At 60.4% G+C, this 56,161-nt stretch carries 58 protein-coding genes (1 of these 58 cut by a window edge); 26 read left to right on the forward strand and 32 right to left on the reverse strand.

From position 1 onward, the window contains the following. The 3 genes from CFE47_RS07575 to bfr all read left to right on the forward strand — a co-directional run. Positions 1–200: bL17 family ribosomal protein (locus CFE47_RS07575; RefSeq protein ID WP_286818207.1), on the forward strand; the 200-nt coding region annotated here is incomplete at its 5' end. 238 nt (positions 201–438) lie between these two features. Next, a complete protein-coding gene (locus CFE47_RS07580; protein ID WP_286836150.1) occupies positions 439–1,887 on the forward strand; it encodes a catalase in 1,449 nt (482 codons plus the stop codon). 155 nt (positions 1,888–2,042) lie between these two features. Continuing rightward, the gene (gene bfr, locus CFE47_RS07585) at positions 2,043–2,507 is read left to right on the forward strand and encodes a bacterioferritin (protein ID WP_017736661.1); all 465 of its coding nucleotides are present in this window, start codon (positions 2,043–2,045) and stop codon (positions 2,505–2,507) included. Between the two features lie 65 nt (positions 2,508–2,572). On the opposite strand, the gene uvrA is transcribed toward bfr, so the two are convergent. Then, positions 2,573–5,407 (reverse strand): excinuclease ABC subunit UvrA, encoded by a 2,835-nt coding sequence (gene uvrA, locus CFE47_RS07590; RefSeq protein ID WP_286836151.1) that lies wholly within the window; start codon positions 5,405–5,407, stop codon positions 2,573–2,575. A gap of 178 nt (positions 5,408–5,585) precedes the next feature. Between uvrA and CFE47_RS07595 the strand changes: the two genes are divergently transcribed. Together CFE47_RS07595 and CFE47_RS07600 are read left to right on the forward strand one after the other, a co-directional pair. Further along, positions 5,586–6,980, forward strand: coding sequence for an MFS transporter (locus CFE47_RS07595; protein ID WP_286836152.1), 1,395 nt, complete (start codon positions 5,586–5,588; stop codon positions 6,978–6,980). A 9-nt stretch (positions 6,981–6,989) separates the two neighbouring features. Further along, positions 6,990–7,505 (forward strand): single-stranded DNA-binding protein, encoded by a 516-nt coding sequence (locus tag CFE47_RS07600; RefSeq protein WP_003232445.1) that lies wholly within the window; start codon positions 6,990–6,992, stop codon positions 7,503–7,505. A gap of 66 nt (positions 7,506–7,571) precedes the next feature. On the opposite strand, the gene CFE47_RS07605 is transcribed toward CFE47_RS07600, so the two are convergent. Then, entirely contained in the window at positions 7,572–8,480 is a 909-nt protein-coding gene (locus tag CFE47_RS07605; protein ID WP_286836153.1) for a LysR family transcriptional regulator, read from the reverse strand. A gap of 103 nt (positions 8,481–8,583) precedes the next feature. Here CFE47_RS07605 and tam point away from each other — a divergent pair, with 103 nt between their 5' ends. After that, positions 8,584–9,345, forward strand: coding sequence for a trans-aconitate 2-methyltransferase (tam, locus tag CFE47_RS07610; protein WP_286836154.1), 762 nt, complete (start codon positions 8,584–8,586; stop codon positions 9,343–9,345). Between the two features lie 21 nt (positions 9,346–9,366). On the opposite strand, the gene CFE47_RS07615 is transcribed toward tam, so the two are convergent. After that, entirely contained in the window at positions 9,367–9,930 is a 564-nt protein-coding gene (locus CFE47_RS07615; RefSeq protein WP_286836155.1) for a cysteine hydrolase family protein, read from the reverse strand. Between the two features lie 97 nt (positions 9,931–10,027). On the opposite strand from CFE47_RS07615, the gene CFE47_RS07620 reads away from it, so the two are divergent. From CFE47_RS07620 to CFE47_RS07630, 3 genes are all read left to right on the forward strand, one after another. Next, positions 10,028–10,987, forward strand: a complete 960-nt coding sequence (locus CFE47_RS07620) for a GlxA family transcriptional regulator (RefSeq protein ID WP_286836156.1) — start codon at positions 10,028–10,030, stop codon at positions 10,985–10,987. Between the two features lie 172 nt (positions 10,988–11,159). Further along, positions 11,160–12,269, forward strand: coding sequence for a DUF3182 family protein (locus CFE47_RS07625; RefSeq protein WP_286836157.1), 1,110 nt, complete (start codon positions 11,160–11,162; stop codon positions 12,267–12,269). Next, a complete protein-coding gene (locus CFE47_RS07630; RefSeq protein ID WP_185708661.1) occupies positions 12,259–13,014 on the forward strand; it encodes an alpha/beta hydrolase family protein in 756 nt (251 codons plus the stop codon). The genes CFE47_RS07625 and CFE47_RS07630 overlap by 11 nt, the downstream gene beginning before the upstream one ends. Positions 13,015–13,124: 110 nt before the next feature. Here the strand turns inward: CFE47_RS07630 and CFE47_RS07635 are convergent, their stop codons facing one another. From CFE47_RS07635 to CFE47_RS07645, 3 genes are read right to left on the reverse strand one after another with little or no spacing between them, the layout of a single operon-like run. After that, positions 13,125–14,072 carry a lysylphosphatidylglycerol synthase domain-containing protein gene (locus CFE47_RS07635; protein WP_286836158.1) on the reverse strand — a complete coding sequence of 316 codons (948 nt, stop codon included), beginning with the start codon at positions 14,070–14,072 and terminating at the stop codon, positions 13,125–13,127. Next, complete coding sequence (clsB, locus tag CFE47_RS07640; protein WP_286836159.1) at positions 14,062–15,324, reverse strand: cardiolipin synthase ClsB; 1,263 nt, start codon at positions 15,322–15,324, stop codon at positions 14,062–14,064. The genes CFE47_RS07635 and clsB overlap by 11 nt, the downstream gene beginning before the upstream one ends. Next, entirely contained in the window at positions 15,321–16,100 is a 780-nt protein-coding gene (locus CFE47_RS07645) for an endonuclease/exonuclease/phosphatase family protein (protein WP_185708658.1), read from the reverse strand. The genes clsB and CFE47_RS07645 overlap by 4 nt, the downstream gene beginning before the upstream one ends. A 292-nt stretch (positions 16,101–16,392) precedes the next feature. On the opposite strand from CFE47_RS07645, the gene CFE47_RS07650 reads away from it, so the two are divergent. The 5 genes from CFE47_RS07650 to CFE47_RS07670 all read left to right on the forward strand — a co-directional run bounded on the left by CFE47_RS07650 (position 16,393) and on the right by CFE47_RS07670 (position 23,381). Further along, positions 16,393–17,835: an OmpA family protein gene (locus CFE47_RS07650; RefSeq protein WP_286836160.1), complete on the forward strand. Its 1,443-nt coding sequence runs from the start codon at positions 16,393–16,395 to the stop codon at positions 17,833–17,835. An 18-nt stretch (positions 17,836–17,853) separates the two neighbouring features. Next, positions 17,854–19,437: a hypothetical protein gene (locus CFE47_RS07655; protein ID WP_286836161.1), complete on the forward strand. Its 1,584-nt coding sequence runs from the start codon at positions 17,854–17,856 to the stop codon at positions 19,435–19,437. Continuing rightward, positions 19,438–20,268: a hypothetical protein gene (locus tag CFE47_RS07660; protein WP_286836162.1), complete on the forward strand. Its 831-nt coding sequence runs from the start codon at positions 19,438–19,440 to the stop codon at positions 20,266–20,268. A 59-nt stretch (positions 20,269–20,327) separates the two neighbouring features. After that, entirely contained in the window at positions 20,328–22,409 is a 2,082-nt protein-coding gene (locus CFE47_RS07665; RefSeq protein WP_286836163.1) for a mechanosensitive ion channel family protein, read from the forward strand. A gap of 87 nt (positions 22,410–22,496) precedes the next feature. Further along, entirely contained in the window at positions 22,497–23,381 is an 885-nt protein-coding gene (locus tag CFE47_RS07670; protein WP_286836164.1) for a sugar nucleotide-binding protein, read from the forward strand. Positions 23,382–23,547: 166 nt separating this feature from the next. Here the strand turns inward: CFE47_RS07670 and CFE47_RS07675 are convergent, their stop codons facing one another. The 5 genes from CFE47_RS07675 to CFE47_RS07695 form a co-directional block, all read right to left on the reverse strand. Next, positions 23,548–24,246 (reverse strand): OmpW/AlkL family protein, encoded by a 699-nt coding sequence (locus CFE47_RS07675; RefSeq protein WP_135308424.1) that lies wholly within the window; start codon positions 24,244–24,246, stop codon positions 23,548–23,550. A gap of 94 nt (positions 24,247–24,340) precedes the next feature. Further along, positions 24,341–24,853 (reverse strand): DUF3299 domain-containing protein, encoded by a 513-nt coding sequence (locus tag CFE47_RS07680; protein WP_185708651.1) that lies wholly within the window; start codon positions 24,851–24,853, stop codon positions 24,341–24,343. A gap of 11 nt (positions 24,854–24,864) precedes the next feature. After that, the gene (locus CFE47_RS07685) at positions 24,865–26,130 is read right to left on the reverse strand and encodes an ABC transporter permease (protein ID WP_110621737.1); all 1,266 of its coding nucleotides are present in this window, start codon (positions 26,128–26,130) and stop codon (positions 24,865–24,867) included. A gap of 1 nt (position 26,131) precedes the next feature. After that, positions 26,132–26,842 carry an ABC transporter ATP-binding protein gene (locus tag CFE47_RS07690; RefSeq protein WP_286836165.1) on the reverse strand — a complete coding sequence of 237 codons (711 nt, stop codon included), beginning with the start codon at positions 26,840–26,842 and terminating at the stop codon, positions 26,132–26,134. 6 nt (positions 26,843–26,848) lie between these two features. Then, positions 26,849–27,454, reverse strand: a complete 606-nt coding sequence (locus CFE47_RS07695; RefSeq protein ID WP_286836166.1) for a DUF2796 domain-containing protein — start codon at positions 27,452–27,454, stop codon at positions 26,849–26,851. Between the two features lie 131 nt (positions 27,455–27,585). Here CFE47_RS07695 and CFE47_RS07700 point away from each other — a divergent pair, with 131 nt between their 5' ends. Then, the gene (locus CFE47_RS07700; protein ID WP_286836167.1) at positions 27,586–27,927 is read left to right on the forward strand and encodes a hypothetical protein; all 342 of its coding nucleotides are present in this window, start codon (positions 27,586–27,588) and stop codon (positions 27,925–27,927) included. Here CFE47_RS07700 and trxA read toward each other — a convergent pair. The 4 genes from trxA to CFE47_RS07720 form a co-directional block, all read right to left on the reverse strand. Continuing rightward, on the reverse strand, positions 27,924–28,796 hold the full coding sequence (trxA, locus tag CFE47_RS07705) for a thioredoxin (protein WP_286836168.1): 873 nt from the start codon (positions 28,794–28,796) through the stop codon (positions 27,924–27,926). The two genes, CFE47_RS07700 and trxA, sit on opposite strands and share 4 nt — an antisense overlap. Positions 28,797–28,869: 73 nt before the next feature. Further along, positions 28,870–30,078, reverse strand: coding sequence for an Abi family protein (locus CFE47_RS07710; protein WP_286836169.1), 1,209 nt, complete (start codon positions 30,076–30,078; stop codon positions 28,870–28,872). Between the two features lie 55 nt (positions 30,079–30,133). Then, a complete protein-coding gene (locus tag CFE47_RS07715) occupies positions 30,134–30,787 on the reverse strand; it encodes a class I SAM-dependent methyltransferase (RefSeq protein WP_185708646.1) in 654 nt (217 codons plus the stop codon). Next, a complete protein-coding gene (locus tag CFE47_RS07720) occupies positions 30,784–31,239 on the reverse strand; it encodes a YbaY family lipoprotein (RefSeq protein ID WP_286836170.1) in 456 nt (151 codons plus the stop codon). Before CFE47_RS07720 ends, CFE47_RS07715 begins: the two co-directional genes overlap by 4 nt. Positions 31,240–31,377: 138 nt before the next feature. Here CFE47_RS07720 and nrdR point away from each other — a divergent pair, with 138 nt between their 5' ends. The 11 genes from nrdR (at position 31,378) to CFE47_RS07775 (ending at position 39,570) form a co-directional block, all read left to right on the forward strand. Further along, positions 31,378–31,842, forward strand: a complete 465-nt coding sequence (gene nrdR / locus CFE47_RS07725; protein WP_185708644.1) for a transcriptional regulator NrdR — start codon at positions 31,378–31,380, stop codon at positions 31,840–31,842. Then, positions 31,839–32,975 carry a bifunctional diaminohydroxyphosphoribosylaminopyrimidine deaminase/5-amino-6-(5-phosphoribosylamino)uracil reductase RibD gene (ribD, locus tag CFE47_RS07730; protein ID WP_185708643.1) on the forward strand — a complete coding sequence of 379 codons (1,137 nt, stop codon included), beginning with the start codon at positions 31,839–31,841 and terminating at the stop codon, positions 32,973–32,975. Before nrdR ends, ribD begins: the two co-directional genes overlap by 4 nt. A gap of 48 nt (positions 32,976–33,023) precedes the next feature. Next, positions 33,024–33,686 carry a riboflavin synthase gene (locus CFE47_RS07735; protein WP_185708642.1) on the forward strand — a complete coding sequence of 221 codons (663 nt, stop codon included), beginning with the start codon at positions 33,024–33,026 and terminating at the stop codon, positions 33,684–33,686. Positions 33,687–33,701: 15 nt separating this feature from the next. Then, positions 33,702–34,793, forward strand: coding sequence for a bifunctional 3,4-dihydroxy-2-butanone-4-phosphate synthase/GTP cyclohydrolase II (ribBA, locus tag CFE47_RS07740; RefSeq protein ID WP_286836171.1), 1,092 nt, complete (start codon positions 33,702–33,704; stop codon positions 34,791–34,793). Positions 34,794–34,881: 88 nt separating this feature from the next. Next, positions 34,882–35,358 (forward strand): 6,7-dimethyl-8-ribityllumazine synthase, encoded by a 477-nt coding sequence (ribH, locus tag CFE47_RS07745; protein ID WP_003176356.1) that lies wholly within the window; start codon positions 34,882–34,884, stop codon positions 35,356–35,358. Beyond that, on the forward strand, positions 35,355–35,855 hold the full coding sequence (nusB, locus tag CFE47_RS07750; RefSeq protein WP_010206836.1) for a transcription antitermination factor NusB: 501 nt from the start codon (positions 35,355–35,357) through the stop codon (positions 35,853–35,855). The genes ribH and nusB overlap by 4 nt, the downstream gene beginning before the upstream one ends. Positions 35,856–35,873: 18 nt before the next feature. After that, positions 35,874–36,839, forward strand: coding sequence for a thiamine-phosphate kinase (gene thiL / locus CFE47_RS07755; protein ID WP_286836172.1), 966 nt, complete (start codon positions 35,874–35,876; stop codon positions 36,837–36,839). A gap of 54 nt (positions 36,840–36,893) precedes the next feature. Next, positions 36,894–37,622 (forward strand): substrate-binding periplasmic protein, encoded by a 729-nt coding sequence (locus tag CFE47_RS07760; RefSeq protein WP_286836173.1) that lies wholly within the window; start codon positions 36,894–36,896, stop codon positions 37,620–37,622. 129 nt (positions 37,623–37,751) lie between these two features. Next, positions 37,752–38,369: a GTP cyclohydrolase II gene (gene ribA / locus CFE47_RS07765; RefSeq protein WP_095013680.1), complete on the forward strand. Its 618-nt coding sequence runs from the start codon at positions 37,752–37,754 to the stop codon at positions 38,367–38,369. Continuing rightward, positions 38,366–38,785, forward strand: coding sequence for an MFS transporter (locus tag CFE47_RS07770; RefSeq protein ID WP_286836174.1), 420 nt, complete (start codon positions 38,366–38,368; stop codon positions 38,783–38,785). The genes ribA and CFE47_RS07770 overlap by 4 nt, the downstream gene beginning before the upstream one ends. Continuing rightward, positions 38,782–39,570: a cobalamin-binding protein gene (locus CFE47_RS07775; protein WP_286836175.1), complete on the forward strand. Its 789-nt coding sequence runs from the start codon at positions 38,782–38,784 to the stop codon at positions 39,568–39,570. The genes CFE47_RS07770 and CFE47_RS07775 overlap by 4 nt, the downstream gene beginning before the upstream one ends. Before the next feature lie 109 nt (positions 39,571–39,679). On the opposite strand, the gene dxs is transcribed toward CFE47_RS07775, so the two are convergent. From dxs to exaC, 17 genes are all read right to left on the reverse strand, one after another. Further along, positions 39,680–41,578: a 1-deoxy-D-xylulose-5-phosphate synthase gene (gene dxs, locus CFE47_RS07780; RefSeq protein ID WP_286836176.1), complete on the reverse strand. Its 1,899-nt coding sequence runs from the start codon at positions 41,576–41,578 to the stop codon at positions 39,680–39,682. A 110-nt stretch (positions 41,579–41,688) separates the two neighbouring features. Further along, positions 41,689–42,576: a (2E,6E)-farnesyl diphosphate synthase gene (gene ispA / locus CFE47_RS07785; protein ID WP_286836177.1), complete on the reverse strand. Its 888-nt coding sequence runs from the start codon at positions 42,574–42,576 to the stop codon at positions 41,689–41,691. After that, positions 42,573–42,815: an exodeoxyribonuclease VII small subunit gene (locus CFE47_RS07790; RefSeq protein ID WP_003176346.1), complete on the reverse strand. Its 243-nt coding sequence runs from the start codon at positions 42,813–42,815 to the stop codon at positions 42,573–42,575. The genes ispA and CFE47_RS07790 overlap by 4 nt, the downstream gene beginning before the upstream one ends. A gap of 170 nt (positions 42,816–42,985) precedes the next feature. After that, positions 42,986–45,409 (reverse strand): TonB-dependent siderophore receptor, encoded by a 2,424-nt coding sequence (locus CFE47_RS07795; protein ID WP_286836178.1) that lies wholly within the window; start codon positions 45,407–45,409, stop codon positions 42,986–42,988. 103 nt (positions 45,410–45,512) lie between these two features. Then, on the reverse strand, positions 45,513–46,445 hold the full coding sequence (locus tag CFE47_RS07800; protein ID WP_286836179.1) for a FecR family protein: 933 nt from the start codon (positions 46,443–46,445) through the stop codon (positions 45,513–45,515). Further along, complete coding sequence (locus CFE47_RS07805) at positions 46,442–46,951, reverse strand: RNA polymerase sigma factor (RefSeq protein ID WP_286836180.1); 510 nt, start codon at positions 46,949–46,951, stop codon at positions 46,442–46,444. The genes CFE47_RS07800 and CFE47_RS07805 overlap by 4 nt, the downstream gene beginning before the upstream one ends. Before the next feature lie 268 nt (positions 46,952–47,219). Further along, entirely contained in the window at positions 47,220–47,852 is a 633-nt protein-coding gene (ycaC, locus tag CFE47_RS07810) for an isochorismate family cysteine hydrolase YcaC (protein ID WP_122486070.1), read from the reverse strand. A 216-nt stretch (positions 47,853–48,068) separates the two neighbouring features. Continuing rightward, positions 48,069–48,263, reverse strand: a complete 195-nt coding sequence (locus CFE47_RS07815; RefSeq protein WP_286836181.1) for a hypothetical protein — start codon at positions 48,261–48,263, stop codon at positions 48,069–48,071. A gap of 16 nt (positions 48,264–48,279) precedes the next feature. Further along, positions 48,280–49,053 carry a LexA family transcriptional regulator gene (locus CFE47_RS07820; protein WP_286836286.1) on the reverse strand — a complete coding sequence of 258 codons (774 nt, stop codon included), beginning with the start codon at positions 49,051–49,053 and terminating at the stop codon, positions 48,280–48,282. A 213-nt stretch (positions 49,054–49,266) separates the two neighbouring features. Next, positions 49,267–49,794: an inorganic diphosphatase gene (gene ppa, locus CFE47_RS07825; RefSeq protein WP_003219382.1), complete on the reverse strand. Its 528-nt coding sequence runs from the start codon at positions 49,792–49,794 to the stop codon at positions 49,267–49,269. Between the two features lie 109 nt (positions 49,795–49,903). Continuing rightward, positions 49,904–50,719, reverse strand: coding sequence for a M90 family metallopeptidase (locus CFE47_RS07830; protein WP_286836182.1), 816 nt, complete (start codon positions 50,717–50,719; stop codon positions 49,904–49,906). Between the two features lie 6 nt (positions 50,720–50,725). Beyond that, a complete protein-coding gene (locus CFE47_RS07835; protein WP_016978561.1) occupies positions 50,726–51,382 on the reverse strand; it encodes a DedA family protein in 657 nt (218 codons plus the stop codon). A 313-nt stretch (positions 51,383–51,695) separates the two neighbouring features. After that, positions 51,696–52,154: a GNAT family N-acetyltransferase gene (locus CFE47_RS07840; RefSeq protein ID WP_017735604.1), complete on the reverse strand. Its 459-nt coding sequence runs from the start codon at positions 52,152–52,154 to the stop codon at positions 51,696–51,698. Between the two features lie 92 nt (positions 52,155–52,246). Then, positions 52,247–53,080 (reverse strand): ethanolamine ammonia-lyase subunit EutC, encoded by an 834-nt coding sequence (gene eutC, locus CFE47_RS07845; protein ID WP_286836183.1) that lies wholly within the window; start codon positions 53,078–53,080, stop codon positions 52,247–52,249. Then, positions 53,077–54,471 (reverse strand): ethanolamine ammonia-lyase subunit EutB, encoded by a 1,395-nt coding sequence (locus CFE47_RS07850; protein ID WP_286836184.1) that lies wholly within the window; start codon positions 54,469–54,471, stop codon positions 53,077–53,079. Before CFE47_RS07850 ends, eutC begins: the two co-directional genes overlap by 4 nt. Before the next feature lie 53 nt (positions 54,472–54,524). Next, positions 54,525–55,958 carry an ethanolamine permease gene (gene eat, locus CFE47_RS07855; RefSeq protein WP_185708627.1) on the reverse strand — a complete coding sequence of 478 codons (1,434 nt, stop codon included), beginning with the start codon at positions 55,956–55,958 and terminating at the stop codon, positions 54,525–54,527. 100 nt (positions 55,959–56,058) lie between these two features. After that, positions 56,059–56,161, reverse strand: the 3' portion of a protein-coding gene (gene exaC, locus CFE47_RS07860; RefSeq protein WP_286836185.1) for an acetaldehyde dehydrogenase ExaC. It continues 1,418 nt past the right edge of the window; only the last 103 of its 1,521 coding nucleotides appear in the window; its start codon lies off the right edge, out of view — the gene reads right to left on this strand; its stop codon occupies positions 56,059–56,061.

A 56,161-nucleotide genomic window follows, 5' to 3' on the forward strand; every position in this document is an offset into this window, starting at 1 on the left:
GCCGTCTGGCTTTCGACCGTACTCGTTCGAAAGCTATCGTTGGTAAGCTCTTCAACGACCTGGGCAAGCGTTACGCTACCCGTGAGGGTGGCTACCTGCGCATCCTCAAGTGCGGTTTCCGCGCTGGCGACAACGCGCCTATGGCGTACGTCGAGTTGGTTGATCGTGCTACTGCCGGCGAAGCTGTAAGCGCCGAGTAAGACGACAGTCTGCAACGAAGAACCGGGCCTAGTGCCCGGTTTTTTGTGCGCGTTAAAAAAGCGTCATCTGCACAAGTTTCCCAGGGTAGTGCTCATCACTATAGGCGTTGGAGTTATTGGTAGTAATTTTCTATTGATGTCCGCAATTTAATGAATTTGTGGGTGTCATGTTCATGATCAATACTCTCCACCAAGCCGACTAGCCGGCAGTTCCAAGTCCGACCTGAGGAATATTCACATGAGCCAGAACAAAATCCTTACTACCGCCAGCGGTGCGCCCGTTGCGGATAACCAGAATTCGCGTTCCGCAGGCCCGCGTGGCCCGTTGCTGCTCGACGATTTTCATCTGATCGAGAAGCTTGCTCACTTCAACCGTGAAAACATCCCTGAACGTCGCGTGCACGCCAAGGGTTCAGGCGCTTACGGTACCTTCACAGTCACCCAAGACATCACCCCGTACACCAGTGCGAAGCTGTTTGAGTCCGTGGGTAAACAAACTCCGACTTTTCTGCGGTTCTCCACCGTAGGCGGCGAGCGCGGTTCTGCTGATACCGAGCGTGACCCACGTGGCTTCGCGTTGAAGTTCTACACAGAAGAAGGCAACTGGGACATCGTGGGCAACAATACCCCTGTGTTCTTTATTCGTGACCCGCTCAAGTTTCCAGACTTCATCCACACTCAAAAACGCTTGCCGCAAAGCAACCTTAAAAGCGCGCAGATGATGTGGGACTTCTGGTCGCACTCTCCCGAGGCGCTGCACCAGGTCACGATCCTGTTTTCGGACCGTGGCATCCCTGATGGCTACCGTCACATGCACGGCTTCGGCAGCCACACCTACAGCCTGATCAACGCCAAGGGCGAGCGTCACTGGGTAAAGTGGCACTACAAGACCAAACAAGGCATCAAGAACTTGGCGCCGGCTGAGGCAGCACGCCTGGCAGGTACCGATCCGGATTACGCGCAGCGCGATCTGTTTGGAGCCATCGAGCGCGGTGATTTCCCGAAATGGCGTGTCTGCATCCAGCTTATGACGGAGGCCCAGGCTAATGCTCACTACGAGAATCCGTTCGACGTGACCAAGACCTGGTCGCAGAAGGAATTCCCGTTGATTGAGGTTGGCGAGTTGGAACTCAACCGCAATCCACAGAACTACTTCGCTGAAGTCGAACAAGCCGCGTTCGGCCCAAGCAACATGGTCCCAGGCGTTGGCCTTTCGCCAGATCGTATGCTGCAGGGTCGTGTGTTTGCCTATGCAGATGCGCACCGCTACCGTGTCGGCACTAACCACCAGCAATTGCCGGTGAATGCCCCTCGTAGCCCAGTGCACAGCTATCAGCGCGACGGTTCGATGGCATTCGGTAGCAACGGTGGTGCAGCTCCCAACTATGAGCCAAACAGCTACGCCGATGCGCCGAAGCAGGCGCCACAATACGCAGAACCGGCTCTGGCTCTCAGCGGCGCTGCCGATCGCTACGATCACCGCGAAGACACCGACTACTACAGCCACGCGGGTGCACTGTTCCGTTTGATGAATGATGAGCAGAAAGCGTTGCTCACCAACAACATCGCAGGTGCCATGTCAGGTGTTACCAGCGACGTAGTGCAGCGCCAGTTGGCACACTTCTACAAGGCGGACCCGGCTTATGGAGAAGCAATCGCAAAGGCACTGGGTGTATCGCTTAACTGACTCTAAACGATAAGCAGAACCGCCCTCATTTTGGCGGTTTTTGCGTTATTTCAGCTACTTTTCTCAGAAAATCTTCACTTTTCTGCCGTTGATCCCGTGACCTCCGAGTCATCATGGTTCAAACTACAGACTTTCAAGCAGGGAGATGTAGGGCGATGCAAGGTCACCCCGACGTAATCGATTACCTCAACACGTTGCTGACGGGCGAACTGGCAGCTCGTGACCAATATTTCATCCATTCGCGCATGTACGAAGACTGGGGCTTTACCGAGCTCTACGAGCGTATCAATCACGAAATGGAAGAAGAGGCACAGCACGCCGACGCACTGATGCGCCGTATCCTGATGCTCGAAGGCACGCCACGTATGCGTCCTGACGACCTGGACACCGGCACCACGGTGCCTGAAATGCTCGCCAGCGACTTGCGGTTGGAATACAAGGTCCGTGCTGCGCTCTGCAAGGGCATCGAGCTCTGTGAGAAGCACAATGACTATGTCACCCGCGAGATCCTGCGTGTGCAGTTGAACGACACTGAAGAAGATCACACCTACTGGCTGGAAAAGCAGCTAGGCCTGATCAAGCTGGTGGGTCTGGAGAATTACCTGCAATCGCAGTTCTGATTCCCGGTCACGAAAAAGCCCCTGTCACTGGAAGGTGACAGGGGCTTTTTATTGGGCCCGATAACTCAGGCCCGGTCGCGTTCCAACAACGGTTTCAAGTAGTAACCGGTATGGGACTGCGGCATTTCGGAGACCTGCTCCGGGGTACCCACCGCGATGATCTGTCCACCTTTGGAACCCCCTTCAGGTCCCAGGTCCACTAGCCAGTCTGCGGTCTTGATCACGTCCAGGTTGTGCTCGATCACCACCACGGTGTTGCCGTGGTCGCGTAGTCGATGCAACACGTCCAGCAATTGCTGGATATCCGCGAAGTGCAGGCCGGTTGTTGGCTCGTCGAGGATATACAGGGTCTTGCCGGTATCGCGCTTGGACAGCTCACGCGAAAGCTTCACTCGTTGGGCTTCACCACCGGACAGCGTGGTCGCCGATTGTCCCAGCTTGATGTAAGACAGGCCCACATCCATCAACGTTTGCAGCTTGCGCGCCAACGCCGGAACCGCGTCGAAGAACACCCGCGCTTCCTCGATGGTCATCTCCAGTGTTTCGTGGATGCTCTTGCCCTTGTACTTGATCTCAAGGGTTTCGCGGTTATAGCGCTTGCTCTTGCACACATCGCACGGCACGTAGATGTCTGGCAGGAAGTGCATCTCGACCTTGATCAAGCCGTCGCCCTGGCATGCTTCGCAGCGACCACCCTTGACGTTGAACGAGAACCGACCCGGACCGTAGCCCCGCGAGCGGGATTCCGGCACGCCAGCGAACAGTTCGCGGATGGGTGTGAACAGCCCGGTATAAGTCGCCGGGTTGGAGCGCGGTGTGCGGCCAATCGGGCTTTGGTCGATATCGACCACTTTGTCCAGATGCTCCAGGCCCTTGATGCTGTCGTGCGCCGCAGCTTCCAGGGTGGTCGCGCCATTCAAGGCGGTGGCACTCAATGGAAACAGCGTGTTGTTGATCAGTGTGGACTTGCCTGAGCCGGAAACACCGGTCACGCAAGTGAGCAGGCCCAGCGGGATTTCCAGGTCCACATTGCGCAGGTTGTTACCTCGCGCGCCTTTGAGGTGCAGCGCCAGCTTCTTGTTGCGCGGCGTACGCTTGGCCGGTACCTCAATTTTCACGCGACCGGACAGGTACTTGCCGGTCAGCGAGTCTGGATGCGCCATGACTTCTGCCGGCGTGCCCTCGGCAACAATATGCCCACCATGCACACCCGCACCCGGACCGATATCGACGACGTAATCCGCCAGGCGAATCGCGTCTTCGTCATGCTCGACCACGATCACCGTGTTGCCGATATCCCGCAGGTGTTTCAGCGTACCCAGCAAGCGATCGTTGTCCCGCTGGTGCAAGCCAATCGAAGGCTCATCGAGGATGTACAACACGCCCACAAGACCTGCACCGATCTGGCTGGCCAAGCGAATACGCTGCGCCTCACCGCCAGACAATGTATCCGCGCTTCGATCCAGCGACAGGTAGTCCAGGCCGACGTTAACCAGGAACTGCAGCCGCTCGCGAATTTCCTTTAGGATCTTGTCAGCGATTTCTCCGCGACGCCCGGTGAGCTTGAGTACGCCAAAGTACTCGCACGCATCACCAATCGGTAGGTTGGTCACTGCCGGCAGGGTTTTCTCGCCAACCCACACGTGCCGCGCCTCACGACGCAGGCGAGTGCCCCGGCAATCTGGGCACGGTTGAGTGCTGAGGAATTTTGCCAACTCTTCGCGCACGCTAGCCGATTCGGTTTCGCGATAGCGACGCTCCAGGTTCGGCACGATGCCTTCGAACGGGTGTGAGCGTTTAACGATATCACCACGGTCGTTCAGGTATTTGAAGTCGACGTTTTGCGAGCCGCTGCCGTGGAGGATGACTTTTTGCTGATCCGCCGGTAGCTGGTTGAACGGTACTTCGAGGCTGAACTTATAGTGGGAAGCCAATGACCCCAGCATCTGGAAGTAATAGACGTTGCGCCTGTCCCAGCCGCGTATCGCCCCCTCCGCCAATGTCAGCTCGCCATTGACCAGCCGCTTGATGTCGAAGAACTGTTTAACCCCCAGGCCATCGCAGGTCGGGCAAGCACCGGCCGGGTTGTTAAATGAAAACAGCTTGGGTTCCAGTTCGCTGATGGCATGGCCGCAGATGGGGCAGGCGAAGCGCGCCGAGAAGATGATTTCTTCCCCGGGCTCGTCATCCATCGGTGCTACCAGCGCGATACCGTCCGCCAACTTCAAAGCAGTTTCGAAAGATTCCGCCAGGCGCTGTTGCAGGTCTGCCCGCACCTTGAAGCGGTCGACCACCACGTCGATCGTGTGCTTCTTCTGCTTGTCGAGTTTCGGCGCCTCATCCAACTCATAAAGCTTGCCGTTGATGCGCGCGCGCACAAAACCTTGCGCACGCAGCTCTTCAAAGACGGAAAGATGTTCACCCTTGCGCTCGCGAATCACCGGCGCCAGTAGCATCAACTTGGCGCCTTCCGGCTGCGCCAGCACCAGGTCGACCATCTGGCTGACGGTCTGGGCTTCCAGCGGAATATCGTGGTCCGGGCAGCGTGGAATACCCACGCGCGCATACAGCAAACGCAGGTAGTCGTAGATCTCGGTGATGGTACCCACGGTGGAGCGCGGGTTATGGGAGGTCGATTTCTGCTCGATGGAGATCGCCGGCGACAGGCCTTCGATGGTGTCGACGTCGGGCTTTTCCATCATCGACAGGAACTGGCGGGCATAGGCCGACAGCGACTCCACATAGCGACGCTGGCCTTCGGCGTACAGCGTGTCGAACGCCAGGGACGATTTGCCGGACCCGGACAAGCCGGTGATGACGATCAGCTTGTCCCGGGGCAGGGTCAGGTCGATGTTCTTCAGGTTGTGGGTTCTAGCCCCACGAATCAGGATCTTGTCCAAGATGGCCTCGCACGGCGGGCGTAAATAATGCAGGAGTATACGGCTAAAGACTGGATGAATATACACTGTCAAAGTGCCGGGTGCAGCCTTACATGAAAGCTGCGCGGCAAAGCGCCGCATATACCCTCTCAATCGATGGGACTGGTAGAATCGCCGCCGGTTCACACGAGGTTTTTCCATGCACGATCCCCACAGCGAACGCATGAGTAGCGGCGAGACCCGAGCGGCAAGCGGTCTGGCCCTGGTGTTCGCCTTCCGTATGCTTGGCATGTTCATGGTGTTGCCGGTACTGGCGACCTATGGGATGGACCTCGCAGGCGCAACCCCCGCGTTGATCGGCCTGGCCATTGGCGCCTATGGCCTGACCCAGGCGCTATTTCAGATTCCGTTCGGGATCATCTCCGACCGTATTGGCCGCCGTCCGGTGATTTACCTCGGCCTGGTCGTATTCGCGCTGGGCAGTGTGCTCGCGGCTCAATCGGATTCGATCTGGGGCGTGATTGCCGGTCGCGTCCTGCAGGGCGCCGGTGCGATTTCTGCCGCCGTCATGGCGTTGCTGTCGGACCTCACCCGTGAACAGCACCGCACCAAGGCCATGGCCATGATCGGCATGACCATCGGGTTGTCGTTTGCGGTGGCGATGGTGGTCGGGCCGCTCCTGACGCGTGCATTCGGCCTGCATGGCTTGTTCCTGGCCACCGGCGGCATGGCGCTGTTCGGCATTGTGATCGTCGCCTTTATGGTGCCGCGCTCCACCGGCACGCTGCAGCACCGTGAGTCCGGCGTTGCGCGCAAGGCATTGTTGCCGACGCTCAAGCACCCCGACCTGCTGCGCCTGGATTTAGGTATCTTTGTGTTGCACGCGATGCTGATGTGCAGCTTCGTCGCCTTGCCCTTGGCGCTGGTTGAAAAAGCCGGCCTGCCCAAGGAGCAGCACTGGTGGGTCTACCTTACGGCCTTGTTGATTTCGTTCTTCGCCATGATCCCGTTCATCATCTACGGCGAAAAGAAACGCAAAATGAAACGAGTTCTGTTGGGCGCCGTCGCGACGCTGATGCTCACTGAGCTATTCTTCTGGCAGTTCGGCGACAGCCTGCGGGCGCTGGTAATAGGGACGGTGGTGTTCTTCACCGCATTCAACTTGCTTGAGGCTTCGCTGCCTTCGCTGATCAGTAAAGTTTCACCGGCCGGTGGCAAGGGAACGGCGATGGGGGTGTATTCCACCAGCCAATTCCTGGGTTCTGCATTGGGCGGCATCATGGGTGGCTGGATGTTCCAGCATGGCGGTTTGTCGGTTGTCTTCCTGGGATGCGCAGGTCTGGCTGCCCTCTGGCTAGCCTTTGCTGTTACCATGCGCGAACCTCCCTATGTAACGAGCCTGCGTTTGCCGTTATCGCCTGAAGCGATCCGCGAAGCCGGTCTGGTCGAGCGCCTTAAGGCCGTTATTGGGGTTACCGATGCCGTGGTTGTCGCTGAAGAAGCCGCCATCTACATCAAATTGGACACCGAATTATTGGATCGCGCGACGCTCGAGCAACTGGTCAACCCAGTGCCGACAGCGCGCCCAGCCTAGGAGAACGTTATGGCCCGTGGGGTTAACAAAGTCATATTGGTCGGTACATGCGGCCAGGATCCCGAAGTTCGCTACTTGCCTAACGGTAACGCCGTGACCAACCTGAGTCTGGCGACCAGCGAGCAGTGGACCGACAAGCAGACTGGCCAGAAGGTCGAGAAAACCGAATGGCACCGTGTGTCGATGTTCGGCAAGGTTGCAGAGATCGCCGGTGAGTACCTGCGCAAAGGTTCGCAGGTGTACATCGAAGGCAAGCTGCAAACCCGCGAGTGGGAAAAAGACGGCATCAAGCGTTACACCACCGAAATCGTGGTCGACATGCAAGGCACCATGCAACTACTGGGCGGCCGTCCACAGGGCGACCAACAAGGCCAGGGCGGCATGTCCAACTCGGCGCCGCGTCCACAGCAGTCCCGTCCACAGCCAAGCCAGCAGCCACAGCGTGAGTCGCGTCCAGCGCCACAACAGGCCGCTCCGCAGCCGGCTCCGGATTTCGACAGCTTTGATGACGATATCCCGTTCTAAGGTCCAAGGCCTGGAACGACCAAACCCCCGATGGCCCACGCCTCGGGGGTTTTTTATTACCCGTGATCAGGCGTCTGTCGACGCCGCCGTCACCACCATCTCCTTGAACCTGCGCAGCACTGCCGAGCCGTCGTCGATTCGCGTTGCCAGGTGCAGTGGCGCCACCAGGCTTTGGCACTCGCGCAGTTCGCGGTAGACGATGCCGTCTCCGCGCAGCCGTTGCATGGACGCCGGTACGATGGACACGCCAAGGCCCGCGGCCACCAGGCTCAAGGTTGCTGTCATGCGGGGCGCTTCCTGCACCACTTGCGGACTGAACCCCGCTTCGCGGCACGCCACCAGAATTGCGTCATACAATCCCAGGCCCACGCGACGGCGATAGAGCACGAAGGCTTCGGTCGCCAAGGCCGCGAGGGGCAGGGGCGAGCCCGAGTCGAGTGCGAGCGGATGATCGGTCGGCAGTGCCAGCAGCATCGGCTCCACCAGAATGGGTTCGTCCTGCAATGACTGCGTTCCGCTGAGCGGCGAGCGGATAAACGCCGCGTCGAGCTTCTCGTGCACCAAGGCGTCCAGCAACTCGCCGGTACCGGCTTCTTCCAGCACCACTGTCACGCCTACAAAGGTCTCGCGAAATAGCCGCAACACGCTGGGGACAAACGGATGCAGCGCGGCAGAACTGGTAAAGCCGATTGCCAGCCGCCCGCGCTCCCCCCGCGCTGCGCGGCGCACTACGTCGGCGACGCCATCCACCTGGGCGAGAATGCCCCGCGCTTCTTCCAGCAAGGCCTGCCCGGCGGTGGTCGGGCGTACGCCTCGTGGCAAGCGTTCCATCAGTGCAACGCCGAGTTCGGCTTCCAGGCTTTGCAGCATCCGCGTCAACGGTGGTTGTTGCATACCGAGCCGCTCAGCTGCGCGGGTGATATAGCCTTCCTCTGCGATGGCAACGAAGGCTTTGAGCTGGCGAATTTCCAGCATTGGCATACTTTCCTGGTATGGGAGGTGGTCAATCCTGGCATTTGTTCTCATGGGTAACAAGATTTAGGCTGTAGCCAACCTCCCAAAAAGCAGGAAAGCCGTGATGACCTGGTCAGCCAAGCAATACACGATGTTTGAACAACAACGCACTCGTCCCGTCCGTGACCTGGTCGCGGCCATCCCAAATACCGAGGTGCGCACCGCTGTCGACCTGGGGTGTGGCCCCGGCAACTCCACCGAAGTACTCGCCGAACGCTTCCCGCAGGCGCACGTAATCGGCATGGACAGCTCCGATGACATGTTGGTCGACGCGCGCAAACGCCTGCCAGCGCTGAGTTTCGAATTGGCGGACATCGGCGCCTGGAGCCCCGCACAGCCGTTCGATGTGATCCTCGCCAATGCGTCCCTGCAATGGCTGCCGAATCACGCCACGCTTTACCCGCACCTGGTCAATCAACTGGTGCCGGGCGGCACGCTGGCGGTGCAAACCCCAGACAATCTTGACGAGCCCGCGCACCGGCTTGCCCGCGAAGTCGCGGCCGACGGTCCATGGGCTGCCAAGATCGGCGCGGTCAAACACAATGAACGCCACGCCGCCAGCTACTACTACGAGTTGCTGAGCAAGCACTGCAGCACCGTCGACGTGTGGCGTACCACGTACCTGCACCCGCTGGCGGATCACGCTGCGGTGGTGGAGTGGTTCAAGGCATCGGCCCTGAGGCCGTTTCTTGCACCGTTGACCGACAGCGAAAAGGCCGCCTTCCTACAGGAATACCACGCGCGGATCAGCCAGGCCTACCCAGCCCTGGCTGATGGCACCGTGTTGCTGCCCTTCCCGCGGCTGTTCATCATCGCGACTCGCTAAACACGGGCGCTCAAGTGGCGGTCATGCCGCCGCCGCTTGTGCCTTCAAGTATTCGTCCGCCGACACCACGCCCGCATACCCGAATGCCAGCGATGCCATATACGCCCCGTGTACCTGCGCCGCTGGAATCACCTGCCCGTTGAACTCCAGATCCCGAGTGGCGCACGCGTCATGGATCACCGTGACCTTGTAGCCCAGATCCGCCGCCGCCCGCACCACGCCATCGATACACATGTGGCTCATGCTGCCGACCACCACCAGTTCGGTGATGCTGCGTTGTTCCAGCAGGGCACGCAGGTTGGTTTCGCGAAACGCATTCACGAAGTGTTTAAGTACCACCGGCTCGCTGCCCTCATTCAACACCTTGCTGTGCAGATGCGCACCGGCGGAACCTGGGGTGAAGAACGGCGCATCGTCGGACGTAAATTCGTGGCGCACATGAATGACCGCATCCCCGGTCTGGCGAAACGCTTGCAACACCTTGGCAGCCTTGTCGGCTGCGGCTTCCACGCCGTCGAGTGGCCACTTGCCCTGGGGGAAGTAGTCGTTCTGGATATCGATTAGGATGAGCGCTTGCTTGGCCATGTGTATTGCCTCGTGATGGGTTGATGGGGTCCAGTATCTTAGCTGGCGCCTGCACCGGGGATTGGCTGCACCGACAATAACAGGGGGAAAACTGACAATGGCCGTCGTTGAGCTGGGCGTGTTGATTTACCAGGGGGCGCAATTGGCCGCCGTGCATGGCTTGACCGACTTGTTTGGCGTGGCCAACCGAATCGCCGCCGAGCATCAATCAGCACAACTGCCACTGCTGCGCGTCAGTCATTGGCAGGTGGACGCCACTGGCCAACCTGCGCGCGTGTTTGACAGCCACCCCGGGCCCGATCAATCGATGATGGCGGTGTTAGTGCCGCCCTCGATTGGCGAGTTCACCGAAGAACAGGCGCCCCCCGCGCTGCTGGAATGGATTCGCCAACAGCACGCGGCGGGTACGGTGCTGGGCGGCGTGTGCATCGGCTCGATCATGCTGGCGCGCAGTGGCTTGTTGGACGGGCGCAGCGCGACCACGCATTGGTCCTCCGCCAAGTCCTTTGCCACGCGCTATCCGGCCGTAAGGTTGGAGGCGGATAAACCCATTGTGGATGATGGCGATCTGATTACCACCGCCGGCCTCATGGCCTGGTCCGAATTGGGCCTGCGCCTGGTGGATCGCTTGATGGGCCCCAGCATCGCTGCCGACACTGCGCGTTTCCTTGTGATCGAACACAGCGACAGTGCCAGCCAGTGCGGCAGCAACTTTGCGCCGATTCTCGGGCATGGAGACGCCGCGATTCTCAAGGTTCAGCACTGGCTACAGGCCAGCGGCGCGGTGGATGTTTCGGTCACCGCGATGGCCCAGGAGGCAGGATTGGAAGAGCGCACCTTCCTACGACGCTTCCGTAATGCCACGGGTTTGAAACCGACCGAATACTGCCAGCACTTGAGGGTAGGAAAGGCCCGGCAGATGCTCGAATTCACCAACGGCACCATCGACCATATCGCCTGGACCGTGGGCTATCAGGACCCCAGTGCTTTCCGCGCGACCTTCAAGAAGATCACGGGGCTGGCGCCGAGTGATTACCGCAGTCGATTTGGCGTTTGAATCGTGCAGAACACAGCCGACCAACGGCGGTGTCGTGCAGAATAAAACAGGCCAACTGCCACCGTTTATTCCATAACCACCTGACTTTAACCGTGATTGCTACCTCCCGCGTCTTGGCCTGATCCCTGCAATCGTTGCCCTACACACATAGCATGATGCTAAAGGGGGACGCATGACCCCGACTCAAGGCAAGACACGCGTGGTTGCCCATTCCATGCGCGACACCGCACCGTTGCACGAGACCGAAACCAATCGCGCCCTGGCGCGCTGGCTGGCGCAGATCCTGGGACTCAAGTTCGCTGGCCGCTACGACGCTGATCTGCACGCGGGGCGTGAGCTGTACCTTTTGCCTACGCAAACCTTGGTCGGGCCCGCCCAGGCACGCGCGTTTCATATCCAAGGTCCGGACGACTTGTGGGGCGGATACGTCGATCACGATTTCATCGCCACCAAAGCCATCAGTCACGAGCTACTCAGCCCAGAGGCGATGGCTCCTGAAGGTTGGTCGCCGTTGTTCTGCAAGCGTGTTCGAAACGTCGTGTTGGATGGCTTGACCGTGTTCGCGCTGGAGGATGCACGGCCCGCTGCTATGCGCTTGCTCGAAAACGGCCCCGTCCGCCTAAAGCCCGTGCACGCCTGCGCCGGGCGCGGCCAGGAAGTGATCCTCAGCCTCGACGAATTCGACGCGCTACTGGCGCGTCCCAACGCTGCGAGTCTGTTCAATGAGGGCGTGGTGCTGGAGCAAGATCTGCATGACGTGGTTACCCACAGTGTCGGCCAAAGTTTCATCGGCGATCATGTGATCAGCTATTGCGGCGAACAATACCTGACGCAGGACGCACAGGGTGAAGAGGTCTACGGGGGTTCCAATTTGCTGGTGGTACCCGGTTACTACGAGGACTTGCTCAAGCTCAACTTGTCCGATGACGTGCGCGAAGCCATTCAACAAGCCCAAGTCTTTGACGCCGCCGCCGCCGAAGCCTACCCCGGTTTCTACGCCTCACGACGCAACTACGACATCGCCCAAGGCCTGGATAGCAAAGGCCAACGCCGTAGCGGTGTACTCGAACAGTCCTGGCGCATGGGCGGCGCCAGCAGCGCGGAAGTCGCCGCGTTGCAGAGCTTTATCAACAACCCTGGCCTGCAAGCGATCCGTGTGTCTTCGGTGGAAACCTACGTCGACCAGGCACTGCCTGCCGACGCCATCGAGGTATACCGGGGGCCGGCGGAAAACAGCGACTTTCTTCTCAAGTACGTAACGGTCAACTCTTATGACGGCTAGAAGCGAAAGCATTGCGATCGATATCGACGACGAACAGATGAGTGGCACCTTCCTCAGCCCCAAGTCCAAAGTACCGGGGGTGTTGTTCGTGCACGGTTGGGGCGGGAGCCAGGAGCGTGACCTTGAACGCGCCAAAGGTATTGCCGGTCTGGGTTGCGTGTGCCTGACCTTTGACCTTCGCGGGCACGCCGGCAACGGAATTCCATTGTCCCGCGTCACCCGTGAAGACAACTTGCGTGATCTGCTGGCGGCCTACGATCGGCTGTTGTCTCACCCGGCCATCGACACCTCGGCAGTTGCGGTAGTCGGCACTAGCTACGGCGGTTACCTGGCGGCGATCCTCACTTCACTGCGCCCGGTGCGCTGGCTCGCGCTGCGGGTGCCAGCGCTGTACCGCGACCAGGAATGGCTCAAGCCCAAGCGCGATCTGGATAAGGTCGACTTGATGGAATACCGCAGCACCCTGGTGCATGCCGAGACCAACCGCGCACTGCATGCGTGTGCGAAATTCACCGGGGATGTATTGATCGTTGAATCGGAAACCGACGATCACGTGCCACACGCCACCATCATGAGCTACCGCGCCGCGTGCCAGCAGACGCATTCGCTGACTCATCGCATCATCGATGGCGCTGACCACTCATTGAGTGACCCCGTTTCACAGCAGGCCTATACCTCAATCCTTGTGGATTGGATTACCGAGATGGTGGTGGGTGAACGGTTGAGCATCATTCAGTCCCAATAATCTGGAGACCTTTAGATCGCTATCGCAGGCAAGCCAGCTCCCACATTTGGAATGCATTCCAAGGTGGGAGCTGGCTTGCCTGCGATAGCGATTTACCCATCACCCTCATTTCAAGCCGGTGCCTTCTTAACCCGCAACGCCTTTGCCTTCGCCTCCACTGCGAGGTACATCACCAGCGCAATCAACAGCGGCACAATAAAGTAGATCGCTCGATAGGCAATCAACCCCGCCAGCAAGCTGCCGCGCGATGCCTCATGCTGCAACAGTCCAATAAACACGGCTTCAAGCACCCCAAGCCCAGCTGGGATATGAGTGACCACCCCGGCAATCGCGCTGATCAACAGCACCCCCAGTACCAGCGGATAGTCCAGCTTGGCCGGCAGCAGGGTGAAGATCACCGCGGCCATCAGCGACCAGTTCAACGCGCCCAGCGCCAACTGCAAACACGCCATGCGCAGCGACGGCAAGTTGATCTCGATGCCGCGAATCGACCAGGCGCGTTTTTTCGAAAATTGGCAGGCGGCCAGGTAACCCAGGCTAACGAGCACCAGCAACGCGCCGATGCCCTGCAAGGCGCTGCTGCTGACTTTCCAGCCCGGCGGCATCGTCACCAGGCCGCTGCTGAAAATCACCCCCGCCAATGCCATGTAGCCGAACCAATTGGTGGCCAGGCTCAGGCCGAGGATCTTGGCGATATTGCCGGTGCTTACCCCCAGCCGTGAGTACAACCGATAGCGCATGGCGATGCCGCCCACCCACGCACTCAGGTTGAGGTTGAACGCATAACTGATGATCCCCACCGGCAGGATCTGCTTCCATCCCAGGTCCTGGCGGATGTAGGTACGGCCGATCAAATCGAAGCTGGCGTAGACAAGAAAACTGCACAACGTCACTGCGCCCGCGATCAGTAACGTGCGCACTTTGAAATCGCCTAGCGTCTGCACCACCTCGCTCCAGTCGATACGCCGGGCGAGCAGGGTGAACAATACGATCAACGCCAGGAAGAACACGATGGTCAGCGGTTTCTTCCAACGCTGGAAGCGGGTTTCAGAGGTCATGGGCCTGGCTCTCGAAAGGCTTCAAGCGCGGTTTATGGGCGGGCAGCCAACCGGTCAGCGCAGGGAAATGGCGCATCACATGAAACACCAGGAAACCCACGGTCAGTCGCCACAGCCACAAGCGCGGCTTGCGGTTTTCCGGCATGGTCTGGCAGTGGGTGTTGGCGAGGATGTCCAGGCGTTCGTAGAGCTGCTGGTTGAACGCCCGGTCACGAATCAACACGTTGGCTTCCAGGTTCAACGACAGGCTCAAAGGGTCCAGGTTACTCGACCCCACGGTGCTCCACTCGTCGTCCACCAGGGCGACCTTGCCGTGCAGCGGGCGCTGGCAATATTCGTGGATCACCACCCCGTCCTTGAGCAGATAGTCATACAGCATGCGCGCCGCAAGCTTGGCCAGCAGCACGTCCGGTTGACCTTGCATGATCAGTTGCACGTGTACGCCACGGCGCGCGGCGTTGCGAATTTCCCGCAGCAGCCGGTAGCCGGGGAAGAAGTAGGCGTTGGCGATCACCACGCGTTTTTGCGCTTTGCTCAGCGCGTGGATATACGCCTCTTCGATGTCATCGCGGTGCTGCACGTTGTCGCGGTAAATAAGTCGTACGAGGCCATCGGCGTTGTCGGTCGACCACAATGGCGGCCGCTGCTGGCGCCGTCGCCAACCACGCCGCGTGCGCACTTGGCGACCGCTTTGTGCCAAGGCGAAATGGTGCAGGTCGGCCACCGCCGGGCCCGTCACCTGTACCGCATAATCCTGTTTGGCTTCGGGGCCGAAATCCCCGAGGTGATCGGCAGAAAAATTGATCCCGCCGATAAACGCCACCGTCGCATCCACCACCACTATCTTGCGGTGCAGGCGGCGAAACCAGTTGGTACGAACCCCCAAGGTCTTGGACGCCGGATCAAACATCTGCACCGTGACTCCAGCCTGCGCCAGCTCGCCGAGAAACGAGGGGCTCAGTTCTCCGCACCCAAAACCATCCAGGCTGACGACCACGTTCACGCCACGTTGCGCGGCCTCGATCAAAATGCGCTGCAGCGCGTGCCCCACCTTGTCTTCGAAGAGGATAAAGGTCTCCAGCAGAATCTCGCGCTGTGCGACGCGCAGCGCATCGAACACACGCGGGAAATACGCTTCGCCGTTCTCCAACAACTCGATCTGGTTGCCGCTCTGCCAGCCGTAATCCAGGTCACGGGCCTTGGCGTCATCCGGTGGCTGGTCGGTGGCGATGTGCTCTACGGCGATGTTCATAGCTCGACCTCCACCGACAGCGGCACATGATCCGAGAGGTGGGACCAGGGCCGAGTAGTCAGCACGCGGGGGTTGTGCACCTTCAGGTTGCGCACATAAATGCGGTCCAGCGGCAGCAGCGGCAGCCGCGCGGGGAAGGTTCGCGCGGGTTTGCCAGCGGTTTCGACGAACACTTCCCTCAGACCGCTTTGGCTCAGGTCGGCACGTTGGCGCCAGTCGTTGAAATCGCCGGCGACCACCAAGGGCGCATCGGCCGGAATCTCGCGGATACGCTGTTCAAGCAAACGCAATTGCTGTTGGCGGTGCACCTCGCGCAAACCCAGGTGAATGCAGATGGCATGCACTTCCTGCCCGCTGCCCGGCAGGCGCAGTACGCAATGCAGCAGGCCACGGCTTTCGTGACCGCTTTGGGAGATGTCGAGATTGTCGTAGCGCACGATCTGGAATTTCGACAGCAACGCGTTGCCGTGGTCGCCGTGGGGATAGACCGCGTTGCGCCCATAGGCGAACTGCGGCCAGATGCTGTCGGCGAGAAATTCGTACTGCGGCATGTTTGGCCAGTCGCTGTAGCGCTGCGGATGGCGCTCATGGGTGCCGTGGATTTCCTGCAAAAACACCATGTCGGCGCCCACACTGCGCACCGCTTCACGCAGCTCGGGCAGGATGAAACGCCGATTCAGGGCGGTGAAACCCTTGTGGATATTGACCGTCAGCACCGTGAAGCGAGTGATGGCGACGCTGGGGGCGATGGGCACCCAGTCGGGAATCGCAGCCATGGTGACTCCTTTCAAGAGGGTGGGGGGCTGACCCCCCGTTTATGGCTGACTGTGATTTTTGGCTGAAAGTTTCCGATGTCCTACAGACGGTTCTCGGGTGCGGGAGCGCGGCCTAAAGGCAATAAAGAGTTACAAGTGGTATTGAAATGACATCACTGACGTGATCCAATTCCGCGCGATCTGTTCTCAATCAAATGATTTTGCAGGGCCTGTTCATGGATGATGCCGCTGACGCTTTTCTCGCGTCGGCAGTGGGGTCGGCGGCTCTTTTATAAAGGCCGGAACCCACCACGTGAATACTTCCCTTACCCGAAAAGTCAGCCTGCTTGCCGGCGCAATCGCCCTGAGCGGCTGCGCGACGCTTAACGATGCTGGCAAAAACTACGGAACCGCCATCGGCTGTGCCGGTGGCGCCATTCTGGGCGCTGGCTTGACGTATGCCATCACCGGCGATGCCAAAAAGGCCGTCGTCGGTGGCGGTGTGGGCGCCGCCGCCGGGTGTGTGGCCGGCAACTTGTGGCAGAACCGCTTGCAGGAACTGGAGCGTGTGGCCAAGGAAGAGAACCTGAATATTCAGGTGCAAACCTTGCAAAGCCAGGAGGTGGCCACGGGGAATGCACGTGCACCGGCACCGACTGACGCGGGCATCGTTGCGCAAGTTCAAGACGAAGGCATGTTCGCCACCGGCAGCGCGCAATTGAGCGCCGATGGTCAGCGCCAAGTGCGTAAGCTGGCTGCCGCCTTTGCACCCAAGCCGGGGCAGAACTCCCAGGCCGCGATCCTGGTGGTGGGGCACACCGATGCCACCGGCAGCGCGGCCACCAACCAGCGTCTGTCCGAGCAACGTGCCCGCGCCGTGGCATCGATCCTGGCCGAGCAGGGCGTTGCCCCGCAGCGCATGTTCTTCCAAGGCGCGGGGGCTTCGCGCCCGATCGCCGATAACAGCGACACCCAGCAACGGGGCAAGAACCGTCGGGTGGAAATCGTTGAAGTGACTGACCGTAATATGCTGGTCAAGCGCGTCAATGCCGAACATAACAATACCAAGTACCTGGCACACGGCACCTCGACCGAGCCTGCGCGCACCGTGACCAGCACTGCCAAGAGCAAGCCTGCCACTGCGGCCAAGCCTGCCGTCGAGAGCAAGCCTGCCGACCCAGGCACCGCCCTGGTGGATTTCGGCGGCCAGCCGGCCAGCGATACCCGCTGGACGATGGGCCAAGCCATCGCGCCGAAAAAGGCCGGGTTTGCCCTGGTCTCCAGTGCACAAGCCAGCGACTTGCCGTCCAGCAGTTGTGAAGCGGACCGCCCGCGTGAAAGCGGCAAGGTGTTCAACCTCGCCAGCGGCCAGGCGCTCGATACCCAAACCACCACCGAATACTTGCCGGGCTACAACAACCGCGTGTGGGCCAACCTGGTCAATGGCCATTTGGTCACGTTGTCGCCGGTCTCGATCCTGCGCGACGGCGCCAGCGTCGACCGCCAACCCTTCATCGAAGTGGTCAAGGGCTACGACCAGGGCAACCGCAAGTCGATCAAAAGCAAAGCCGTGGCCAACACCTATGAAGGTGAGGACTTGGTGCTGTATCGGGTATTCACCCAAGACCCCAAGGCGCCGGTGTCGTGCATCGACGTCGTGTTCAGCAAGAAAAATTCCGAAGCCACGGACGGTGCGTTGTTCTACTCCCGTACTCGTGAAGCCTTCACCACCCGTTTCGTGCCGATTCGCGCGTAAGACTCAAGGAAATACACCATGGAAGAGTTCAGCTTCAATGCGCTGACGGCCCTGCTCTGGGCCAACAAGTTGATCACCGGGCTGGTGATTTCCACGCTGCTGGCGGCCATCCTGATCCAGGCGTACTGGGACAAAGTGGGCTACTTCGTGATGCGCGTGTGGCACGGTGTGCCGCTGATCGGCAAGGTGGCGCGTTTGTCCAAGCAAAGCCTGATGCTTGATTCCCACGGCTGGCCGAAATCGGAAAGCGAGCTGTGCGACGCGTACTACTCGCGCTATGAAAAGATCGGCGCGAAAGACGTCGATTTCTTCAACAAAAGTGAATCCTACCTGCGCACCATCGGTGAGCGCGGCCGTCGCGAACGGCCGTTCTGGGTGTTTGCGCTGATCTTCATGCTGATCATGTTCGAGGCCGTGGGTTTTGCCTACGTGCTGGTGCCGTTCATCAACCAGAACCTGTCGGCCAATGACCAAAGCTGGATGGGTTGGTTGTTCGCCTTCCTGTTGGCTGTTGCCTCGGCGATCCTGGCCGAAGTGACCGGCCGCGCCGTGCATAAAAACGCCCTGATCAGCAAGGCACGCCACTGGTGGGAAAACGATCCGGAAGCAGATCGCCCATCCCAGCTCAAGGAACTGCCGGGTATCGGTATCAAAGACACCGACAGCGATAAAGACGGCAAGGATTACAGCCGCATTCTGGCGCGCATCAACACCAACCACACGGTGACGCCGAGCCGTGGCTGGATGATCACCACCGGTATCTGGATTGCGATCATTGCGATCGCCGCGTTCGGCATCCGCACCATGCAGCTCAAGAGCATCGAGACCGAAATGGTCGGCAGCCCGCATGCGTTTGCCCAGCAGAACTACGAGTCTGCCAGCCCGTTTGAATTGCCAGCCGACTCGGCGGCGATCAACGATCAAGCCGACAAACAAACCCTGACAGACAAGATGGACGCGATTCGTAAAGCGTCGCTGATTACCTTCATCGTCCTGTCGGTGATCTACATCGCGATTCAGATCACCAGCATCTGGCTGGCGTCGATCTTCGGTTTTGCCGGTGTGGAATCCAAGACAGCCTGGGAGCACACCCACAAGTTCTCCAGCGGCGAGGCCCTGGAAAACTGGATGCAGAGCCAGCGCGTGGAAATTGCTTCGCATGCCGATCACAAACTGAGCAAGTTGCAGCTCAAACTGGCCGGTCGCTCGACCACCAATGCCCAGCAGCAGGCGGCGTTGACCAGTGCGCACAATCGCAACTTCGAAACGTACCTGGAGCGCAAGCAGGCGATGCCGGGTACGCCGAAAGCGGCGGCCAAACCCGTCACGGCACCGGTTGCTCCGATTGCATCGGCGGCCCCAGCTGTTGCGGCCGCACCGGTTGTGGCTGAAGTGGCCGCACCTGTAGCCGCACCGGTTGAAGCGCCCGCACCTGCCGCTGCGCCTGCGAACCTCGACGCCCTGCGCAGCAAGGACCTCACGGCCTTCAGCGAAGAGCAGCTGGCGACCATCAGCCGCGCCAAGGGCCACGCACTGGAAGACGTGCTGGCGCTGCGGGCTGAACAGCAGTTGCTCAAAGACTTCGACGCGACAGGTGCCTGAATGAATATCCCGCGGCTTTTCTGCGCTTTGCTGTTGATGCCGTTGTTGGCGGTGGCCGGTGAGCGCAACGACGTCCCGGACTGCTACGCGTACGCCAAGGTCGGTGAGTATCGTCCGGCGCACAGTGGCAGAGAGCTGACGGTGATTATCGACCAGACGATCCCGATGCCCGAGGTGATCCAGAAAGCCACCTGGGCCCAGGTGCAGCGCTTCGTACAGCCGGGCGACAAGGTGCGGCTGTACAGTTTCTCGGCATTTGTACCCGGGCAGTTCATGCAACTGCGCTTCGCCGGTGAGCTCAATCAGGGCATCGATGACAAGGTGCGCAATAACGTCGGCATGCAGTCACTGCGTACTTTCGATACGTGCCTGACCGAGCAGCGCAGTTTCTTCAACAAGACCTTGGGCAAGGTGTTCGTGACCACGCTGCGCGAAGCCTCCGAGGACATCGCCCGTAGCGAGATCTTCCATTCGCTGCGTGAGATCGGCAACGACCTGGGCCAGCAACCGGCGCAGGAACGGGTGGTGTTGTTGGTGTCCGACATGCTCGAAAACAGTGATTTCGGCAGTTTCTACGCCAACAACCGGATTCGTGATCTGCAGCCGGCCGCTGAGCTCAAACGAGTCGCAGACAAGGGCTTGTTCGCCGATCTGCAAGGCGCGCGGGTGTATGTAGTGGGTGCTGCGCTGGTGACCAAGGACATCAAGCAGGCCTATCGCTCGGGCAAGACTATCCAGGCGTTGGAAGACTTCTGGAAGGGCTGGTTCGCCGGTTCCAACGCGCAGTTGGTGGCGTTTGGTGCGCCGAGCCTGAATGTCGACCTGAAGTGAACGATCGCAGTTAAAACCCGTCAGTTCCTTACAGACCCTTCTGTAAGGAGCCCGGTGTTTTGCGCAATCTCAAGACTGCATTACTGCTGGCTGCGCTGCTGTTATTCGGCAGCGGCGCACTGCAAGCCGCGACTGCAGCGGCACCTGAACCCGCCGCGAAACCTGAGTTGTTGGTAGAGGGTGGCCTGCTCGGTGCCATCAGCTCCAGCATCGACGATGTGCAGGACAAACTCGACCTCAACCAGAACCTCATCGATGCCTGGCGCTTGCGCGCCGATCGGGCGGCGGATGAGGTGGGGCGGCTGGTCGACCAGACTTCCGAGCGCTCGCCATGGAGCGTGGCTGGCGACTTCCTGCTGTTGTCCGGTGTGTGGATCGGCGCCTTTGCCGTGTTGACCCTGCTTGGGCGCTTTCTTGTGCAACGCTTGAGCCGGCGCGGGTTTGTCGCGCAGCGTCAGCGCTTGCGGGCGGTGCTTGGCTATGTGGTGCCCTACACGATTCCTGCGTTGATTTGCCTTCCGCTTACGCTGTCAGCCAGTCACTTTCTTGCGACGTCGGTGGGGCGTGCGCTGGCGCTGTGTTTTGCCTACGCCACCAGCAGCGGTATCTTTTCCACGTCGATGCTGTTGTGCGTCATCGTCATGTTCAACGTCGGCCACAAGCGTCCGGCGGTACAGATTATTCGCAACTACTGCCCCAAGCCGCTGTTCCTGATTGGCTTCCTCGCCGCCCTGAGCGATGCGCTGACCAGTCCGCAAATCGCCCGTCAACTGGGCGGCAATATCACCAGCAGTATCGCGGTGTTTACCGGGCTGTTCGCGGCGGTGATCTTTGGGGTGTTGGTGGTGCGCTTGCGCCGTCCGGTGGCCCATCTGATTCGTAATAGACCGTTGGCCCAACGCCTAAAACACCCAGCGTTGCAACAGTCGCTGCGGGTGTTTTCCGGGCTGTGGTACTGGCCGATCCTGCTGATGGTGCTGGTCTCGGCCATCAACCTGATCGGCGCCGGCGACGATAACCAGAAAGCCCTGCGTTGCGCGCTGTTTACTACCATATTGCTGATCGGCACGGTGTTCCTCAGCACTGTGCTGCAGCACCTGTTCAAGTCCCGCAGCCAAGTGGCGATCCAGCGCAGCAGTGCCTACAAGGAGCGTTTCCTGAGCCTGTTGCACGCGATTCTGCGCATTGTCATGGCCATTGCGTTCATTGAGATTCTCGGGCGGATCTGGGGTGTGTCGCTGTTCGAGTTTGCCCAGCGCAATTCGGTGGGCCGGGCGATCAGCGACTCCCTCAGCAGCATCGGCCTGATCCTGCTGATGACCTGGTTGTTCTGGGTGGTGCTCGACACGGCGATCCAGGAAGCGCTGAAACCGCCGGTGAACAAGCGCTCCAACCGCCAACCGAGCACTCGGGTAAAAACCATCCTGCCGCTGGTGCGTAACGCGGTGAAGATCATCCTCGTGGTGATCTGCGCGATCACCACCATGGCCAACCTGGGCATCAACGTCGCGCCGCTGCTGGCGGGTGCCGGTGTGGTCGGCTTGGCCATCGGCTTCGGCTCGCAGCAATTGGTGCAGGACGTGATCACCGGCCTGTTCATCATCATCGAAGACACCTTGTCCATCGGCGACTGGGTGGTGCTCGACTCCGGCCACGCCGGCACCGTCGAAGGCCTGACCATTCGCACCTTGCGCCTGCGTGACGGCAAGGGCTTTGTGCACTCGGTGCCGTTTGGGCAGATCAAGGCGGTCACCAACCAGTCGCGGCAATTTGCCTATGCGTTCTTCTCGGTGCAGTTCACCTATGACACCGATGTGGACAAGGCCGTGGAGCTTATTCGCGAGGCGGGGCAGTCGATCCGTGACGACGTGTTCCTCAAATACAACCTGCAGGGGCCGCTGGAGGTGTTTGGCGTCGACAAAATGGACCTCAACGGCGTGGTGCTCACGGCGCAGTTCCGCACCGTGTCGGGCGGGCAATACGCGGTAAGCCGTGCGTTTAACCAACGGTTGAAAAAGCTTGTGGATAACTGTGACGAGGTGCAGTTCGCGCAGACTTATCCACAGCAGGTCCTGGTGCCTGCGCGAGCGCCCCTTGAGCATGAACCTGCGGAGGCGGGCGCGAAGATAGTTAATCCGTGACGGTTGCGCTACAAACCCGCAAAATGCAACGATTCTGGCAAATACTTAAATAGCCATCGTTCCAAACTGACCGGGCCTGCTCAATCTATGCGAATGCGCCTTATGTTACTGGGCGGCGGGAATGCCCTCGGGCAGGCGCTGATTCGCCTCGGTGCAGAGGAAGACATCGGTTTCCTCGCACCCAAACCGCCCCAAGACGGCTGGGATGCCGCGAGTCTCACCCAATTGCTCGACGACACCCGTCCCGATGCGTTGATCAATCTCGCCTACTATTTCGACTGGTTCCAGGCCGAAACTGTCAGCGCGACCCGGCTGGCCGCCCAGGAGTTCGCCATCGAACGCCTGGCCGAGCTCTGCCAGCACCACACCATCACCTTGCTGCAACCGTCCAGCTACCGCGTGTTCGATGGCTCCCGTGCCACCGCCTACAGCGAGAAGGACGAGCCGGTGCCCTTGGGCCTGCGCGGCCAGGCGCTGTGGCGGATCGAGCAAAGCGTACGCGCCACCTGCCCGCAACACGTACTGCTGCGGTTTGGCTGGTTGCTGGATGACAGTGTCGACGGCACCCTGGGCCGCTTCCTGGCGCGGGCCGAGAGGCCGGATGAGTTGCTGATGGCGGATGACCGTCGCGGTAACCCGACGCCGGTCGACGATGCGGCACGGGTGATCATCTCGGTACTCAAGCAGCTTGATTGCGCGGCGCCGTTGTGGGGCACCTACCATTACGCCGGCCAAGAGGCGACTACACCGTTGGCGCTGGGCCAGGCGATCCTCACCGAAGCACGCAGCTACCACCCGCTGGCCATCGAATCCCCTACCGCCCAGGCCCATGCGGCACGGCCGGATGCCAGCGATGAGCCGCAGCACGCGGTGTTAGCGTGTAAGAAGATTCTGCACACCTTTGGCATCAAGCCACGGGCGTGGCGGGCGGGGTTGCCGGCGTTGCTGGATCGTTTCTACCGGCATACCTAAAGAAATAGAGATTCAAATGTGGGAGCGGGCTTGTGTGGGAGCTGGCTTGCCTGCGATAGCATCACCTCGGTATCACTGATACACCGAGGTGCTGCCATCGCGGGCAAGCCCGGCTCCCACACAAGCCCGCTCCCACACTGGTTTTATGCTGCTGGTTAGACCGGCATCAGAACTTGTAGCCAATACCCACCATGTAAACCATCGGATCCACGTCCACATTGACCTTGGCGCGAGTGCCTTGGCCCAGCGCGTTGTTGTCCACGGTGGCCTTGGTGCTGATGTCGATGTAGCGCGCCTGGGCGTTGATCATCCACTTGTCGTTGATCATGTAGTCCGCGCCGATCTGTGCGGCCCAGCCCCAGGAGTTCTCAGCCTTGAAGTTGCTGAAACCTTCGCCCTGGGCGCGGCTGCCGACGTGTTCGTCGTAGATCCAGGTGTAGTTGATACCGGCACCCACGTACGGTTGGAAAGCGGATTTGTTGTCCAGCGGGTAGTACACGACGCTCAGGGTTGGCGGCAGGTGTTTCAGGGTGCCGAGCTTGCCGTTGGCGGCGCCGAGGGCGGTGCCCTTGATCTTCACGTCATGCTCGAACGGCGTGGCCGCCAGCAGTTCGATACCCACGTGATTGGTGAGCATGTAGGCGAAGTTCAGGCCCAGTTGAGTGTCGCTGCTCATGGTCGCCTTACCGCCCAGGTTGGTGCCCGCCAATGGGCCCTGGTCAACCTTGACGTGGCCGCTGTCGGCCTTCGGGTTAACGGTGATCGCGCCCGCGCGAACCAGAATATCGCCCGCTTCGTGAGCGTGTGCGACAGGGGCGACGAGGGCTAGCGCGAAGAGGGACGCGCCGAGCAGAGACTTGTTCATGGGAGCTCCAAAGGACGTTTAAAAGTTGTACGTCCAATGGTAAAGATCGTTCCATTCGGTCTTTTGACTCAGCTCAATGAAAGGGCGATCAGCGCTATTCTGGCAGTTCGTAGATGTAAATCTTGTCGGCATCCATCTGGTAACCGGCATCGGCCAGTTCGCTGCTGGACGGTTTGACCTGCAGCGCGCCTTCGATCCAATACGGCTGGTACAGCTCATCGAGTTTCACCCCGACTTCGCTTTTGACATGCACGATCTGGTTCGACGGTGGCGGTGGCACATGGATGCAGGCGCCGAAATACGGCACCAGTAAAAACTCTGTGGTGCGCCCGTTTTCACCCACTTCCAGCGGCACGATATACCCCGGCAGGCGGATGTGCTGGCCATCAAGGCCTTGCACCACCGGTGCGTGTGGCATCTCCTGCTTGGCTGGTGGCGCCGACTCCAATGCGCCGGCGATACCGGACAGGTCATGCAACGGTTGCATGTTCGGCACTTCCGGCATGGCATCCGGTGGGATCAGTTCCGACCAAGTCAGCTCCTTGGGCTCGGCGGCCCAGGCGGGCAGGGCGACCAGCAGAAACAGTGCAACGAGTGCGCGACGCATCAAAGCCTTCCTCATAAACGTATGGACAGGCCGTCGGCCAGGGATTGTCGATAGGCGCGCCACGCGGGCACGCTGCCCATCAACAACGCTGCGGCCAGGATACCGGCGAGCAGCGTCCATTCATATTCGCTGGGCCATGACATCGGCAAGTCCAGACCGTAGTTGGCCTGCAAATACCCGCGCGAAGCGGCGATGCACACGTAGAGCAACCCTACGCCCGCCACCACGCCGGACAACGCCAGAGCGAAGGCCTCGAAGATCAGCAATGTCGCGATGTGCCACGGGCGCGCGCCTACCGAGCGCAGGATCGCCATCTCGCGGCGGCGTTCGTTGAGGCTGGTAAGGATCGCCGTGAGCATGCCGATCAGGCCGGTCAGCACCACGAACAGCGAGATCACAAACAGCGCTTTTTCGGCGGTGCCCATCATGCTCCACAGCTCTTGCAGCGCCACGCCCGGCAGGATCGCCAGCATCGGCTCGCCACGGAATTCGTTGATTTCCCGTTGCAGGGCGAAGGTGGAAATCTTGTTGTTCAGGCCGAGCATGAACGCGGTAATGGCCTGCGGCGTGAGGTCCATATTGCGCGCCTGATCGGCACTGATACGGCCTTTGCCCTGGGCGGGCACCCCGTTGTGCCAGTCGATATGGATCGCTTCCATGCCACCCAGGCTGATATGCAGCGTGCGGTCCACCGGCGTGCCGGTACGCTTGAGAATGCCGACCACGGTGAACGGTTTGTCATCGTGTTTGACCAGGCTGACCACCGCCACGCCGTGGGCCAACACCAGCTTGTCGCCGAGCTTGTAGTGCAGCGCGTCGGCGACTTCGGCACCGAGCACCACTTCAAACGGGTCGGTGGCGAAGGCACGACCGCTGGCCAGTTCGAGGTTCTGCTTGCGGCCGTACTGGTAGTGCTCGAAATACGATTCGTTGGTGCCCATCACCCGGTAGCCGCGGTGCGAGTCGCCAAGGGAAATCGGGATTGCCCATTTCACCTGCGGGCTGGCGGCAAAATGCTCGTAGCTGTCCCAGCGGATATTGTTAGTGGCATTGCCGATGCGAAACACCGAATACAACAGCAGGTTCACCGAGCCGGAGCGGGCGCCGACGATCAGGTCGGTGCCGCTGATGGTGCTGGCGAAACTGTTGCGCGCCTCAACGCGCACGCGCTCCACGGCCAGCAGCAGGCACACGGAAAGGGCGATGGCGAACGCGGTGAGGATCGCGGTAAAGCGGCGGTTAGCCAGGCTGGCCATGGCTAGACGAAACAGATACATCTCAAACCTCTGCGGGCGTGGCGGCGCGATTGAGTTCGGCCAGCGACAGGTTGCGGTCGAACAACGGCGCCAGGCTTTGGTCATGGCTGACGAACAACAGGCTGGCGCCGGCCTCACGGCATTCGGCGAACAACAGCTGAATAAAGGCTTCGCGAGCGTCGTAGTCCAGGGCTGATGTGGGTTCGTCGGCGATCACTAATTCCGGCTGGCCGATCAGCGCGCGGGCAGCGGCCACGCGTTGTTGCTGGCCGATGGAGAGCGAATCGGCACGGCGCTCCAGCAAGTCGTTATCTTTCAAACCCAGGTGCGCGAGCAAGGTTGCGGCGGCCTGGTCGACACTGCCGTGGCGTTGCTTGGCGCGTTGCGCACGCAATTTGGAAAAGTGGCACGGCAACTCGACGTTCTCGCGCACCGACAGGAACGGCAGCAGGTTGAACTGCTGGAAGATATAGCCGGTGTGGTCGACACGGAACCGGTCGCGGGCACCGGCCGAGAGTTCGGTCAGTTCCTGGCCGAGCAGGCGGATGCTGCCTTGGCTGGGCTTCTGCACACCGCCCAGCAGCCCCAGCAGCGTGGTTTTGCCACTGCCGCTCGGGCCTTTGAGAAACAGGGTTTCCCCCGCGTCCAGGCGGAACGCGGGGATGTCCAGCAACTGTGGGTGACCAGGCCAGTTGAAGCCCAGGTCAGACAGTTCAATCAGTGCTTGGGTCATGGGAACTCAGAATTTCAGGGTGGCTGCTGTGGCCGTCGCTTCAACACCTTGCTGGCCGCTCGGGCCGATCAGTTGTACCTGAATTTTCTGGGTGGCGGGGAAGGTCTTGAACACCTGGGTCAGGTCGAGGTTGCTCAGCGCTGTCGGCGTGGCGCAGGTGAACTGGTAGTGGGCGTGGATTTCGCTGTGGTCGTGATGGTGCTCGTGGGCGCCGTCTTTGGCGTCGTGATCGTGATCGTGATCATCGTCGTCATCATGGTCGGCCTCGGGTTTGTCGCCGAACAGCGGGCTGTTGAGTTCCTGGGTGCTGACCACGCAACCGGCGCCTTTGGGCAGGTTGAACAGGGCCAGGGGGTTCTCCAGCTGTTTACGTGCGGCGGCAACCTTGGCTTTATCGGCCGGGGTGGTGGCCAGGTGTTCGAAGCCCACCAGGTTCATCGCCGGGCTGTCCAGCTCCAGCTCCAGGGCCTGGCCGTCGAGTACGGCATTGAGGCGCCCGACACCATGTTCGTGGGCGCCGAGGCTGCCGTGCTCATGTTCATGCTCATCGGCGGCGTGGGCAATGGCGAGTGGCAGCAGGGCAAACGGCAAAGCAAGCAACAGACGGCGCATGAGAAGGCTCCAGAACATGAAAGTTTTGTTATGTGATCTTATAACAATAGTTCGCAGAGTTTGACCGCCCGCTTGGCGTTGCGCAAGCCGCATGGGAGCATGCCTGTCAGAAATGTGCAGGAGGAAGGACGATGTTGAGAATTCGTGGAACCGTCGGCGACCTGCCGGTGGACTTGACCGTGGAGCTAGACGACGGCGATTGGGCGCGCCTGGGGGCGCAGTTGCAGGCTGCGCCAGTGTCCAGCGCACCGGCGGCGGTGCCGGCCAAGCAGGATGAGGACCTGTGGCAGAACGCCCAGGACCTACTGCGCAAAGCCGGGCAACTCAGCGGGCTGGAATTACTCGATCAGTTGGAAGGTTTGGCCGGCGATGCCTCGGCGGGCAAGCGCCTGTTGGTGCGCCTGCGCCATAGCGCCAAGGTGAAAGTGGCCAGCGGCGGGGATACGCCGCTGTACAGCTGGATCGGCGATTAGTACAACGCAGCGAACAACTTGCGGCGGTACACCGTGACCAGCGGGTGGTCATTGCCCAGCAACTCGAACACCTGCAGCAACGTCTTGTGGGGCAGGCCTTCGCTGTAGCTGCGGTTGCGGATAAACAACTTGAGCAAACCTTCCAGCGCCGCGTCGTACTGCTGGCGCGCCAGTTGCTGGATGCTCAGTTGATAGGCCGCCTCATCGTCTTGCGGGTTTTGCGCCAGACGGCTTTTCAAGTCGGCAGCGTCCGGCAGATCGACAGCTTGACGCAGAAAGGTGATCTGCGCCTTGGCGCCGGCGAGGGCGGCTTTGTGCTCGTCGCTCTTCACGGCGTCCAGCACGGCCTGGGCTTCACCCAGCTCACCACGTTCGGCCAGGCAGCGTGCATACAGGATCAGCGCCGCAGCGTTGGTATTGTCCTCGCCCAGCAAGGCCACCAGCACCGCCTCGGCATCGCTGATGCGACCGTCAGCAAACAGTGCTTGCGCCTGCTCCAACGGGTCCGCCGCCGCCGGTGGTGGCATCTGTACATGCGGCTCCAACATCGCCCGCACCGCCGACTCCGGCTGCGCCCCGGCAAACCCATCCACCGGCTGGCCATCCTTGAACAGCACCACCGTCGGCAGGCTGCGAATACCAAAGCGCGCGACGATATCCTGTTCGGCCTCGCAATCGACCTTGGCCAACAGCAGCTCGCCCTGATAGCTCTCGGCAACCTGCGCCAGCAACGGCATCAACGCCTTGCACGGCGCACACCACTCGGCCCAGAAATCCACCAGCACAGGCTTGTGAAACGAATTCTCGATCACCGCCTGGTCGAACGTGGCAGTGGTGACATCGAAGATATACGGCGTGGGCTCACTCATGGGGCGTCTCGAATAAAGCGGGAATGGGGGGAACTATAAGGGCTGGCGAGTGCTATCGGAAGCGGCTTGGCGTTTACGCGCGAGGCCTGTGCCAAAAAGGATCTTGATACCAGTCCAGAGGAAAGCCCATCGTCTTCAGGCTGACTTCGGGAAACTCATGGAGCAGTTGATATAGGCGTTGACCCCAGCAAGTGTGTGGACTTACTTGATGCATCAAGTGATTGAGAATGCACAGCACTGCAAAAATTCGAGTATGTGGCCCAGGCGCGAAGAGATGTACCGGCCATGGGAAGTTAGCTTTTTTAGGTAGTTCGGGGCGAATGCCCAGCTCTCGGTTCCACATCCGAGAGTGGTGAGCGCACATGTTTCGGATAGTGGTCAGGGTGTGCAGCCACGACTGCATTAAGGGCGCGGCAAGCCCGAGGCGCTTGGCAATTGCTTTTTTATCTGAGTCTCTGGCCAGCCCTTTATACAGATAGGACAAGTCGCCTAGCGTCAATTCCTCCAGCATGGCCCAACCAGGCATCAGAGGAGGGTGGGAATACTCCGTTGGGTAATGGCGGGCATAGTTTTCTTTCGCTCTGTGGCGTTTAAGATAATTTTTTCTTTCGTCATCGGTGTGCAGCCTGTCGATGCGCTCGCATTCGCGCTGGTAGTCACGCGTTGCGTTGGACTGTTTGGCCAGCAATGTTGTCAGCAGTCGCTGATGATTGAACGTCGGATGGAACATCTGTGGGTTTATGTACCAATGGCAGCCTTGGGAAGGCCCCATGTGGTTGCTGATACCCGCGCGTGATGCAATTTCGACTCTTTCGATTGCATCCATGGTCAGTAGACGAAGACGGCGATCAAAGTCGTAGAGGTGGGTTAATTGACGAAACTGGCTACCTTCCCGAAACCGATGATCGATATCTTCCGGAAGTTGGAAGGGGCGCATGTAGGGGCTCAAGCGGAAGAAGCTAACTGATTGTAAAAAGGACGCGGCCCGCGCTTCATTTTGAATGCGCAGCCCGCGACGCTTGAGCAGTTCCAATTGAGCGGGAACGTCAATGGCGGGCTTGGTGAATGTCCTCATGCCGCAAAAGTACCGGGCATAAAAAACCCGCACAATTTGTGCTTGGTTACTGACGCAACCAGAGGCATGGCGGGTGTATTGCCGCAGAGGGTAGGCAGCTGTCCGTCTTTTTGCAAGGCCTTTAGGTGGCCAGCTATCGGCGAAACTATTTGGAAATGCATGCTGGTCAATTGTCCAAGCCGCGTGCGAAAGGAGGGCATTTTCCACCGCCTTTCGTTGCCTGTCCTAGCTATGGTATTGCCAGAAATTTGTAACGTACCGCTCAGCGCCGCGAATGGTACAGGCTCACCTTGCGAAACTCCCAAGGCTCCGCCAGGTCTGGCAAGGTCAGCGCATCGAGGATCTCCAACCGTTGGTAATCCGCATGCTGAAAGTCCCGCACGCGCGAGTCCGCTACCAAGGCTTCACGGCCACGGGTGAGGAATTGATCCAGCAACGGCAGGTTGGCGCGGTCGTAGAGTACGTCCGCCACCAGGATCAGGTCGAAGCGGTCGGCTTCGGCGAAAAAGTCCGCTGAATAACCCAGCTCTACGCCGTTAAGCTCGGCATTCGCCCGGCACGATGCCAATGCCAGTGGGTCAAGATCGCAGGCCACCACTTCCAGCGCGCCAGCTTTCACGGCGGCGATGCCGGCCACGCCCGAACCCGCGCCAAAGTCCAGCACGCGCTTGCCGGCGACCCACTCGGGGTTGGCCGCCAGGTAGCGCGCCAGCGCGAGGCCGCTGGCCCAGCAAAAGCTCCAATACGGTGGTTCGTGCAGGATGCGCCGGGTTTCTTCGGGGCTGAAGGCGCGGTCCATGTTGTCCGCATCCAGCAGCCACAACGACAACGCGGTGCCCGGCAGCGGGCAGGGCACCAGGTGGGCGTCGCCGATCAGTTCACTCAGCGCTGCCTGCAGGTCCAGCGGTGGCGTCATGGTGCGGGGACGAGTTGCAGGGGGCCGGTCGACTGGGTGATCGCCTGGGTGATGCGCACGGCGGGCAGGTGGAGGATCAACTGGCCGGACTGGCTGGCGCGGCCGCGCAACTCGACCCGCGCACCGGCCGGGAAGGCCTCGGGGTTGAAGCGCAGGCGGAAGGCCAGGGGTTGGCCGTTGCCGGTCAGCACGCTGCTGGCGAGCAGTTGTTGCGGGCGCGAACGGTCGTCGATCACCAGCAGCGCCAGCTCGACTTCGGCGGCGGCGGGTACACCGTTGAGGATACCGCTGATTTCGCGTTGATACGCTGGCAACGGGCCGAGGTCTTCGATCCCAGGGACTTTTTTCTCCTGGGCGGGCGTCGGTTGCGGGGTGGCGGGTTTGGGGGCTTCGCTGCTGCAGGCGACCAGGACACTGAACAGGGCGAGCAAAACAAGTGGTCGTAACTGCATGTACGGCTCCAGAAAGGGCAAAATCCGTGACTTGAAATAAAGAAACATATAAGCCTGCCTATATACCGTAAAGGCTATGGCTTGTCTTGCGACGGGGATGCGCTACCATGGCCCTCCCTTTTTTTGTTGCCTGCCACCATGCACTGTCCCTTCTGCGGTGCCAACGACACCAAGGTCATTGACTCGCGTCTGGTCGCCGAGGGCGATCAAGTGCGTCGCCGGCGCGAATGCCTGGCCTGCGGTGAACGTTTCACCACCTTCGAAACCGCCGAACTGGTGTTGCCACGTCTGATCAAATCCGACGGCAGCCGCCAACCCTTCGACGAAGAAAAACTGCGCGCCGGTATGCAGCGTGCCCTGGAAAAACGCCCGGTGAGTGTCGAGCGGCTGGAAGCGGCGCTGGTGCATATCAAGCACAAGCTGCGGGCGACCGGTGAGCGCGAGGTCAAGAGCCTGGTGGTTGGAGAGTTGGTGATGGGCGAGTTGCAAAAGCTCGACGAAGTCGCCTATATCCGTTTCGCCTCGGTGTATCGACGTTTCCAGGACCTCAATGAGTTCCGCGAAGAAATCGACCGCCTGGCCCGAGAGCCTGCCAAACAATGAACCCACCGTCCGCCGAACAAGCTGTCCTCGACGCCCATTACATGGCGCGTGCCCTCGAACTGGCCCGCAAAGGCCTGTACACCACCCACCCCAACCCACGGGTTGGTTGCGTGATCGTGCGTGATGGGCAGATTGTTGGCGAAGGCTGGCATGAGCGCACCGGCGAACCCCACGCCGAGCCGAATGCCCTGCGCGCCGCTGGCGACAAGGCCCGTGGCGCCACGGTGTACGTGACCCTCGAACCGTGCAGCCACCACGGGCGTACGCCGCCATGCGCCGACGCATTGGTGAGTGCCGGTGTGGCGCGGGTTGTGGCAGGCATGCAGGACCCGAACCCGGAAGTAGCGGGGCGCGGCATGCAACGTTTGGCCCAGGCCGGGATCGAGATTCGCAGCGGAGTGCTGGAGAGTGAGGCGCGTGCGCTGAACCCCGGCTTCCTCAAGCGCATGGAGCACGGCCTGCCGTTTGTGCGGGTCAAGTTGGCGATGAGCCTGGACGGTCGCACCGCGATGGCCAGCGGCGAAAGCCAATGGATCACCGGCCCCGCCGCTCGTGCCGCCGTGCAGCGCCTGCGTGCCGAGGCCAGCGTGGTACTGACCGGCGCCGACACGGTGCTGGCTGATGGCGCGCGCCTTACCGTGCGCGCCGCTGAACTGGGCCTGGATGCCGAAACCACGGCCCTGGCGATGTCGCGTCCGCCATTGCGGGTGCTGATCGACGGCCGCCTGCGGGTGCCGCTCAACGCGCCGTTCTTCAAGGCGGGTCCTGCATTGGTGATCACCTGCGTCACCCCGGAAAACCAGTTTCCCCGTGGCCCCGAATGCCTGGTGGTGCCGGGCGTTGAAGGTCAAGTGGACCTGCGCTCGGCCTTGGTTGCCCTGGCGGCCCGTGGCGTCAACGAGGTGCTGGTGGAAGCCGGCCCAAGTCTCGCCGGTGCCTTTGCCCAGCAAGGCCTGGTGGACGAGTACGTGATTTTCATTGCCGGCAAGTTCCTCGGCTCCGCCGCGCGGCCTTTGCTCGATTGGCCGCTTGAGAAACTGGCGGACGCCCCCCAACTCAAGATCACCGAAATGCGCGCTGTGGGCGACGACTGGCGAGTCACTGCCGTCCCGGTATCACCAGCGAGCGTATAATTCTGACCGGGCGCTCAAGAGCCCCGTACCGTTTTCCAGGAGAAGGCCATGTTCACCGGCATCATCGAATCCATCGGCAGCATTCGTGCAATGACCCCAAAAGGCGGCGACGTTCGCCTGTCGGTTGAAACCGGCAAGCTCGACCTAGGCGACGTCAAGTTGGGCGACAGCATCGCTATCAACGGCGTTTGCCTGACTGTCATCGAGTTGCCGGGCAACGGCTTTGCCGCCGACGTCAGCCGGGAAACCCTGGACTGCACCGCGATGAACGATCTTGCGGCCGGCAGCCCGGTGAACCTGGAAAAAGCCCTGACCCCAACCACCCGCCTGGGCGGTCACTTGGTCAGCGGCCACGTCGATGGCGTTGGCGAAGTCGTTTCCCGCAGCGAAAACGCTCGTGCCGTGGAATTTCGCATTCGCGCCCCCAAAGAGCTGGCCAAGTACATCGCCCACAAAGGCTCGATCACCGTTGATGGCACCAGCCTCACCGTGAACGCCGTAAATGGCGCCGAATTTGAACTGACCATCATTCCCCACACCCTCAGCGAAACCATCATGGCCTCGTACCAGCCAGGTCGCCGGGTGAACCTGGAAGTCGACTTGCTTGCCCGTTACCTGGAGCGCCTGCTGTTGGGCGATAAGGCCGCAGAGCCAACATCTGGGAACATCACTGAAAGTTTTCTGGCCGCTAACGGCTACCTGAAATCCTGACCAAGGGGGTGCCGCGTGGCGCTCAATAGCATCGAAGAACTGGTTGAAGACATCCGCCAAGGCAAGATGGTCATCCTGATGGATGACGAAGACCGCGAGAACGAAGGCGACATCATCATGGCCGCCGAGGCCTGCCAGCCTGAGCACATCAACTTCATGGCCAAGCACGCCCGTGGGCTGATCTGCATGCCCATGAGCCGCGAGCGTTGCGAGCTGCTCAAGCTGCCGTTGATGGCGCCGCGCAATGGCTCGGGTTTCGGCACCAAGTTCACGGTTTCTATCGAAGCAACCACCGGCGTCACCACCGGTATTTCTGCCGCTGACCGCGCGCGTACCGTGCAAGCGGCTGCCGCCAAGGACGCCAAGGCCGAAGACATCGTGAGCCCAGGCCACATCTTCCCGCTGATGGCCCAACCGGGCGGCACCCTTGCCCGTGCTGGCCACACCGAAGCTGCCTGCGACCTGGCGCGCATGGCCGGTTTCGAGCCGAGCGGCGTGATCTGCGAAGTGATGAACGACGATGGCACCATGGCCCGTCGCCCTGAGTTGGAAACCTTTGCGGCCGAACACAACATCAAGATCGGCACCATTGCCGACCTGATTCACTACCGCATGATCCACGAACGTACCGTTCAGCGGATTGCCGAGCAGCCACTGGACAGCGAACTGGGCCAATTCAATTTGGTGACCTACCGTGATTCAGTGGAAGGCGACGTGCACATGGCCCTGACCCTGGGCACCATTTGTGCTGACGAACCGACCCTGGTTCGTGTGCACAACATGGACCCGCTGCGCGACCTGCTGATGGTCAAGCAACCGGGCCGTTGGAGCCTGCGAGCCGCCATGGCTGCGGTTTCCGAGGCGGGCAGCGGTGTGGTGCTGTTGCTCGGCCATCCGCTGGATGGCGACGTGTTGCTGGCGCATATCCGCGAAACCGCCGACCACGCGCCGGCGAAAAAACCGACCACCTACAGCATCGTCGGTGCCGGTTCGCAGATCCTGCGTGACCTTGGTGTGCGCAAAATGCGCCTGATGAGTGCACCGATGAAATTTAATGCGATATCCGGTTTCGATCTGGAAGTTGTAGAATACGTGCCCTCCGAATAAAGGCCGGCGATTTTTGCCCCTTGTTCGCGGTTAAATCATCACTAAGGGACGCACTTTTCGCGTCCCGGCTCTTTAAGAGATTTGTCGAATGACCCTGAAGACCATCGAAGGTACCTTCATCGCCCCCAAAGGCCGCTACGCCCTGGTGGTTGGCCGCTTCAACAGCTTCGTCGTTGAAAGCCTGGTAAGCGGTGCCGTGGACGCCCTGGTTCGCCACGGTGTGAGCGAAAGCGACATCACCATTATCCGTGCCCCTGGCGCCTTCGAAATTCCACTGGTTGCGCAAAAAGTTGCTCAACAGGGTGAATACGCGGCAATCATCGCCCTGGGCGCGGTCATTCGTGGCGGTACTCCGCACTTCGAATACGTGGCTGGCGAATGCACCAAGGGCCTGGCCCAGGTGTCCATGGAGTTCGGCGTGCCAGTCGCTTTCGGCGTACTGACCGTTGATTCCATCGAGCAAGCCATCGAACGTTCCGGCACCAAGGCTGGCAACAAAGGTGCTGAAGCTGCCCTGTCCGCGCTGGAAATGGTCAGCCTGCTGTCGCAGTTGGAGGCCAAGTGATTTCCGACGAGAGCGACAACTTCAACCCGCGTGAGCCACGTCCAGCCGATGCTGGCAAGCCATCGAAGAACGAGAAGCGTCGCGCTGCTCGTCAGCTGGCGACCCAGGCGCTGTACCAGCGTCACCTGGCGGGTGCGTCGTTGAACGAAATCGAAGCGCAGTTTCGCGTCGACAACGATTTCACCTTTGCTGACCTGCCGTATTTCCACGACATCCTGCACGGCGTGCATGCCCACCTGACCGAGATCGATACAGCCCTGGCACCTTGCCTGGACCTGACCATCGAAGAACTGGACCCGGTTGAGCTGTGCGTCATGCGCCTGTCGGCCTGGGAACTGCTCTATCGCGTCGACGTGCCGTACCGCGTAGTGATCAACGAAGGCATCGAACTGGCGAAAGTCTACGGTTCGACCGACGGTCACAAGTTCGTCAACGGCGTGCTCGACAAGCTGGCTCCGCGCCTGCGTGAAGCCGAAGTGAAGGCGTACAAGCGCTAATCTGCGCTTGAACCTTTGATGGGCGAGTTCGAACTGATCCGCAAATACTTCGCCGCCGCGCCTTGTGCGCAGGGCGGCGAAGGCATTGCCCTGGGGATCGGCGACGACTGCGCCTTGCTGGCGCTCCCCGCTGGGGAGCAGTTGGCGGTTTCCACCGATACCTTGGTGGCCGGGGTGCATTTTTCCGACCCCTGCGACCCGTTCCTGCTCGGCCAGCGCTCGTTGGCCGTTGCGGTAAGCGACCTGGCCGCCATGGGCGCCCATCCTCTCGCGTTTACCCTTGCTCTCACCACGCCGACGGTCGATGCCGATTGGTTGCAACGCTATGCCCAAGGCTTGAATGTCATGGCGCAAAGCTGTGGCGTCGTCCTGGTGGGCGGCGACACCACGCGTGGCCCGCTCAGCCTGACCATGACCGTGTTCGGTCGTGTGCCCGCTGGGCAGGCATTGACGCGCAGCGGTGCGCAAGCGGGTGACCTGTTGTGCGTGGGGGGCGAATTGGGCAATGCCGCCGGCGCTTTGCCGCTGGTATTGGGCCAACGCACGGCCGATGCAGCCATCGCCGAGCCACTGCTGGCGCACTACTGGTCGCCGCAGCCGCAGTTGGCCCTCGGGCTGGCGCTGCGGAACAAGGCGACGTCTGCGATGGATATCTCCGACGGGCTCCTGGCCGATTGCGGGCATATCGCTAAGGCGTCGGCTGTCAGCTTGTTGATCGAGCGCCAGCAGTTGCCGTTGTCCACGGCCTTGCTGGCGTTTGTGGGGGATGACGAGGCGCGTGTGGCGGCCCTGAGCGGTGGCGACGACTACGTGTTGGCGTTCACTCTGCCGCCTGCCGAGTTGGCGCCGTTGCTGGCCGCTGGTTGGCCGGTCCATGTGATTGGCCGGGTCGAAGCGGGGCAGGGCGTAACGCTGCTCGACGCCGATGGGCAAGACATCACGCCGGCCATTCGCGGCTATCAGCATTTTCGCGAAACGCCGTAAACCGGCGACCTGCGCTACCCTCTATACGATCTTCACGGAGTAGGGGGCTGTCCCATGGATGTGCGCGGCTGGTTTTTGGTAGTGCTGTGCGCCTTCACATCCCTGGCGCACGCCGATGAGGTGTCGGTGGTTCCCGGCAAGGTCCTATTGGCCAGCGAGGCCTGGGATGATTACACCAACCCCGACGGTCGCGGGCTGGCCTGGGACGTGCTGCGCAAGGTCTTCGAACCGGCCGGAATCACCCTGCAAACCCGCTCCGAGCCTTACACGCGCTCGGTCGGCTTGGCCCAGCGCGGCGAGGTCGATGGCTGGGTTGGTTCCTATCGCGATGAGGCCAAGGGCGTACTCTATCCTCATTGGAACTTCGATTCCGATCACATCTACGCCCTTGGCCTGGCCAGTACTCCCGTGCCGACGGTGGCCACGCTGGGCAATTATCGTTTGGCCTGGGTGCGTGGCTACAAGTACGAGGACTACCTGCCCAATGTGCACCGCTTCAACCAGATCGAACGCCGTGATGGCATCCTGCCGATGCTTCGACATGCCCGAGCCGACTTTTATATCGACGCCTTGACCGAAGCCCGTGAAGTCCTTGGGCAAGCGGATGATCCCTCGACGTTCAAGCTGACCCATATCGCCGAACTGCCGCTGTACGTGGGGTTCGCCGATAATGAACGGGGGCGGGGTTTAATGGAGGTGTTCGACCAGCGCATGGCGGCCCTGGTGAAAAATGGGGAGTTGAAGCCGATTTTCGAACACTGGAATCAGCCCTATCCGTTCTGACATGCATAGAACCGGGATGAAGGCCAATCGAACCTATTGATCTTTACCACCGATAATTCAGCTTAAGCGTCTGTAGGAACCTGCTGTTACAATGGCCGCCTTTGTAAAAACTGAAATCAGGAGCACACGGTGCCCGTCGTTTTCGTCGCCGCTTCCAAGCTGCCTACCCCTTTTGCCACGTTCACCATGAACGGCTTTCTTGAAGAAGCCACCGGTCGCGAGCACGTCGTGCTCAGCCTGGGCGATATCGCTGATGGCGCTCCGGTGCTGGGTCGCGTGCACTCCGAGTGCCTGACCGGTGATGCACTGTTCAGCCAGCGTTGCGACTGCGGTTCGCAACTGGAAGCCGCCATGCGTGCTATCGCCCGTGAAGGCCGAGGCGTGTTGCTGTACCTGCGCCAGGAAGGCCGTGGCATTGGCTTGATGAACAAGATTCGCGCCTACGAGCTGCAAGATGGCGGTGCCGACACCGTCGAAGCCAACGAGCGCCTGGGCTTCGCCGCTGACCAGCGTGACTATGCGATCTGTCTGCCGATGCTTGAACACCTCGGCGTCAAATCGCTGCGCTTGATGACCAACAACCCGCGCAAGGTCAAAGCGTTGACCGACATGGGTATCACCGTAGCCGAGCGCGTGCCGCTGCATACCGGGCACAACCCGCACAACAAGCTCTACTTGGCCACCAAGGCCAGCAAGCTCGACCACATGATGGGCAACGAGCATCAGGGCGAGGTCGACCGCGCGTGACCCGAGGCCAGGTGAAACGGCGACTGTCCTTCAACTGGTGGCAGTACCTGGCCCTGGCGTTGCTTCCCCTGTTTGTGATCAATCTGGTATTCGGCCAAGCCGAATCCCTGCTGCCGGTGTTGGCCATGCCGTTTTTTATCGCCGGCGTGGCCTCGATGTTCCTTAGCCTGCGTTACTTCAACGGCTACAAACACGCGTTGATCGCCACCTCCAAAGCCCTCGACACCCCCGAAGAACCATCTGCCTGGATTACCCTGGCGGCCCGACGGCGTGCGGCGTTGCTGATCGCTGCTATTCCTGCCTGGATTGGCGCGCTGGCGGTGTTCGTAGGGTTGGAAGCCGTGCCGCTGTGCTTGCTGGCGCTGTCGACCCTGGTGTTGTTCTACCTCTACCGCATACCCCGTCAACTGGGATGATGCGCCGCTGGCTGGCCGTTTTGCTGCTGGCATCGAGTACCCAGGCATGGGCGGTTGAGCGGGTGGTCAGCCTCGCGCCGTCTCTTTCCGAAATCGTGGCTGAACTGGGCGCTGCCGATCTGTTGGTGGGCGTGCTTGATGGTGGCGAGCGGCCGCCGGAATTGGCAGAGGTGCCGTCCGTTGGGCACTACGGCCAACTGGACATGGAGCGCCTGCTCAATCTCAAGCCCGACCTCATCCTGCTCTGGCCCGGCAGTGTCGGCCCGGCCCAGCGCGAGCAGTTGCAGCGCTTGAACATCCCCATTTACGTCGCCGACCCCCATAGCCTTGAACAGCTCACTACCCAGGTCCAGGCCATCGCCGAGCAATTGGGACGTGCTGATGCCGGGCGGCAGTTGGCCGCGCAGCTGCGCCAACGTCTGGCCGAACTGCGCCAGCGTTATCAGCGGGCGCAGCCGCTGCGGGTGTTCTATCAAGTGTGGAACCAGCCGCTGTACACCGTGGGCGGTGGGCAGATCATCAGTGATGCGCTGAGTGTATGCGGCGGGCGCAATGTGTTTGACGACCTCAAGTTACCCGCGCCGCAGGTGAGTATTGAGTCGGTATTGCAGCGTGATCCCGAGGTGATTCTTGTCGGTGATCAAGCGCAGATGGAAGCATGGAAAGCCTGGCCAATGATGGCGCCGCGAGTGCGATTAGTGCCGGATAAAGGCCTGGAGCGGCCTAGTGGGCAGATGGTGGAGGCGGTGGCGAGGTTGTGTCAGGTGATATCGCCAAGCCGCTGACACCGCTATCGCAGGCAAGCCAGCTCCCACCTTAAATTGTGTACGCGATCAAAATGTGGGAGCAAGCCCGCTCCCACATTTTAGTTCCGGTTTCTGCCGGAATATCGGGCTACAGGCCCAGCAGCGCCATGCGCTCGCGCACCGATGCTTCGATCCCGGCTTCGTCCAGCCCACACTCCGCCAGCATCTGCGCTGGCTTCGCATGTTCGACATACACGTCCGGCAAGCCCAGGTGCAGCACCGACTTGAGGATGTTCTGCCGCGCCAGGAACTCGCTGACCGCCGCACCGGCGCCGCCCATGATGGCGTTCTCTTCGATGGTCACCAGCAGTTCGTGGCTGCCGGCAATCTCGCGCACGAGAGCTTCATCCAGTGGCTTGACGAAACGCATGTCGACCACGGTGGCGTCGATCTTCTCGGCGACCTTCAAGGCTTCGGCCAATTGCACGCCAAACACCAGGAACGCCGTCTTGCTGCCTTGGCGACGCACGATGCCTTTGCCGATCTCGATAGGCGCAAGGTCCTTCTCGATCAGCGCATTCGGGCCATTGCCGCGTGGGTAACGCACGGCGGCCGGGCCGTTGTACAGGTGGCCGGTGCTGAGCATCTTGCGCAGTTCGTTCTCGTCGCTCGGCGTCATCACCAGCATGCCCGGGATGCAGCGCAGGTAGGAGAGATCGAAGCTGCCTGCGTGGGTCGGGCCGTCTTCGCCCACCAGGCCTGCACGGTCGATGGCGAACAATACGTCGAGGTTCTGCACCGCCACGTCATGCACCAACTGGTCATACCCGCGCTGCAGGAACGTGGAGTAGATCGCCACCACGGGCTTGGCACCTTCACAGGCCATGCCGGCCGCAAAGGTCACCGCGTGCTGTTCGGCAATCGCCACGTCGAAGTAACGCAGTGGGAAACGCTCGCTGAACGCCACCAGGTCGGAGCCTTCCTTCATCGCCGGGGTAATGCCCACCAGGCGCGGGTCGGCGGCGGCCATGTCGCACAGCCATTCGCCGAACACACCGGAATACTTCGGTCCGCTGGCTTTTTTCGGCGCAGCAGCGGGGGCGTCCACGGGTTCCAGTTTGGTGATGGCGTGGTAGCCAATCGGGTCGACTTCCGCCGGGGCGAAACCTTTGCCCTTTTTGGTGACGATATGCAGGAACTGCGGACCCTTGAGGTCACGCATGTTGCGTAGCGTGGCGATCAGGGTGGGCAGGTCGTGGCCGTCGATAGGGCCGATGTAGTTCCAACCCAGCTCTTCGAACAGGGTGCCGGGCACCAGCATGCCCTTGGCATATTCTTCGGTACGGCGGGCAATTTCCCACGCGCCAGGCAGACGCGAGAGCACCTTCTTGCTGCCTTCACGCATGCTGGCGTAGGTACGGCTGGAGAGGATTTTTGCCAGGTAATTGGACAGGCCACCGACATTGCGCGAGATCGACATGTCGTTGTCGTTGAGGATCACCAACATGTTGGCGTCCACTTCCGGCGCATGGTTCAGTGCTTCGAAGGCCATGCCGGCGGTCAGCGCGCCGTCACCGATCACCGCAATCGCCTTGCGATCACTGCCTTGCAGGCGGGCGGCAATCGCCATGCCCAGCGCTGCACTGATGGAGGTGCTGGAGTGTCCGACGCCAAAGGTGTCGTACTCGCTCTCGGAGCGGCGCGGGAAGGCGGCAATGCCGTCCTTTTGGCGTAGCGTGCCCATTTGCTCGCGACGACCTGTGAGGATCTTGTGCGGATACGCCTGATGGCCCACGTCCCACACCAGCCGGTCGTCCGGGGTGTCGAACACGTAATGCAGGGCGATAGTCAGCTCGATGACGCCCAGGCCGGCGCCGAAATGCCCACCGGTCTGGCCGACCGTGTAGAGCAATTCCAGGCGCAACTCATCGGCCAGGGTTTCCAGCTCGGCTTCACCCAGACGGCGCAGGCCGACCGGCGTGACAGCACGGTCGAGCAGGGGCGTGGACGGGCGCTTGCGGGGAATCTCTTGAAACGTCGTGGGCATCAGGCGAATCGTTATAGGTATAGAAGAGGCGGCAGTTTACCTCAAGCATTGCAAACTGCCCACGCAGAGCGCCGAACTTGGCTGATATGCGGCCGTAAAGGCCGCCGTTATCAGTGCCGGCGTTCGACGATATACCGCGCCAGGTCCCGCAGCGGCTCGGCCGCCGCGTCGAAAGGTCGCAGGGCGTCCAGGGCTTGGTCGCGCAGTTCAAAGGCGTACGCCTTGGCCGCGTCCAGCCCGAGCAATGCAGGATAAGTCGGTTTGTCCCGTGCGATATCGGCACCCTGGCGTTTGCCCAGGGTGGCGGTATCACTTTCCACGTCGAGAATGTCGTCCTGCACCTGGAAGGCCAGGCCGATGGCGCGGGAATAGGTATTCAGCGCGGCCAGCTGTGCAGCTTCGGCGCGGCCACTGGCCAGGGCGCCCAACTGCACGGCGGCTTCGATCAGCGCGCCGGTCTTGTGTCGGTGCATGTATTCCAGCGCCTGTTGATCAAGTTTTTGGCCGACCGATCCCAGGTCGATGGCCTGGCCGCCAACCATGCCGGCGGGGCCAGCAGCCACGGCTAGGGCGGTAACCATGCGCAGGCGAATCTCGGCGTTGACGCTGCTCAGCGTTGGGTCCAGCAGTGCGCCGAACGCCAGGCTTTGCAGGCCGTCACCGGCCAGAATTGCGCAGGCTTCATCAAAGGCTTTGTGGGTGGTGGGCTGGCCGCGACGCAAATCGTCGTCGTCCATCGCCGGCAAATCGTCATGCACCAGAGAATAAGCGTGGATCAACTCCACCGCGCACGCCGCACCATTGGCCTGCTCGGCCGGTGCGCCGAGCGCTTCGCACGCGGCATACGCCAACAATGGACGCACGCGCTTGCCGCCATTCATCACGCTGTAGCGCATGGCTTCGTAAAGACGCTTGAGTTCGGGGCTTGGCGCAACAAACAAGGGTTCCAACGCCGCATTGACCCGGGCTTGGCTACTGGCCTGATACGCGTCGATCATTCGGGTTGTTCCGCATCGAAAGGCTCTTCGGCCAATTCCCCGTCACGTTCCAGCAGCACCTGCACCTTCTGCTCCGCCTGCGCCAACGCGCTCTGGCAGTCGCGAGTCAGGCCGATGCCTTGCTCAAACGCTGTCAACGAGTCTTCCAGCGACAACTCGCCGTTCTCCAGACGCTCGACCAGGGTTTGCAGGTCGGCGAGGGATTGTTCGAAATCGAGTGCAACTTTTTTACGGGCCATGGCGGCTATTCCGGTAGACGGTAAACCGGCGGGACACTAGCAGACATGGGGATTCTGGGCAAATGAGCGGGGGTGGTCCAAGAAGAGCGTGAGCCGAATAAATGAGTTATTCGGCTCACAAAATGAGCCGATTGCTCACGCTATTCGGCTCACTACTCTTTCAGGCTTTGTTAAAAATCGTACTTGAAACCCGTCATCACATTACGCGGCGCCCCATAAACCCCGGCGCTGGTAGTGGTGAAGTATTCCTTGTCGAACACGTTGTTGAGGTTCACCGACGCCGAGAGGTTTGGGGTGATCTGGTAACGCGCCAACAGGTTAGCCACGGCGTAGCTGTCTTGGGTGTAGTACTTCAAATCGAAACCGGTTTTGCTCTGCCAATTGAATCCGCCGCCAACCGTCAGTTTGTCCAGCGGGCCGGACAGACGGTACGTGGTGAACATCTTGACGCTGTGGCGAGGGATTTGTGTGGCAATGCGCTGGTCATCCGCGTCGGTGCTGACGCTGTAGGTGTAACCCCCGGCGACGTTCCAACCCTGGGCCAGTTCGCCGTTGAGCTCCAGCTCCACGCCTTGGGTAGTGGTGCCTTGTACGGCTTTGTAGGCTTGGAAACTGGTGGGTGTCAGGTTATTGCCGTCAGGTTGCGACAGGTTGTCCTGCTCAAGTTTGAACAACGCCAGGCTGGCGTTGAGCATGTCGTCATTGAAGCTGCCCTTGACCCCGAGTTCATAGCCGGTGCCCTCAAGCGGCGCCAGGTAGGAACCGGTCACGGTCTGGTCGCTTTGTGGGCTGAAGATTTTGGTGTAGCTGGCGTACACCGACCAGATGTCGCTGAGGTCGTAGACGATCCCGCCGTACGGGATGAACACGCCGTTTTCTTCACGATTCAAATGGATGTCGTCGTAGCCTGCTGCGGTGTAGGTCACGTCGTCGGTTTGCTTCCAATTGATCAGGCGCCCGCCCAGGATCAGGCTGGTGGCGTCATTCAGATGCCAGCGTGAGGTGAGGTAGGCCGAGTACTGGTTTTCCTTGAAGTCCTCTTCGCCTTTTTTCTCGAAACTGGGCTTGGGCGCGCTGCCGTCCCAGTCGTAGACGGGCCCGATGCTGCCGTCGTAACCGCCGCGCATCCAACCGCCGTAGTCCGGCGCGTTGGTGTTGCGGATCTGCGATAGCTGCACGCCTGCGATCAGTTCATGTTCGCGCCCCAGCAGTTCAAAGGGGCCGGTGACATAGACGTCAATAGCGTTCTGCTTAGGGTTACCCTTGAATTTATTGGGCAACACGGCAGCGCCGAGTCCCGTGGCGGGGTCGATATCGCCGTACAGGTAGCTGATCGCCGAGTCGTATTGATTGTCGGTGTGGGTGAAGTCGAGCTTGGCGCTCCAGCCGTTATCGAACTGATGCTCCAGAGATGCGAAGTAACTTGTCTGGTCGTGGTCGTAGAACGACCAATCGGTGGCGGTGTTGAATGAGCGCTTGAAGTCTGTGCGCCCCCCGGCACTGTCGAACAGTGGAAAGCCGCTGCGAGGTGGCGCGTTGGTGTGCACGGTCTGGTAGCTGAAGCCCAGGGTCAAAAGGGTGCTTTCGCTCAGATCGAACTCACTGATGCCGTAGACCAGGTTGGTGTCCTGTTTATAGCGGTCGACCCAGGAGTGCTGGTTTTTGTAGTCCAGCACCATACGCCCGCGAATATTGCCGGCGTCGTTCAGCGGGCCGGAGACGTCCACCGACGTGCCGTAGCGATCCCAAGTGCCGGCTTCGCCGCTGATACTGGCTTGAGGCGTGGCGGTAGGGCGCTTGCGGATCAGGTTGATGGTGGCGGACGGTTGGCCCATGCCGCTGATCAGGCCGGTGGCACCGCGCACCACTTCAACCCGGTCATACATGGCGGTGTTCTGGGTGTAGTTGTCCATGCGCGACGAGGTTGGTACACCGTCGACCTCAAAGTTGCTGATAGCGAAACCGCGCGAATAGTAAGCGTCGGAGTCAGCGCCCTGGCCTTCGCGTACCACCGTGATACCGGATGTGGCCTCCATCGCGTCGGTCAGGTTCGACATCTTCTGGTCGGCGATGCGTTGTTGGGTGATCACCGTCACGGACTGCGGGGTTTCCTTGAGCGCAATGTTCAGCCGGTTTGAGCTGCTGGACGATTGCGTGGTGTAGGAACCGGTGCCTTCGGTGATGGAGCCGGGTGCCTTGCCGGAAATACTCACGGCCGACAGTTGCAGGGTGTCGCCGGTTGCAGCCGGGATATCGATCACGAAACTGCTAGCATTGGGCTGGCTGTAACGGGCGCGGGTGCCGCTGGTGAGGATGCTCAAAGCTTGCTGCGGCGTATGTTCGCCGCTTAATGGTGTGGAGCGCAGGCCGGCGGCTTGCGTCGCGTCATAGATGATTTGGTAGCCACTCTGTTGGGCGAACTGGTCCAACGCATCGGTCAACGATTGTGCTGCGATATTGAAATTCAAACGCTGACCGCTTGCCTCGCTCGCTGCAGGCGTTGCGGCCTGGGCAAACGACAGCGGCAAGCCGACGGCCATCAAGGTGACCGCCAGCGGTAAGAATTTGAACCGCGTGACCTGTGAATAGTGCATACATCCTCCCCCGAGTTACAAATGATAATGCTTCCTAAGTGCGGGGTAAGACGCAGCAGGCATCCAAATTACCGTGGGAGGCGTAAATAATTTTTCGAGGCAGTCAGCCGCGCACGATCAGCACTCGACGGGTGAGGGAGGTAGTGCGCAATTTCTGCGCACTGATCAACGCGTCGACGGCACTGTCGATTTGCTGGAGGTTGAAGCTGGCGCTGATAGGGCGTTGCGCGGCCTGGTCGTCGAGCCATATGACCCGGCCGCCCTGGTAGCGCATCAACTCGTCGAGGACGTCCCGCAGCGGCGCATTGCGCACCCGCAGTTGGCCGTCGCGCCACGCTAGCAGGCGGTCGGCGTCGACAGCGATAGGTGGCTGGATCTGGCCGTCAATGACCTTGAGTTGTTCACCCGGTTTCAGCGGTTGATGCTGCCCGCCGGCCATCACTTCGACCTGGCCGCGCAATAGCGTGACTTCATCCTGGTTCGACCCGTGGCTGACCGAAAACGCGGTGCCTAATACCTGAACCCGCGAGTTGCCAGCACGCACTACAAACGGTCGGCCATCGTGGCTCACGTCCAGAAACACCCGACCGCGCAGCAAGTTTACGCGGCGTTCATTGCTGTTGAGCGTGATATCGACGGCGCTGTCGCTGTCCAGATGCAGACGCGATCCGTCGGCCAGGGTGATGTCCTGCTGCCGCCCCGTGGCGGTGGCGTAATCACTGCCCCAGGTGGTCATCGGTGGCGTCAACAGCATCACCGTCGCGAAAGCCAGCACCAGGCAGGCCGCCGCTGCGTAGGTCGCCCGTCGCGACAGTGGGCGCCGCCGCTCAGTGCGCCGCACAGCGTGGGCTGGGCGCTCGAGCAATGTCCAGAGTGTCTCTACGTTCTGGTAGGCATTGGCATTGAGCGGTTCCGCGCGCCACAACTCAAACGCGTTGCGCTGTTGTGCGCTGACATTATCGCCACGTAGACGCGTCCACCAATCCAGCGCTTGCTGATCACGTTCGGACGGCGAGGGGTTTGGCTGATTGTTCATCGGGACTCGTTGGCGTGCAGGACAGCGGCGCAATGGGCCATGGCCTTGTTCAAATGCCGCTCCACTGCACGGGCATCCAGACCCAGGCGAATGGCGATCTCCTTGTAACTCAACTGCTCAACCCGAGCCAGCAGAAACACCTCACGGGTAGGCGAGGGTAGCCCATCAATCAAGCGCTGCAAATGCTCAAGGGTGTTTCCGGCAATCGCGCTATTCTGTGGGTCGGCGTCACCGGCCAACGCCTGCAGTTCCTGCTCATCGCTGACACCGCGTACGCGATTACGCCGAGCGTGGTCGATGCTCAGGTTGTTGGCGATCCGGTACAGGAAGGCGCGAACGTTGCCAATCTTGGCGACCTCGCTGTTCATCAGGCGAATGAACGCGTCCTGCAGCAGATCGTTAGCGGTTTCGCGGCAATTGACCCGGCGAGTGAGGTAGGCCAGGAGTTCACTACGATGCCGGCGGTAGAGCGGGCCGAGGTTGCGGTTGCCAGGGTCGTCGGACATGGCGGGGGCGCCGCTCTGGGAAGTAGGGGAGTGCGATGTTAGTGGTAATGAGAAGTTGTCGCAAGAACGTCAGGTATTCAAGGCGCATTGCCCATGTGCCGTTTTCAACTGTGCTTCAAACGCCTGCAATCCAGAATGCATCGTCTGCAAAAGGGCTATTTGGGTTCTGAAAATGGGGTTTTCAGGGTAGGGGGTGCTGTATGGGGGAGAGTCAAGTCACCACAAAAAGCCCGCTTTTCAGGGCAGGCTTATTGGGCGGCGCGCGTTGTTAGTCTTTGCGAGCCGTCAGCGCCGAATAACCATTCATCAAGTTGCGATAGTTCGGAATCCGCTGGGACAGCAAGTTACCCAGCCCTTCAATATCGTTGCGCCAGTCGCGATGCAGCTCACAGGCCACCGAGAACCAGTTCATCATCTGCGCGCCCGCTTGAGTCATACGACTCCATGCCGCCTGCTGCACCGTGGTGTTGAACGTACCCGACGCATCAGTCACCACAAACACGTCGAACCCTTCTGCCAACGCCGACAGTGTTGGGAACGCCACGCACACATCCGTGACCACACCCGCAATGATGATCTGCTTGCGGCCAGTGGCCTTGATCGCCTTGACGAAATCTTCGTTGTCCCACGCGTTGATCTGGCCAGGGCGAGCGATGTACGGCGCGTCTGGGAACATCTCTTTCAGCTCAGGAACCAGCGGGCCATTCGGGCCTTGTTCGAAGCTGGTGGTGAGGATGGTCGGTAGTTCGAAGAACTTGGCCAGGTCCGCCAGGGCGAGCACGTTGTTCTTGAACTCGTTGGGGGAGAAGTCCTGGACCAGGGAGATCAGGCCGGTTTGGTGGTCGACCAGCAGGACTACGGCGTCGTCTTTGTTGAGGCGGTTGTAGGTTGGAGTGCTCATGGTTGAATCCTTTTTTGTTTAGGTTGGTTGGGCGTTGTGTTCAACATGGGCATAGGTTAATGGTGGGTTGGAGTGGGATAAATCAGGCGGGGCGAGTCTTACTGTCAACCAAGGAGAGACAATAAGGGTTTGCGGTTTGTGCCGCAGCTTGTTGCATGGTCAAAGGAGGGTGAATTGAGGTGCGTCAGAGGGGAGTGGGGTGCCAGTGCTTGTTTTTCAAGCATTAAAAAGCCGGCTTGTGGCCGGCTTCTCGGGGACTGCTTCAGCTTGTTTTTGACAAGCCTCACCAGCCTTCAAATCGCTCAGCCCACGTTGCGTCAGGCTGAATAAAAGGGGCATCAGCGGGAACTCCTCCGCATCGCCGAGCAGGGAGAATAGCGCTAAGCCACCCCTGCCAAATGTGCGGCGCATGATACCCACATTCACCTCAAATGCCCACCTCCGGATCCGATTTAGAGCCTTCCCAGCCCAATAGATGCTCATCCAGTGGGACGGGTGGGCGGCGGTTATTCAGTGTGGACCACCAGAACACCCAGCCCACGATCTGGACGCTCTGTTCGAAGCGCTCTTCGTGTGTCAGGTACTCATCCGGGTGTTCGCTGGCGTTCTGGCTGCGCAGGCGCAAGCCACCTCCCGGGCGGTTGTAGAGGTACTTGATGCGCAACATGCCGTCGTGTTCAACGGCATAGATTTCACCGTCGATGATTTGGGTGCGGCCTCGGTCTATGGCGAGGGTGGAGCCTTGTTGGATGATGTCGATCATGCTGTTGTCGACCATGTAGGCGCCCAGTGCACGGTCGGGGTTTACGTTAAGGGTTTCGAATGTGTGCCTAGAGACGCGGATGCGCTCGGCTGAGGTGAACGTGAAGTGGAGGGGGATCTCCACGTCTATTTTTTCCGGGTGACAGGCCGGGCCTGTGAGGTATTTGCCGCTTTCTTCGCGGGTGGGGAGTCCTTTCCTGGTATCAGGGCCTTCCAACATGAAGTTGGCCGGTGGGTGTTTGGGACCTTCGCCGGTGCGTAGCCAACGACTGGAGATACACAGTAGTTCTGCGATCTCATTGAGTCGGCCCATGGGTACACCGCGTTTGAACCAGTTATTCACGTGTTGAGGCGTGACACCGCGGTTCTTGGCGAAGTCGGAGGCGGAAAGATGAACTTCCCTTAGTAGCGCTTTTAAACGATCACCTGATGTATTCATAAACGCAGAGTTTACTGGCCGGAAAAACAAATCAAATAAACTATGCGTTGAATTGCGCGCGTAGGTTTTTGCTGGGTTGTGGCCTGATTTTTCAACTTTCTTGAATGAATAAACATTTAATGCTGTTAGTTGAACTTGGTGTTTAATTTTCCCATAAAAAAGCCCCGAATAATCGGGGCTCTCTTTTATTGCCGAGGCAATGAGTAGCAAGTATCAGCCTTTGTAGGCAGCCACCGACTTCAGGATCTCGGCACGGGCGGCGTCTGCGTTACCCCAACCGTCGATCTTCACCCATTTGCCTTTTTCGAGGTCTTTGTAGTTCTCGAAGAAGTGCTTGATCTGTTCCAGCAGCAGTGGCGGCAGGTCGGTGTATTCCTTCACGTCCACGTACAGCTGCGACAGCTTGTCGTGAGGTACCGCGATAACTTTGGCATCGCCGCCGCCGTCGTCGGTCATGTTCAGGATGCCGACTGGACGGGCGCGGATAACCGAACCTGGGGTAACCGGGTAAGGGGTTACAACCAGCACGTCGAGGGGGTCACCGTCGTCTGCCAGGGTGTTAGGGATGAAACCGTAGTTGGCCGGGTAGAACATCGGGGTGGCCATGAAACGGTCAACGAACAGGCAGTCGCTGTCTTTGTCGATTTCGTATTTGATCGGCGCGTGGTTGGCCGGAATCTCGATGGCGACGTAGATGTCGTTCGGCAGGTCTTTGCCAGCCGGAATCTTGCTGTAGCTCATTGGGCGTTGCCCCCGTTAATTGGCCAAGAAACTTGGCCGGATTGGCCTAAAAGTGGCGGCGATTATAGGCACATTCCGCCGCCGATGCCATGCGCCAGACGTCGTACGGTTATTCGCCTTGCGGCTGATAACGCGGGTCGTGCGCCTGCAGTTGGTTCAGGCGGGCCAGAGGATCCTGGCGATAAAAGAGGCTGAGCTGGGCGTACACCTGTGGATAACTATTGACCAGTAAATCCGGGGCGCTGAAAAAATATTCGCTGGTGACCGCAAAGAATTCCGCCGGGTTTTCGGCGGCGTAGGGGTCTATCTCCGTCTCGGCATCCGGGTTGGCGTCCAGTTGGCGATTGAGGTCGTCGTAGGCGCCTTGCATTACGCTGGCCCAGTCTTGCACGCGCATGTCGTGGTGCAGCGGCGGCAGGCCATTGGCGTCACCGTTGAGCATGTCGAGCTTGTGCGCCAGTTCGTGGATAACCAGGTTGTAGCCTTCCCACTGGCCGCTTGCCAGCACGCCGGGCCACGCGAGAATCACCGGACCTTGTTGCCAGGCTTCGCCGCTGTGTTCGCCGTCCCATTCGTGCTCGATGCCGCTGCTGTCGCGGTGGCGCTGGGGGCTTAGGAAGTCGTCGGGGTACAGCACGATTTCGTGGAAGCCCTGGTACCAATCTAGGTCGCCCAGATTCATCAGCGGCAACTGTGCCTGGGCGGCGAGCAGCACGCGTTGTTCCTGGTGCAGTTCGACGCCGGGCAAAGCGGTGAGGTGCTTTTGATCGAGGAACACCACGCAGGCTTCACGCAGCCACTGGTCCTGCTCGGCGCTGATGCCGTCGAGGAACGTCAGGTGGTGGCGCACCCGTTGCCAGGTGTCATCGGCAATCGGGTGCTTGGCCAGCAGGCGCCGGCGACGCCAGGCGCTGAGGGACCACATCGCGGTTTACTGCGGCTTGGCTTCGGAGGAGGTGCGGCCAAAGCGGCTGCGGAATACGCCAATGATCATCGGCACCAGCGACAGCAGGATGATAAACACCACCAGCAGTGACAGGTTTTTCTTGATGAATGGCACGTTACCGAAGAAGTAACCCAGGGTCACCAGGCCGCCAACCCAAAGAATGGTGCCGAACACGCTGAACCCGAAAAAGCGCGGGTAAGGCATTTTGGCGATGCCAGCAACAAAGGGTGCGAACGTGCGCAGGATCGGCAGGAAGCGCGCCAGGGTGACGGTTTTGCCGCCGTGCTTGTCGTAGAAGTCGTGGGTTTTTTGCAGGTAGTCGCGGCGGAAGATTTTTGAGTTCGGGTTGCTGAACAAGCGCTCTCCGGCTGTTCGCCCGATGACGTAGTTGGTGCTGTCGCCGAGTATTGCCGCCAGCATCAACAGGCCGCCCAGCAAGACCGGATCCATGCCCCCGCCTGCGGCCACGGCGCCGGCGATGAACAGCAACGAATCACCCGGCAGGAACGGCATGACCACCAGGCCGGTTTCACAAAAAATAACCAGGAACAGAATGGCGTAGATCCACGGACCGTAATTGGTAACCAGCAGGTCGAGGTACACGTCGAGATGCAGGATAAGGTCGAGCGGGTTGAAATCCATGGATGGCACCTGTGTGGATGGCCCGGCTCAGCAGGCCTGTGCGGAAGCTCGGGTGAAGAAGGCTACAAGTGTATGCCGCATTTCTTACAACCCTGAAAGGTCCGCATTATACGGATTGAGAGGTGAAAAGCGTGTTGGTTTTGTAGCGAGGGATGTCGCAAAAATGCGGCATAGATGTTCTGTCGACCGTCGCAGGTCCAAATGTGGGAGCGGGCTTGCCCGCGATGGCGCAGTGTCAGTTACAAATGGTCTGACTGAACCGCCGCTATCGCGGGCAAGCCCGCTCCCACACGGGGTTTGTGGTGTTTTGATTTCAGTCTTCGCTAATCGGCAACACGTAGTTCTTGAACTCCGTATCCTCACGAAACCCGATCGACTCATAGGTCTTCTGCGCCACTTCGTTGTCACTGCTGGTCGATACCCGCAGCCGCACCGCGTGGGTTTCCTTGGCCATTTTCTTCGCAGTGCGCATCAGGTTATCCGCCACCAATTGCCGGCGAGCGTCTTCGGCCACATAGATGTCGTTGAGGATCCACACACGCTTGAGCGACAGCGAGGAAAAGCTCGGGTACAGCTGGCAGAAACCCAGCAGTTTCTTGTCATCGTCATCCGCCAGTGCCAGGTAGATCACCGACTCCTTGCGGCGCAGGCGTTTTTCCAGGAAGGCCCGTGATGAGTCCGGGAAGGGCAAGGCCCCGTAGAACTCGCGGTATTTGACAAACAAGGGGGTCAGCAGGTCCAGGTGTTCCAGGGTCGCTTGAGTAATCCGCATGTCAGGCCTCAACTTCCAAATGGGGGATGACCACACAAGCGGCCGTGACTCGATGCTGCCTAAAGGCGCGAAAAAGCGCAATCATGCAGCGATCAGTCATTCGGTGAGCTGAGCAGGAAATTCCCTTTCATCAGGTCCGGATCATCGGATTCGATCGTCTGAACCTGCGCCTCATCCTTGAGATTGACCCCCGACAGCTGCCGACGACACGCCTCTCGCATCAAGTACAGCAAACGATGGGCCGCCATGCCATAACTCAAGCCTTCCAAACGCACATTGGAGATGCAGTTGCGATAGGCATCGGTGAGGCCAACCTTGGGGTTGTAGGTGAAATACAGCCCCAGACTGTCCGGCGAACTGAGCCCCGGCCGTTCGCCGATCAGGATCACGGTCATCTTGGCGCCGAGCAATTGCCCGATTTCGTCCGCCACGGCCACGCGGCCTTGTTCCACCAGCATCACCGGTGACAGCGACCAACCGTCTGCGTTGCTCTGTTCCTCCAGGCGCGTCAGGAACGGCAGGGTGTGCTTATGCACCGCCAAGGCCGACAGGCCGTCAGCCACCACGACCGCCAAGTCCACACCGCCAGGTTTGGCCGAAGCGTGATCGCGCAGCAATTGGGCCGACTCATCACTCAGGCGCCGCCCCAGGTCGGGGCGTTGCAGGTACATATGACGGTCCGTCGCGGCACTGTGCAGCAACAGACTCTCGCGGCCCCGCTCGGCCAGTTGGCTGCTGAGACCCGCAGGGTCGAACGGCAGGTGCACCGCGTCGCGTGCCTGGGCGTGGGCGAACTGGAAGTCCAGTTGCGCATTGGTGGGAATGCTGGTGCCGGTGCGGCCCAGGGCAATGCGCGCCGGGGTCAGGCGACGCAATTCCAGCCATGGGTTGTCAGGTAGGTCGAGTTGCACGGGCGGCTCCTTCATCCCAATTGCGCCAAGGCTTGGCGAAATGCCGGTGGCAGGCTGCTGCCGAAGTGCACCTTGCCGTCGGCTTGCGTGAAGATGCCCATTTTCGCCAGCCATTGTTCAAACTCGGGTGCGGGCTTCAAACCCAATGTTTGTCGGGCGTACAAGGCATCGTGGAACGAGGTGGTCTGGTAGTTGAGCATGATGTCGTCGGAGCCGGGGATGCCCATGATGAAGTTGATCCCGGCCACGCCGAGCAAGGTCAGCAGGGTGTCCATGTCGTCCTGGTCGGCTTCGGCATGGTTGGTGTAGCAGATGTCGCAGCCCATCGGCACACCCAGCAACTTGCCGCAGAAGTGGTCTTCAAGGCCGGCGCGGATGATCTGTTTGCCGTTGTACAGGTACTCGGGGCCGATAAAGCCCACAACAGTGTTCACCAGGAACGGCTTGAAGTGCCGGGCGACTGCATAGGCGCGGGTTTCGCAGGTTTGCTGGTCGACGCCAAAATGCGCGTTGGCCGACAAGGCGCTGCCCTGGCCGGTTTCGAAATACATCAAGTTCTGGCCCAGGGTCCCACGGTTAAGGCTCAGTCCCGCCTCGTAACCTTCCTGCAGGACGTTCAGGTTGATGCCGAAACTGGCGTTGGCCGCCTCGGTGCCGGCAATCGACTGGAACACCAGGTCCAACGGCACGCCACGGTTGATCGCTTCGATAGAAGTGGTGACGTGGGTCAGCACACAGGCCTGGGTCGGGATTTCGTAGCGCTGGATGATCGCATCGAGCATTTCCAGCATCGCGCAGATCGAGGCGATGCTGTCGGTGGCTGGGTTGATGCCGATCATGGCGTCGCCATTGCCATACAGCAGGCCGTCGAGAATGCTCGCGGCGATCCCGGCCGGTTCGTCCGTGGGGTGGTTGGGTTGCAAGCGCGTGGATAAGCGCCCACGCAGGCCCATGGTGCCGCGAAATTGCGTGACCACGCGGATCTTTTGCGCCACCAGCACCAAGTCCTGCACGCGCATGATCTTGGAGACGGCAGCGGCCATTTCGGGTGTCAGACCTGGCGCTAGCGCCCGTAGGCTGTGTTCATCGGCCGCATCGCTGAGCAGCCAGTCGCGCAGGCCGCCCACGGTCAGGTGGCTGACCACGGCAAACGCCTGCTTGTCGTGGGTGTCGATGATCAGCCGGGTGACTTCATCGCTTTCATAAGGGATGAGCGCTTCCTCAAGAAAGTGCTTGAGCGGGATATTCGCCAGCGCCATCTGCGCGGCCACCCGTTCGCCGTCGTTCTGCGCGGCGACACCGGCGAGGAAATCCCCGGAACGTGCGGGGCTGGCCTTGGCCATCACGTCCTTGAGGCTGTCGAAGCGGTAGGTGTGTGCACCCACCGCGTGGGAAAAGCTTGCCATACAGTGTCTCCTTGACGACGCAAGCAACGGCCTGCGTCGAGGTTTTCGGCATTTCAGTGCAAGGCGGCCTCTGCGGCCTGGATCGCCGCGAATTCCTCTTCAGGCGTGCCTGCTACCAAGTGATGCCGGCTGTAGAAAGCAAAGTAAGCAATTAATACTCCATAGATGATCGCCGCGCCAATCACCACGCGCGGGTCCACCAAAAAGCCCGCCACCACGGCCACGCAGGCCAGTACCAAGGCAATCCCGGAGGTGAAGATGCCGCCCGGCGTACGGTACGGACGGTCCATTTTGGGGCGTCGGATGCGCAAGGTGATGTGCGCGGCCATCATCAGCACGTAGGAAATCGTCGCGCCAAACACCGCCACCAGAATCAGCAAGTCGCCCTGACCGGTCAGCGACAGGCCAAAACCGATGATGCCGGGGATCACCAACGCCAGCACGGGAGCCTTGCTTTTGTTGGTCTGGGACAATTTACGCGGCAGGTAGCCCGCGCGGGACAGTGCAAAGATCTGCCGTGAATAGGCATAGATGATCGAGAAAAAGCTCGCGATCAGCCCGGCCAGGCCTACCAGGTTGACGAAACTGCCCATCCACGTTGAGCCGCCGTAGGACAACGCCAGCGCTTCCACCAACGGGTTGCCGGACTTGATCAGTGCGTAAGTGCCGGCGCCGCCCGGTGCAATCACCAGAATCAGCAGGGCAAAACTGGTCAGCACCACAATGGCGCCGATCAGGCCACGAGGCAGGTCGCGTTTTGGGTTCTTGGTTTCTTCGGCGGCCAGGGGCACGCCCTCTACCGCCAGGAAAAACCAGATGGCGTAGGGAATTGCCGCCCATACGCCGACGTAGCCGAACGGCAGAAAGGTGCTGGCGCCCTTGGCCTCAGTCACCGGAATGTCCAGCAAGTTGGCGACATTGAAGTGCGGCACCATCGCCACCAGGAACACGCCCAGGGCAATGGCGGCGACGGCGGTGATCACAAACATCAGCTTCAGCGCTTCACCGACGCCAAAGATATGGATGCCGATAAAGATGATGTAGAACGCCAGGTAAATCATCCAGCCGCCGATGCCGAATAGGGACTCGCAGTAGGCGCCGATAAACACCGCGATGGCAGCGGGGGCGATGGCGTATTCGATCAGGATCGCGGTGCCCGTGAGGAATCCGCCCCAAGGCCCAAAGGCGCTGCGGGCAAAGCCGTAACCGCCGCCTGCAGTGGGGATCATGGAAGACAGTTCGGCCAACGAAAAACACATGCACAAGTACATGGTGGCCATCAGCAAAGTGGCAAGGAACATACCGCCCCAGCCGCCTTGGGCCAGGCCGAAGTTCCAGCCGGCGTAGTCGCCAGAGATTACATAGGCGACGCCAAGGCCCACTAACAGCACCCAGCCGGCGGCGCCTTTTTTAAGTTCGCGTTGTTGGAAGTATTGGGAGTCGACTTTTTCGAAGTCGACGGAAGATCCAGTCGGTTCGCTAGGCATGGGGAAGTACCGTCCGTTGTTATTGTTTTAAGTCGGCATCTTTGTGCCGAATGAAATTCGCAAGTACTTATGGACATCTAAGTGTGGGAGCGGGTGTTAGTTAGAAAAAGCCCAGCGGATTAATGTCGTAGCTCACCAACAAGTTTTTAGTCTGCTGGTAATGATCCAACATCATCTTGTGCGTCTCACGACCCACACCGGAC

Origin of the sequence: Pseudomonas sp. PGPPP1 (assembly GCF_002255865.1) — a bacterium.
In the GTDB taxonomy this organism is placed as follows: domain Bacteria; phylum Pseudomonadota; class Gammaproteobacteria; order Pseudomonadales; family Pseudomonadaceae; genus Aquipseudomonas; species Aquipseudomonas cremoris.

Excerpts from the sequence above, each read along its gene's own strand:
- nrdR (WP_185708644.1), top strand. The coding sequence starts at position 31,378 with ATGCACTGTCCCTTCTGCGGTGCCAACGACACCAAGGTCATTGACTCG.
- CFE47_RS07620 (WP_286836156.1), top strand. The coding sequence starts at position 10,028 with ATGGCCGTCGTTGAGCTGGGCGTGTTGATTTACCAGGGGGCGCAATTG.
- eat (WP_185708627.1), bottom strand. The coding sequence starts at position 55,958 with ATGCCTAGCGAACCGACTGGATCTTCCGTCGACTTCGAAAAAGTCGAC.
- CFE47_RS07670 (WP_286836164.1), top strand. The coding sequence starts at position 22,497 with ATGCGAATGCGCCTTATGTTACTGGGCGGCGGGAATGCCCTCGGGCAG.
- clsB (WP_286836159.1), bottom strand. The coding sequence starts at position 15,324 with ATGAACATCGCCGTAGAGCACATCGCCACCGACCAGCCACCGGATGAC.
- CFE47_RS07775 (WP_286836175.1), top strand. The coding sequence starts at position 38,782 with ATGATGCGCCGCTGGCTGGCCGTTTTGCTGCTGGCATCGAGTACCCAG.
- dxs (WP_286836176.1), bottom strand. The coding sequence starts at position 41,578 with ATGCCCACGACGTTTCAAGAGATTCCCCGCAAGCGCCCGTCCACGCCC.
- CFE47_RS07660 (WP_286836162.1), top strand. The coding sequence starts at position 19,438 with ATGAATATCCCGCGGCTTTTCTGCGCTTTGCTGTTGATGCCGTTGTTG.
- ribH (WP_003176356.1), top strand. The coding sequence starts at position 34,882 with ATGACCCTGAAGACCATCGAAGGTACCTTCATCGCCCCCAAAGGCCGC.
- eutC (WP_286836183.1), bottom strand. The coding sequence starts at position 53,080 with ATGAAGGAGCCGCCCGTGCAACTCGACCTACCTGACAACCCATGGCTG.
- CFE47_RS07655 (WP_286836161.1), top strand. The coding sequence starts at position 17,854 with ATGGAAGAGTTCAGCTTCAATGCGCTGACGGCCCTGCTCTGGGCCAAC.
- CFE47_RS07605 (WP_286836153.1), bottom strand. The coding sequence starts at position 8,480 with ATGCTGGAAATTCGCCAGCTCAAAGCCTTCGTTGCCATCGCAGAGGAA.
- CFE47_RS07580 (WP_286836150.1), top strand. The coding sequence starts at position 439 with ATGAGCCAGAACAAAATCCTTACTACCGCCAGCGGTGCGCCCGTTGCG.
- trxA (WP_286836168.1), bottom strand. The coding sequence starts at position 28,796 with ATGAGTGAGCCCACGCCGTATATCTTCGATGTCACCACTGCCACGTTC.
- CFE47_RS07645 (WP_185708658.1), bottom strand. The coding sequence starts at position 16,100 with ATGGCTGCGATTCCCGACTGGGTGCCCATCGCCCCCAGCGTCGCCATC.
- tam (WP_286836154.1), top strand. The coding sequence starts at position 8,584 with ATGACCTGGTCAGCCAAGCAATACACGATGTTTGAACAACAACGCACT.
- CFE47_RS07840 (WP_017735604.1), bottom strand. The coding sequence starts at position 52,154 with ATGCGGATTACTCAAGCGACCCTGGAACACCTGGACCTGCTGACCCCC.
- CFE47_RS07715 (WP_185708646.1), bottom strand. The coding sequence starts at position 30,787 with ATGACGCCACCGCTGGACCTGCAGGCAGCGCTGAGTGAACTGATCGGC.
- ribD (WP_185708643.1), top strand. The coding sequence starts at position 31,839 with ATGAACCCACCGTCCGCCGAACAAGCTGTCCTCGACGCCCATTACATG.
- CFE47_RS07790 (WP_003176346.1), bottom strand. The coding sequence starts at position 42,815 with ATGGCCCGTAAAAAAGTTGCACTCGATTTCGAACAATCCCTCGCCGAC.
- ycaC (WP_122486070.1), bottom strand. The coding sequence starts at position 47,852 with ATGAGCACTCCAACCTACAACCGCCTCAACAAAGACGACGCCGTAGTC.
- CFE47_RS07615 (WP_286836155.1), bottom strand. The coding sequence starts at position 9,930 with ATGGCCAAGCAAGCGCTCATCCTAATCGATATCCAGAACGACTACTTC.
- CFE47_RS07720 (WP_286836170.1), bottom strand. The coding sequence starts at position 31,239 with ATGCAGTTACGACCACTTGTTTTGCTCGCCCTGTTCAGTGTCCTGGTC.
- CFE47_RS07685 (WP_110621737.1), bottom strand. The coding sequence starts at position 26,130 with ATGTATCTGTTTCGTCTAGCCATGGCCAGCCTGGCTAACCGCCGCTTT.
- CFE47_RS07695 (WP_286836166.1), bottom strand. The coding sequence starts at position 27,454 with ATGCGCCGTCTGTTGCTTGCTTTGCCGTTTGCCCTGCTGCCACTCGCC.
- CFE47_RS07795 (WP_286836178.1), bottom strand. The coding sequence starts at position 45,409 with ATGCACTATTCACAGGTCACGCGGTTCAAATTCTTACCGCTGGCGGTC.
- ispA (WP_286836177.1), bottom strand. The coding sequence starts at position 42,576 with ATGATCGACGCGTATCAGGCCAGTAGCCAAGCCCGGGTCAATGCGGCG.
- CFE47_RS07830 (WP_286836182.1), bottom strand. The coding sequence starts at position 50,719 with ATGTGGTCCCTCAGCGCCTGGCGTCGCCGGCGCCTGCTGGCCAAGCAC.
- thiL (WP_286836172.1), top strand. The coding sequence starts at position 35,874 with ATGGGCGAGTTCGAACTGATCCGCAAATACTTCGCCGCCGCGCCTTGT.
- CFE47_RS07735 (WP_185708642.1), top strand. The coding sequence starts at position 33,024 with ATGTTCACCGGCATCATCGAATCCATCGGCAGCATTCGTGCAATGACC.
- CFE47_RS07700 (WP_286836167.1), top strand. The coding sequence starts at position 27,586 with ATGTTGAGAATTCGTGGAACCGTCGGCGACCTGCCGGTGGACTTGACC.
- CFE47_RS07760 (WP_286836173.1), top strand. The coding sequence starts at position 36,894 with ATGGATGTGCGCGGCTGGTTTTTGGTAGTGCTGTGCGCCTTCACATCC.
- CFE47_RS07630 (WP_185708661.1), top strand. The coding sequence starts at position 12,259 with ATGACGGCTAGAAGCGAAAGCATTGCGATCGATATCGACGACGAACAG.
- CFE47_RS07600 (WP_003232445.1), top strand. The coding sequence starts at position 6,990 with ATGGCCCGTGGGGTTAACAAAGTCATATTGGTCGGTACATGCGGCCAG.
- CFE47_RS07680 (WP_185708651.1), bottom strand. The coding sequence starts at position 24,853 with ATGCGTCGCGCACTCGTTGCACTGTTTCTGCTGGTCGCCCTGCCCGCC.
- CFE47_RS07625 (WP_286836157.1), top strand. The coding sequence starts at position 11,160 with ATGACCCCGACTCAAGGCAAGACACGCGTGGTTGCCCATTCCATGCGC.
- CFE47_RS07800 (WP_286836179.1), bottom strand. The coding sequence starts at position 46,445 with ATGAACAATCAGCCAAACCCCTCGCCGTCCGAACGTGATCAGCAAGCG.
- ppa (WP_003219382.1), bottom strand. The coding sequence starts at position 49,794 with ATGAGCTACAGCAAGATTCCGGCTGGCAAAGACCTGCCGAACGACATC.
- bfr (WP_017736661.1), top strand. The coding sequence starts at position 2,043 with ATGCAAGGTCACCCCGACGTAATCGATTACCTCAACACGTTGCTGACG.
- CFE47_RS07815 (WP_286836181.1), bottom strand. The coding sequence starts at position 48,263 with ATGCGCCGCACATTTGGCAGGGGTGGCTTAGCGCTATTCTCCCTGCTC.
- CFE47_RS07850 (WP_286836184.1), bottom strand. The coding sequence starts at position 54,471 with ATGGCAAGCTTTTCCCACGCGGTGGGTGCACACACCTACCGCTTCGAC.
- CFE47_RS07805 (WP_286836180.1), bottom strand. The coding sequence starts at position 46,951 with ATGTCCGACGACCCTGGCAACCGCAACCTCGGCCCGCTCTACCGCCGG.
- CFE47_RS07635 (WP_286836158.1), bottom strand. The coding sequence starts at position 14,072 with ATGACCTCTGAAACCCGCTTCCAGCGTTGGAAGAAACCGCTGACCATC.
- CFE47_RS07820 (WP_286836286.1), bottom strand. The coding sequence starts at position 49,053 with ATGAATACATCAGGTGATCGTTTAAAAGCGCTACTAAGGGAAGTTCAT.
- CFE47_RS07675 (WP_135308424.1), bottom strand. The coding sequence starts at position 24,246 with ATGAACAAGTCTCTGCTCGGCGCGTCCCTCTTCGCGCTAGCCCTCGTC.
- CFE47_RS07595 (WP_286836152.1), top strand. The coding sequence starts at position 5,586 with ATGCACGATCCCCACAGCGAACGCATGAGTAGCGGCGAGACCCGAGCG.
- CFE47_RS07835 (WP_016978561.1), bottom strand. The coding sequence starts at position 51,382 with ATGGATTTCAACCCGCTCGACCTTATCCTGCATCTCGACGTGTACCTC.
- CFE47_RS07690 (WP_286836165.1), bottom strand. The coding sequence starts at position 26,842 with ATGACCCAAGCACTGATTGAACTGTCTGACCTGGGCTTCAACTGGCCT.